Below are 54,686 nucleotides of genomic sequence, written 5' to 3'. Positions count from 1 at the left end.
TCGCGCTTGGTCAGCGACCTGACCTACGCCGGTTACATCGCGTCCGGAGAAGAGGTCACCGACGGTGTCGCCGACTACTCGGAGATCTTCACCGTCTGCAAGGACGTTCCGCTCGACGACTCGCGGGTCGTCGGCAAATGGCCGTGCCACGGACCGGTTCCGTGGCCCGACGACCTCTACCGCGACGCCATGCGGAACTTCATGGCGATGCTCGGCACGGCGGGCGAGAAGATCCTGAAGCTCACCGCACTGGGTTTCGGCCTCGACCTCGACACGTTCACCAGGCTCACCGCCGACGGCTGGCACCACATGCGGGTGCTCAGGTTCCCCACCAGGTCAGACGCGGCCGACCGCGGCATCGGCGCCCACACCGACTACGGCATGCTCGTCCTGGCCGCGCAGGACGACGTCGGCGGCCTCTACGTCCGTCCGCCGATCGAGGGCGAGCAGCGGCCGCGCAACTGGCTGCCCGACGAGTCCGCCGCAGGGTGCTTCCAGGACGCGGAGGGCTGGACGTTCGTCGAGCCGGTCCAGCACGTCTTCACCGTGTTCCCCGGCGACATCCTGCAGTTCCTCACCGGCGGCAAGCTGCTCTCGACCCCGCACAAGGTCCTGCTGAACACGCGCGAGCGGTTCACCATGGCGTACTTCCACGAACCGAACTTCGAGGCCGTCGTGCGCCCGCTCGACGACCCGGACGGCGACGACGTGATCCACTACGGCACGCACTTCACCAACATGTTCATGCGCTGCTACCCCGACCGCGTCACCACGAGGCGGATCCTCGACGAGGACCGGCTCACCGTGCTCAGCGAACTCCGTTCTGGGGCTCGTCGGTCCCGAACGGGATGATCAGGTCGAGCAGGCGGGCCGCGGCGCGGTACTCCGCGACGCGGTCCGCGAACGGCCGCCGCACGATCTTCTCCACGGTGTCCTTCGACAACCGCTCGTAGGCGGGAACCGTGTCGTGGCTGAGGAAGTCCCAGCGGGCCACCCGGTCCGCGTAGTTGAACGCGGGCAGCGGACCGCCGAACAACGGCCGGTACTGCGCCGGCGTCCTGCCTCCCGGCACCGGCATCGGACCGGCAACGGTGATCGCGTACGTGACGACCTCGCCGGGCGGCAGCAACCTCGACCGCATCCGGTCGAACTGGTCGGCGATCACCAGGTTCTGCTCGCGGGACGAGAACGCCATGACCGCCCGCGCCGGCTCGGCCCACGCAGCGGTGGTGTCCGGGTCGATGATCCCCGCGGCGCGCATCTCCTCCACGGCCTCGACCCCGCCGTGGAGGTAGGCGGCGTGCATCGCGCCGAGGTCCATGAAGATGTGCTTCTGCATGGACATCAGCATCGAGGAGAACCAGCGCAGCTCCGGCACCGTGCCGAAGTCGAGCATGCCGGCGGCGAACGCGGGCGCGCCGATGTTCGCGAATCCCATCCACCGCAACGTGTCCGGGTGCTGCAGGTAGAGCCTGGCGTAGAAGTCGTAGACGGCGAAGATCACCGCGCGGTTGGCCTCCGCGCCGCGCTGCGGGTCCCAGTCGGCCAGCGTGACGCCCGCGTCCTCGGCGGCGCGCACGATCCAGTACTGCCACAGCAGGGCCTGGAACCTGGTCGGCGCAACGCCCTTGGCGCGATGGCGGTTCAGCGCGGCCTCCAGCACGGCCCGGTCGTACGGCAGGTCGGGGTGCACCCCACCCCGTTGTTCGCCGTTTCCGTTGGACAGCGGCAGATCCAGGTAGTCCACCGTGTCCGCCCTGGTGGCGCCCATGCTGGTGAGCACGAGCGCCGCCACAACCATGAGCACGCGCATGAACGGGAATCGTAGACCGATCAAGCAGGCTTTCCGTTCACAGTGGTGCCGGGAAAAGTGATGTTCTGAGTGTTCGTGAGCTTGTTGCCGCCTTTGGCGATCGAGGTGAACTTCGAATTCGACACGACGACGCCGGTCACTTTGGACGCCGGTAGGCCATCGATCTCAACGGCGTACTCCTTTGAGCCCGCGACGGTGAGCCGTTCGAACGTCAGGTTGCGCACGACCGGGTTCACGACCGGGCCGGAGTTGCCGGAACCGCTGTAGTTCAACGTGATCAGGATCGCGGACTTGGTCAGCTTGTTCGCGGTGACGTCACGGAAGTGGACGTTCTCGATGACGCCGCCGCGGTACTTGCCGGTCTTGATGAAGACCGCGTACCACAACTGGTCCGAGGCGTTCGCCTGGTTGACGACGCAGTTGCGCACGTAGATGTTCCGCGCGCCGCCGGACGCCTCGCTGCCGATGCAGATCGCGCCGCGGTTGGAGAACACGAACTTGTTGTTTTCGATCACAATGTTCTGCGCGGGCATGTTCACGCGGCGCCCGTCGACGTCGCGGCCGGATTTGATCGCGATGCAGTCGTCGCCGGTGTTGAACGTCGAGTCCTTGATGTGCACGTCGGTGCAGCACTCCGGGTCCACGCCGTCGTTGTTGCCGCCTCCGCCGCGGCTGTTGATCGTGACGCCCTCGACGGTGATGTTGCGCGACTTCACCGGGTGCACGCTCCACATCGGCGGGCGCTCGATCGTGATGCCGCTGATCAGGATGTTCTCGCAGGACACGAACTGGATCAGGTTCGGTCGCAGCTTGTGGCCGTCGCCGAGCTTGCGCTGGGCGACCGGGGTGCCGTCCACACCCCACTTCTGCAGCTGCGTCCAGTCGGATCCGCCGCTGCCCCACGACTTCCAGGTCTGGCCCTGGCCGTCGAGCGTGCCGCCGCCCGTGACCGCGATGTTGGTGGCCTTGTTGGCGTACACGAACGCCTGGTGGTTCAGGCACTCGATGCCCTGCCACCTGGTCTCGACCACCGGCAGGTACTTCTGAGGGTCTGGGCTGAAGAGGAGCTTGGCGCCCTTGTCCACGAACAGGTTCACGTTGCTCAGCAAGGTGATGCCGCCGGTGAGGAACGTGCCGCCCTTGGCCACCACCCGGCCGCCGCCTGCCGCGTTCGCCGCCTCGACGGCCTTGCGGAACGCGGCGGTGTTGTCGGTCTTGCCGTCCGCCTTGCCGCCGTACGCGGTGACGTCGAAGTCGCGCGCCGGGAACGTCGGCGGCTTGATGCGGGCGAGGATCGCGTCGACGTCGTCCCACGGATCCGCGTGCGCTGTGCCGTGGACGAGCATCCCAGCCGCCACCAGTCCGGACGCCTTGAGGAAGGTACGCCGGGAACCAGCCATTTCCGCCTCCGCTGCACTCATGGGCTGCAAACGTTTTCAGCGGCGGCGCGAGGGCCAGCGTATACCGTCTTGGCGTGACTCCCAAGGATTCGTTCCTCGCCGCTGTCCGCGCCGGGTTGCAGGAGTTGGCGGATCCGGTGAAGGCGCCGGAGATGCAGGCGTACATGAAGTCGGACATGCCCTTCGCCGGCGTGCCCAAGCCGGGACGGGTGGCGCTGCTGAAGTCGTTGCCCCGGCTGCAGTCCCGCGACGAGTGGCTCGACGTCGTGCAGACGCTGTGGCGGGAGGCGACCTACCGCGAGGAGCGGTACGTCGCGCTGTCGTTGAGCGGAGATCGCCGTTTCCAGACCGTCGAGCTGATGCCGTGGTTCGATGAGATGATCGTGACCGGCGCCTGGTGGGACTTCGTGGACGAGATCGCGTCCCGCCTCATCGGGCCGTTGCTGCGGTCGTCGCCGGAGGTGATCCGGCCGCAGATGCTGAAGTGGTCGACCGATGAGGACAGGTGGCGGCGGCGCACGTCGATCATCTGCCAGCTCGGGGCCAAGGACGCCACCGACGTCGAGCTGCTGACCGCGTGCGTCGACGCCAACATCGACGACCGGGACTTCTTCCTGCGCAAGGGGATCGGGTGGGCGCTGCGGCAGTTCGCGAAGACCGAGCCGGGATGGGTGCGGTCGTTCGTCGAGGCGCGGCCAGGCCTGTCGCCGCTGTCACGGCGTGAGGCGCTGAAGCACCTCTAGCCCCTAGCCGTGCTTCGCGCGGCCCGAGTACGTGAGCGGGAAGACCAGCTCGGCGCACGCGGCCGGGACGTCCTTGGCGACCTCGACCTTCATCCCGACCTCGACCGCACCCCCGGCCGGGATCTCCACGACGTCCGTGAGCGGCACGACGGTCAGCACTCCAGCAGGGCACCCCTCGACGCGCTGCTGGGTGGCGTCGAGCGGCTGACCGGGGATCGCGGACAGGCTCTCGACGATGATGTCGACGGGGTTCGGGTTGGACAGCCGCACCTTGCGCTCACCCACGGCACCCGGTCGCAGTTCCACCGGTGCGCCCGAGATGTCGTTGATCTCGAACGGCTTGAGCTGCTGCATGTCCGACTCGCCGCTGCTCACGGAGTACGCCATGGCCGGCCGCTCCGGGTCTGGCCACGTCAGGTGCATGGCCGCCACGACGGCCGCTCCGACCATGAGAATCGTCAACGACACGGCGATCTCAAGGCGCGGACCCAGACTACGCATGGCGCAACTCTCCAGAGTTGTTGCTCCAGGCGGTGGGTTCGCCTCTAGCTCCCCACCGGACCGGCGACCAGACTCGCCCGGTGGTTCATCGCTTCGCCCCTCGGCCCAGCGGGCCGCGTCGACAATCTTGGAGAAGCTTCACGTACTGCGCAAGCGTCCGACGGGCGCCGATCTCCCCTTGTAATCAGGGACTTTTGGCACCTTGACAGCTACGCAGGGCTACCACCTGCTGGTTTGATTCCAAATCCCGATGTCGGGGATTCAACCGATCGAGCGAATTATCAGGAACAGATCTTTCCGGCCGTGCTCGACTCCACGGTCCAGGAGGTCCCCACGAAGGCTTCGACGCGGACGCTCACCGAACCGGAACCCGGCGCGGCGGTCTTCGTGTCGGACGTGGTGACATCAGGGCTCTTGCCTCCGTTGAACCACACGCGGTACTGGACCGGACCGCCTGCAGCTCGCCACTCTACCGTCCGCGCCGTGCACGTGATCGGTGCGGGCGAGGCGAGCAGCAGGGCCTTGGCGTTACCCGTGCCCGGCGCGGAGCTCTGCCAGGCCGCCTGGGCGGCCGGTGCCGCGACGAGGCACAGCACGGCCGCTCCGGCGATCGCGGCACGCATCACGCGCTCGCGATCGTGACGAGGACCGGGACGTCGATCGACGCGCCCTGGCAGGTGTTCGCCGCGTTGGAGCCCATCGTCACCGCGCCGGTCAGCGTGATGGCGACCGGACCGCTGTTCGCGGCCAGTGCCGTACCGGGTGAGCGCTGGCTGAACGTCACGCCGCACGTGGCGGGACCGTTCGGCGCGACGGTCGTGACGATCACCGGGTACGGGTTGGGGTTCGACACCGTGACGACCGCGTCGCCGGTGCCGCCGGGGTAGAGCAGACCGGTGGTGACGGCGCCGCCCGACACCACCGGAGCCTGTGCGGTGCCCGCCTTCGTGGTGGCGCTGCCGCTGCCGGAGCTCGTCCACGCCGCGTAGGCGACCCCCGAGCCCAGCGCGGTCGTCATCACCGCGAAGACGATGACGCCTCGGCGGACGTACCGCCGTCGGACGAGTTCCCTGAAGCTGATCATGGCTTGATGGCCGTTCCCGAGTAGGTGAGGGGGAAGGTGAGGTTGCGGCAGCCGTCCGGGGCGGAGGCCGTCATCCGGACGGTCAGCGGCACGTCGGTGTGGCTGTTCCTGGCGATGACGATCTGGGTGGCCGGCGGTGCGACGGTCACGGCGTTCGCCGGGCAGTTCGGGGAGGGCCGTCCGACCGCGGTGTCCAGCCGGGTCAGGAGGATGTCCTGGTTGCCGGGGTTGGTGACCCGGACCTTCCGGATCACCGTCCCACCGGGGACCAACCCCGTCGCGGTGCCGACGTCCGCGATCGTGAACGCCTTCGCCGGGCTCTCCGCCGCGCTGGACGCCGGTGCGAGCACCAGCAGCACGGCGAGCACGATCAGGGCGCGGCGCATCGATCAGCTCGCGGCGGAGACGAGCTGAGCGTTCAGCGGCACGGTGAACGTGATGCTCTTGCAGGCCTCGGCGGCGTCGGCGTTCATCTTGGCCTTGAGGGTGTACTGCTGGCTGCCGTGCGCGGCGACCACCGGCGTGAAGTCGGTACCGGTGGAGCTCGTGGTGACGGTGCCGGCCGCGCAGCCGCCGTTCACGCTGGACGAGCTGTCGGCGATCGAGGTGACCTTCACCGGGTAGCTGTTCGGGTTGTCGATGCTGACGACGACGTCGACCGTGACACCGGGGTACAGGCCCGAGCCGCTGACCGGGGTGATCGCCGAGTTGGCGCTCGTGGTGGAGGTGACCGTGCCGGTACCGGAGCCGGTGCTGGACCAGGCCGCGTAGGCGACACCTCCGCCGACCGCGACGACGGCGACTGCTGCGATGACTGCGGTGCGCTTGCGCATTTCGTTCTCCTGAGGTGATCCGTGGTGGGACGCCTCAAAGTTTGGAGAACCTTCAATCACTACACAGCGTGCACAAGACACGAGAAACGGGACCTGCCCGGCACTGTTGTCAAACCGCATCGATCGGTACTCGCGCCCACGCGGACGCCAGGTCAGGATGCTCATGACGCGGAAAAGGCCCGAGATTCCGAAGAATCCCGGGCCTCACCAAGTGTAACCGACTAAGCGCGGAGAGATGCACCCAAACGCTCGCCGGCGGCCTTGACGGCCACATCGCGAGCACTCGTCGCTTCTTCCACCGTCAGCGTGCGGTCCGGCGCGCGGAACCGCAAGGAGTACGCGAGCGACTTCTTGCCCTCGCCCACCTGCTCGCCCGTGTAGACGTCGAACAGGCGGATGTCCTCCAGCAGCTCACCCGCGGACGCGCCGAGCACCTCGGACACCGACTGCACCGGCACGGAGGCGTCCACGACGAGCGCGACGTCCAGCAGCACCGGCGGGTACGCCGACACCGTCGGGGCCGGGCGGTGGTCCTCCAGCGGCAGCGCGTCCAGGTCGAGCTCGAACGCCACGGTCCGCTTGGGCAGGCCCAGCGCCTCGACGACCTTCGGGTGCAGCTCACCGGCGTGGCCGACCGGCCAGTCGCCGACGCGCAGCTCCGCGCAGCGACCGGGGTGCCACGGCAGCAGGTCCGAGGCCACGACGCGCAGGGTCACCCCGTACGCCTCACCGGCGCGGCGGGCGGCCTCGACCGCGTCCGACCAGCCGGCGATGCGGCCCTTGCCCCACCAGCCCGCGAGCTCGCGATGTCCGGTGAGGACACCCGCGACGTGCAACGGCTGCTGCGGCAGCGCGGCCAGCATCGAGGCGACCTCGGCCTCGGTCGGCCGGCGGTCCACCCCGAGCGACGGCACCGGAACCTGTTGCGCGCGCGGCAAAGTCACCTGCGCGATGTTGTACAGCGCGACGTCCTTCGCACCGCGGGCCAGGTTGCGCTGCAACGTCTCCAGCAGACCGGGCAGCAGGGTCGTGGCGAGGACGTTCTTGTCCGCCTCCAACGGGTTCAGCACGCCGACGGTGTTGCGGCGGACGTCGTCCGCGGCGAGACCGAACGCGTCGAACACCGACGGGTCGATGAACGGGAACGGCTTCACCTCGACGAAACCGGCCTCGGCGAGCGTGCGCCACACCGTGCGGCGCCGGCGCTGCTGCTCGGTCAGACCACGACCGGCCGGGGCGGGCGGCAGCGTGGACGGGATCGTGTCGTAGCCCTCCAGCCGCAGCACCTCCTCGACCAGGTCGGCGGGCTGCACGAGGTCGGCGCGCCACGTCGGCGGCACGGCCGTGACGATCGTCTGGCCGTCGTCGGAGGTCGTGACGGAGACCTGGCAGCCGATCTGGCCGAGGCGGCGGGCCGTGACGCCCCGCGCGTAGCGGACGCCCGCGACCCGGTCCGGCAGGTCGATCGGCATCGACACCGGCTCGGGCAGCGCGGGCACGCCGACGTCGGTGCGGCCCGGCTTGATCTGGCCCTCGGCGTAGTGGTTGAGCAGCTTCGCCGCCCGCTCCAGCGCGACCGGGGCCAGCGCGGGGTCGACCGTGCGCTCGAAGCGCTTGGCGGCCTCGGACGGCAGCTTGTGCCGGCGGACCGTGCGCGCGATGGACGCCGGGTCCCAGTTCGCGGCCTCCAGCAGGATGTCCGAGGAGTCGTCCCGGACCTCCGTGGACGCGCCGCCCATGACACCGGCGAGCGAGATCACGCCGGAGTCGTCCGCGATCACGATGTCGTCGGGGTCGAGCGCGCGCACCGCGTCGTCCAGCGTCGTCAGCTTCTCGCCGGCGACGGCACGGCGGACGGTCAGCGCGCCGGACAGCGCCGCGGCGTCGAACGCGTGCAGCGGCTGGCCCAGTTCGAGCATCACGTAGTTCGTGACGTCGACCGGCAACGAGATCGAGCGCATGCCGGCGAGCATCAGGCGACGGCGCATCCACCACGGGGTGGGTGCGGTCGGGTCGACGCCGGTGACGCGGCGTGCGACGAACCGCGAGCAGCCGGTGCGGTCCTCGATGTGGACCGGCCACGCCTCGCCCTCGGGCTCGGGGATCTCGACGACACCGGGGTCGCCGAACGGCACGTCGAGCGCGCACGCGATCTCACGGGCCAGGCCGCGGACCGAGAACGCGTAGCCGCGGTCCGGGGTCGGCGCCAGCTCGATGACCGTGTCGCCCAGGCCCAGCAGCTCCAGCGCGTCGTCGCCGGGCTGCGCGGTGCCGGTGGGCAGCACGAGGATGCCGGAGTGGTCGTCGCCGATGCCGAGCTCGTCGGCGGCGCAGATCATGCCCTGCGACACGCGGCCGTACGTCTTGCGCTCGGCGATCGCGAAGCCGCCCGGCAGCACGGCGCCGGGCAGCGCGACGACGACCGAGTCGCCCTCGACGAAGTTCGTGGCGCCGCAGATGATGTGGTTGACCTGCTCGGGGCCGACCTCGACCTCGCAGTAGCGGATCGGCTTCTTGAACTCGGTGAGCTCCTCGATCGCGACGACGCGACCGGCGACGATCGGGCCGGTCACGGGACCGAGCGGGCTCACCTCCTCGACCTCGATGCCGATGCGGGTGAACGCCTCGGCGAGCTCGTCGGGCGTCGGGGTCTCGTCGAACTCCAGGTGTTCGACCAGCCAGCTGACCGGGACTCGCATCCGGCTCAGGCCTCCGTTCCGAAAGGCTGGGTGAAGCGGACGTCGCCCTCGACCATGTCGCGCATGTCGGGCAGGCCGTTGCGGAACTGCAGCGTCCGCTCCAGGCCCATGCCGAACGCGAAGCCGGAGTACACGTCCGGGTCGACGCCGCAGGCGCGCAACACGTTGGGGTTGACCATGCCGCAGCCGCCCCACTCGACCCAGCCGGCGCCGCCCTTCTTCTCCGGGAACCACACGTCGACCTCGGCCGACGGCTCGGTGAAGGGGAAGAAGCTCGGGCGCAGGCGGGTCTTCGAGTCCTCGCCGAACATGGCGCGGGCGAACGCGTCGAGCGTGCCCTTGAGGTGGCCCATGGTCAGGCCCTTGTCGACCGCGAGACCCTCGACCTGGTGGAACACCGGGGTGTGGGTCGCGTCGAGCTCGTCGGTGCGGAACGTGCGGCCGGGGCACACCACGTACACCGGCGGCTCGCGGTCGAGCAGCGTGCGCGCCTGCACCGGCGAGGTGTGGGTGCGCAGGACGAGCTCGGAGTCGGCGGGCGCGATGTAGAACGTGTCCTGCATCGAGCGGGCGGGGTGGTCCTTGCCGAAGTTCAACGCGTCGAAGTTGAACCACTCGGTCTCGAGCTCGGGGCCCTCGGCGATCTCGTAGCCCATGGCCACGAAGACGTCGCCGATGCGCTCGGCGAGGGTGGTGATCGGGTGGCGCGCGCCGCGGGGGAAGCGGTCCCACGGCAGCGTGACGTCGACGGTCTCCTCGCGCAGCACCCGCTCGTCGCGCTCGACCTGGAGCACCGCGTGGCGCTCGTCGAACGCGGTCCTGATCGCGGACTGCGCCTCGTTCACCCGCTTGCCCGCCTCGGCCTTCGCCTTGGGCGGCAGTGCACCGATCTCGCGGCGGGCCAGCAGCACGGGCGACCGGTCTCCGAGGTGACCCGGCTTGACCGCCGCCAGGGCCTCGAGGTCGGCAGCTCCGGCGAACGCCTCGCGCGCCTTCTGCACGGCCGCGTCGAGGTTCTCGGCCGACAGCGCCGCGACCTCCTTGGGGTCGTACGGGTCGTTGGCTCCGGACATGGTTTTCGGACAGCTCCCGTCGCGGACTTCGGTAATCAACAGGCTGATCCTAGTGGAGGCGGTCTTGACCACTCTGCGGCGTTGGCGTTAAAGAGCGGCAGCGGCCCCTGGTCCCTCCCTAGGATGGGCGGCATCATGTCGCACACCTTCCGCGTCGACCTGCGCGGCATCATCGACCTGCTCAGCCACCACCTGTACAGCAGTCCTCGCGTCTACGTGCGGGAACTGCTGCAGAACGCCGTCGACGCGATCACGGCACGGCGTGAGCTCGACCCGTCCTGCCCGGCCGAGGTGACGATCACCTGCGGCGCCGAGCTCCGGATCACCGACACCGGGGTGGGGCTCACCGAGAACGAGGTGCACGAGCTGCTGTCGACGCTCGGCCGCACGTCCAAGCGCGACGACCTGGGGTTCGCCAGGGAGGGCTTCCTGGGCCAGTTCGGCGTCGGCATGCTGTCGTGCTTCCTCGTCGCCTCGTCCGTGACGGTGATCACCCGGTCCGCGCGCGGTGGTCCGGGCGTGCGGTGGGAAGCCGATTCCTCCGGCAGCTACACGGTTTCCGCTTTGGACGGTGACGTGCCGGTCGGGACGACCGTGGTGCTCACCGCGTCGCACGGCAACGAGCACTGGCTGGAGGCGGACGTCGTGCGGCCGCTGGTGACCGACTACGGCGATCTGCTGCCCGCCACCGTGACGTTGGACGGCACAGTCGTGACGCGCGGTGAACGGCCGTGGGATGACGAGGACGCGGATCTTTCCGGGTACTGCGAGCAGATCTTCGGGTTCACGCCGTTCGAGGCGATCCCGATCGAGGTCGAGGCCGCCGGGCTGACCGGTGTCGCGTTCGTGCTGCCGTCCGGCGTGCATCCCGGGACGCGGCAGACGCACCGGGTGTACCTGAAGCGGATGCTGGTCGGCGACAACGTCGAGGGACTGCTGCCGGACTGGGCCTACTTCGTGCGGTGCGTGGTCGACGCGTCGGCGATCCGGCCGACGGCGTCGCGCGAGTCGCTGTACCAGGACGAGATGCTGCTCGCGGTGCGCGAGGAGCTGGGCGAGCAGATCCGCGACTGGCTGATCCGGCTGGACGCGATCGAGCCGCGCCGCGCCGGTGAGCTGCTCGCCGCGCACCACCTGGGGATCAAGTCGCTGGCGCGGTCCGACGACGAGATGCTGCGGCTGGTCGAGCGGTGGCTGCCGTTCGAGACCACCGACGGCGCGATTCCGCTGCGGCAGTTCCGGCGCAAGCACGGCGCGGTCCTCTACATCCCGGACGTCGACGAGTTCCACCAGCTCGCGCCGGTCGCGGCCGCGCAGGGGCTGGGCCTGGTGAACGCCGGGTACGCCTACGACCTGGAGCTGCTGAACCGGCTGAGCGCGCTGGACGGTCCGTCCGTCGCGCGCCGGGTCGCCCCGTCGGAGCTGCTCGCGGCCCTGGCCGATCCCGAGCCGGACGTCGAGACGGCGTTGCGGCTGCGGCTCGCCGAGGGCGCGGCGGCGCTGGACCGGCACGACTGCGACGCGGTGATCCGCGACTTCGACCCGGTCTCGCTGCCCGCGTTGCTGATCACCAACGCCGAGCAGCAGCGCAAGCTCGACACCGAGCAGACCGCCGAGGAGGTGACCGATCCGCTGTGGGCGGAGCTGCTGGGACAGCTCACCGCCGACACCGGCACGTCCCGCCCGGAACAGCTGGTGCTCAACTGCCGCAACCCGCTCGTGCAGCGGCTGGCGCGGCTGACCGACCCGGATCTGGTGGAGCTGACCCTGGAATCTCTGTACGTGCACGCCGTTCTGCAGGCTCGGCGGGCGATGCGACCGAAGGACACGGCGGCGCTGAACCGCTCGTTCCTGGAACTTCTGGACCGTGCTGTGGGGGGACGATGACCGACTTCACCGCCGAGGACGCCGAAAGAGCGTTCGTCGAGGCCTACAACATGCCGACGGGCATGCCGAAGCACGAGGCGCTGGAACGTGCCGCGCGCATGTCCGACGCGGTCGGACACCTGCCGCTGGGGGTGTCGTGCCGGATCGCGATGATCGACTCGGCCTACTACCTGTCGCGCTACGACCTGATGCTGGCGCCGTTCGCGTGGGCCCGCGCCGCCGAGGAGAAGGACCCCGAGGCGTTCAACGACTACGAGATCCACTCGCTGAACTGGTCGCACAAGTGGATCGCGACCGGCCTGCGCCGCGACCCGCGGTTCTCGCTGGACCAGCTGAAGGCGGTGATCGGGCAGCTCGCCGACCGCTACGGGCGGCTCGGGTTCTCGGTGCAGCCGGTGCACGGTGCGCGCGCCGAGTACGCCTACCACGTCGGTGACATGGCCGGGCTGGCCGAGCACCTCGGCAAGTACCTGGCCACCGAGTCCGGCCCGATGGCGGACTGCGACGCGTGCGTGGCCGAGGAACAGGTCTGGATGCTGGCGCGGCTCGGCCGGTTCTCCGAAGCCGCCGCGCACGGCTGGGAAGGCCTGTCCGGCAACACGAACTGCGCCACGCAGCCGCAGGGCATCCTCACCGCGCTGCTGTGGCCGTTGCTGGAGATCGGTGACGCCGAACGGGCGGCGCACGCGCACACGACCGCATACCGGTTGATCAAGGACGACGACATCACGTCGTACGTGCACGAGCACATCCGGTTCTGCGCGTTGACCGGCAACCTCTCCCGCGGCGAGGACATCCTGCGCCGGTCGCTGCACAAGATGACCGCCACGCAGCTGCCCGCCGACGAGATGTCGTTCGCCGAGTGCGCTTCCGTTCTGCTGCACCGGCTTCCGGCGGACACGGTGTTCGAGGTGCCGTCGGTGGGCTCGTTGACGGCCGCGGAGCTGCTCGATCGCCTTTCGGCGCGGGCGCTGGAGCTGGCCAAGGCGTTCGACGAGCGCAACGGGTCGCCGGCGTGGGTCGAGCGGGTGTCGAAGGCGTTGGCGCAGAAGGACTACTCCCCCGTCGAGCTGGCCGTGCCGTCGGCGCCGGCGCCGGTTGCGGCGCCCGCCGAGGAGTCCGTCGTGTCCGGCGACCCGGTGGAGATCGCCGAGACGATGGTGACGCTGTACGAGCAGGGCGACTTCGTGCGGGCGCGGCGGATGCTCGACTCGCTGCCCGCGGACATGGACTCCCTGCTGCCACCCGATCTCGCGGCGCACGCCGGTGTCCGGCGGATGACGACCGGGTTGGTGCCGTTCGACCCGGAGGCGTTCGAGGAGCTGCTCGGCGCGCTGCCGCACGACTACGCGCTGCGCTACCGGGCCAGGCTGGCGATCGGGCTGGAAGGCGGCCAGGAGCTCGCCGAACGGTGCCTGGCCGAGGCCGAGTCCGACTTCACGCGGTCGGTCGCGGCGCTGACCCTGGCCGAGCTGCTCGACGACGCGCACGACCACGACCGGGCCGGCGAGATGATCGCCCTGGCGTCCTCTTTGGACGTTCCGGAGCTGCGCGGCCGGGTCCTGGTCGAGGCGGCGGAACACCGTGCGCGTCAACAGGACCTCGAAGGCGCGCACGCGGACGTCGTGGCGGCCATGGCGGGCGAGCTACCGGTGAGCGCGCGGTTCGAGGGCTACCGGCTGCGGTTGCGGCTGGAGACCCTGCTGGGCCGCGTCCCAGAGGCGATGGCGACGGCACGCGAGTTCGTCGCGGCGTTCCCGCTCCCGGAGGCCGCCGAGGCGCGCTGGTACCAGGTGGCGTCCATCCAGGAGCTGGACCAGGAGGCGGCCTGCCTCGCGGACCTGCGCGAGGCCGTCGCGATCTCGCGCGTGCACCTCTCCCCCGGCCACACCGCGCACTTCTGCTTCGCGCTGAGCGGCGGGTACGTGCAGACCGACCGGTTCGTCGAGGCCGCCGAGGTGCTCGAGGAGTCGTTGCGGCTGCTGCAGGACGGTCAGGAGGACCTGCGGCTGCAGGTCGTGTTCCGGCTCGGGCAGGTGTGCCGCAAGCTCGGCGAGCTCCCGGCCGCCGAGCGGTACCTGCGCGAGGCTTCCGCCCTGCTGCCACCGGAAGAGGTGGGCAGACGGGCGTTCCTGCTGGACGCGCTGGCGTCGGTGCAGGGCCGCATGGACAAGCACGACGAGGCGACGGCGTCCTGGCGCGCGGCCGCCGCGTTGTGGCAGCAGGAGGGCAACATCTCCGAGGCGGTCGGGTCGCTGGTCGAACTGGCCTCCGCCCTGCCGGAGGACGAGATCGCGGAGACCCGCGCGGCGGTGGACGAGGCGGAGGCGCTGCTGCCGTCGCTGGACGACCCGCACGAGCTCACCCGGCGGCAGGCGGAGATCCTGGCGATCCGCGCCTGGGTGCACGGCCAGGCCGGCGAGTTCGCGCTGGCCGTGAAGCACTACCGGGACGCGGAGGCGCTGGTGGTGTCGCTGGGCGACGCGGGCTGGCGGGTGTTCATCGTGCTGCGGGGTGCGACCGTGCTGCTCGGGGCGGACGATCCCGAGGGCGCGGAGGCCGAGGCGCGGCGGGCGGCATCGCTGCTGCCCGACGACAACCTGGTCGGCAACGTGCTGTCGGTGCTCTCGGAGGCGTTGCGGCGCCAGAACAAGCCGTCCGGCACCGACCCGCTGGTCCGAGAGCTCACCGCCCGGTTGGACTGATCAGGACTTCAGGGCTTCGGCGGCCGCCTCCGCGATCGTGCGGCGGGGGCCGTCGTCGCCCAGGGTCAGCACGTGTTCGAGCGCCTTCTCGTAGGCGACGTCGAACGCTTCCTCCTCGGGCACCGCGAGGTGCGGGACCACGCCGACGGCTTCCCAGTTCGTGCCCGAGATCGGGTTGATCGAGCGGCCGTTGGGGATCGACGACTTGAGGTGCGGGCCGACCCGGTAGCGGTCGCCGGGGTGGGCGCCGCCCCTGGTGGTCTCGCCGATCAGGGTGGCGCGCTCGTTCTGCTGGAGGTTGTAGCTCAGCTCCTCCGCACCGGAGAACGTGCGGCTGCTGGTGAGGACGTAGATCGGCTTCTTGCCGCCGAACTTCGGGCCCGGCACGTGCGGCAACGTCCAGAACTGCACGGTGATGTCGTCCGGGCGGTTGTAGATGTCGTTGAGGTGCACGGGCTCGTCGAACAGGTAGCTGCAGATCAACGCCACGGTGTGGGGGTCGCCGCCCCGGTTGTTGCGCACGTCGATGATCAGCGCGTCGGTGTGGGCGATCAGGTTCATGGCCGCGGTGTAGGCGGGCGTGGCGATCTCGGCGCCGTGCAGCAGGCGGAGGTCGAGCAGGCCGACGTTGCCCTTGAGGCGTTCGACCTTGGCGATGCCGAACGCGTCGAGCTCGGCTTCCTCCTGGTAGGCCACCGGGTCCCAGGCCGAGGCCTGACCGGTCTCCGGGACCTCGTCGTGGCTGTACAGCAGGCGGAGGTGCTTGTCTCCGTTGACGCTCTGGAGGTCGGTGGTGACCAGCGCGGCGAACGCCTCGTCGGCCACGTCCGAGTAAGCACCCTCGGCCAGCCGGGTGCGCAAGATCTTGGCGATGTCGTCGGCGATGTCAGGAAAAACGTAGTAGGAAGCGAGCTGGGAGCACAGGAGTTCGATCTCGGGTTCGCGCACCGGCACACGATACGAGACGCGCCGCGAACCGCGAGGGGATTTTCGGCGTGACCAGGACGTGCATCCCGACTGGCAGTTCGACCACATCGATCCGTTGCTGGCCAACCCGTTGAACGACGTGCTGGCCGGCCTGCGCGCGCAATGTCCCGTCGTGCACTCCACGAAGCACGGCGGGTTCACGGCGGCGCTGACCTACGACACGATCAAGCAGATTCTGGGCGACCACGGCACTTACAGCTCGACGGACGGCATCGCCATCCCGCGGCTCACCATGACCGGGAAGCCGCCGATCGACTTCGACCCACCGCTGCACACGATGTACCGCAAGATCCTCCAGCGGCACTTCACCCGCACGGCCGTGGCGCAGTACGACGACACGTTGCGCACGTTGGTGCGGCACCGGATCAAGGAGCTGTTGGCGCAGGGGTCTGCCGATCTGGTGCCGGCGCTCGCGCACTACCTGCCGCCGGCCGCGATCGCGTTGATCCTCGGCATGCCACCGGAGGACGGCTCGTTGTTCCTCGGGTGGGTGGACCGGCTGTTCCTCGCGGCCCGCACCGGCGAGCGGGAGGACGGCGACCTGGCGTTGCGGGAGTTCCGCGAGTACATCGCCGATCAGCTCGAACGGCAGCGCGCGGCGGGCGCGGACACCGTGGCGCTGGCCATCGCGGACGGGATCGTGGACGGGCGGCCGCTGTCGGCGGAGGAGCAGATCGGGATGTTCGTGTTCCTGATCATCGCCGGGCACGAGACGACCGTGCACGGGCTCAGCGCGATGCTCTACTTCCTGGCGACCGTGGACGGCTTGCGCTCACGGGTTCTCGAGGAGCCTTCGCTGATCCCGCGGATGGTCGACGAGTGCCTGCGGATCGAGTCGCCGGTCGTGGGCATCGCGCGGACCTCTGTGCCCGACGGGCGGCGGGTGCTGGCGGTGCTCAACGCGGCCAACCACGATCCGGCGGTGTTCGAGCGGCCCGCCGAGTTCGACTGCGCGCGCGAACGGAACCCGCACCTGGCGTTCGGGTACGGCGTGCACCGGTGCGTGGGCGAGCATCTCGCGTTGCTGGAGATGCGGATCGTCGCAGAGGAGGTGCTCAGCCTGATGCCGGACTACCGGCTCGCGCCCGGCTTCCGTCCACAGTGGAGCGGAGGGAAGATGACCCGTGGCATCGAGTCACTTCCCGTTCAGCTGCGCTGATCCCGCGCCGAGGCGTACAGGCAGACCGCGGCGGCCGTCGCGAGGTTGAGGCTCTCGGCGGCCCCGTACAACGGCACCTTCAGCGAGGTGTCCAGGGATGCCACCACGTCGTCGGGCAGGCCGTGGGCCTCGCTGCCGAACACCCACGCGGTGGGCTGCGTCAGCTCGCCCCTGACCGACGCCTCGACGAGGTCGTCCTTCGCGTAGCCGTCGGCGGCGACGAGCCGCAGACCGGCGGTGCGGCAGGCGGCGAAAACCTCTGCGGCGTCACGGGAACGCGCGATCGGCAGGTGGAAGAGCGAGCCGGTGGAGGCGCGCACGCACTTGCCGTTGTGCGGGTCGACCGTGTCACCCGCGAAGATCACCGCGTCCGCGCCGGCCGCGTCGGCCACGCGCGTGACGGTGCCCGCGTTGCCGGGGTCCGAGACGCCGTACAGCACGGCGACGAGACGCGGGGTGCCCCGCAACGCGGCGTCCAGCGGTTGCGGGACGGCGTCGCAGACCGCGACGAGGCCTTGGGGCGTCACGGTTTCCGACAGCGAGGCGGCTGCCTTGTCGGTGACGTCGCTGATCCGGATGCCCTCGTCCGAGGCCGCCTGGAGCAGCTCGGGGTTGCGTTCCGCGGCCGTCGCCGTGACGAAGAGCTCGTGGACCTGGCCGCCCCGCCAGGCAAGCGCCTCGCGCACGGCCTGGGCTCCCTCGACGAGGAAGCGGCCTGCCTTGTCACGGCCCTGGCGGCGGGTCAGGTGGCGAGCGGCAACGACCCGAGGCGTCCGTTCGGTGAACGGAGCTGCCTCGGGTCGCCTCGCTCGATGAGCGCTGTCGCGAGCTTGCTGGCTCAGGCCTGGTCCCCGGCCGGAGCGTTCACGTCGGCCGGGAGCGCCTTGCGGGCGATCTCGACGAGGGCCGTGAAGGCGGTGGCGTCGGTGACGGCGAGGTCCGCGAGGATCTTGCGGTCGACCTCGACGCCGCCCAGGCGCAGACCCTGGATGAGACGGTTGTAGGTCATGCCGTTCGCGCGGGCAGCGGCGTTGATCCGCTGGATCCACAGCTTGCGGAAGTCGCCCTTGCGCGCACGGCGGTCGCGGTACGCGTAGTTGAGCGAGTGGAGCACCTGCTCCTTGGCCTTGCGGTACAGCCTCGAGCGCTGACCGCGGTAACCGCTGGCCAGCTCAAGGGTGGTACGGCGCTTCTTCTGGGCGTTCACAGCCCGCTTGACGCGTGCCACGGGTCCATCCTGTCGATCTCATGGGGAACGGAGTCGGGGTCCGTTCCCGAATTAGCTAGGGGATGTCGAAGCGGGTCAGAGACCGAGCAGCTTCTTGATGCGCGGCGCGTCGTTCTCCGACACGACCGCGGTGCCGCTCATGCGACGCGTCACCTTGCTGGACTTCTTCTCCAGGATGTGGCGCTTGCCGGCCTTCTCCCGGAGGATCTTGCCGCTGCCGGTGACCTTGAACCGCTTCGAGGTCCCGCTGTGCGTCTTGTTCTTCGGCATTTCCGTCTCCGTCTCGTGCTACCCACCGGGTCGGGGGCGGCCATGCGTCCTTATTCGGCGGCTTCGGCGGCGTCGTCGGCCTCGACGACGTCGTCCTGCTCCTGCTTGACCGGACGCGCCTTGATGTTCTTGTGCGGCGCCAACACCATGATCATGTTGCGGCCGTCCTGCTTGGGGTTGGACTCGACGAAGCCCAGCTCCGCGACGTCCTCCGCCAGCTTCTGCAACAACCGGTAACCGAGCTCGGGGCGCGACTGCTCGCGACCGCGGAACATGATGGTCACCTTGACCTTGTTCCCGTGCGAGAGGAAGCGGGCCACGTGGCCCTTCTTCGTCTGGTAGTCGTGCGGGTCGATCTTCGGCCGGAGCTTCTGCTCCTTGATGACGGTCAGCTGCTGGTTGCGGCGAGATTCACGAGCCTTCTGAGCGGTCTCGTACTTGAACTTGCCGTAGTCCATGAGCTTGCAGACCGGAGGTCGAGCCTGCGCGGCGACCTCGACGAGGTCCAGATCCGCTTCCTGCGCGAGTCGGAGTGCGTCCTCGATGCGAACGATCCCGACCTGCTCGCCGTTCGGTCCGACCAGACGGACCTCGGGCACGCGGATGCGGTCGTTGATGCGCGGCTCGGTGCTCGCGGGAGCACCTCGGTTCGAGGGACTTGTCATTCACGTCCTTTGCGACTCGTTTGCGCCAAAAACAAGAGCCCCGTCGTCGATGACGACAGGGCCCGCTTCCGACCGATCGCAAACCTGAACACCTGGGCACCCGTGTGCCCTGTTGCCAGGAGGACCGGACCCGGCCACCTCTTGAGGCGGTGAACGCGGGTGGGAGCGGGGCTCCACTTGCCGCTCTCGCATCAACGAGAGCTGGTCGCGTCGGAAATAGTAGCAGACGCCGTTGTCAACCCCCGAATCGCGGGCCTGTGACGTCGGCTTGCTTGAATGGTGCCCGTGACCGAGCCTCTCGAAGACAGCATCCGCGACCTGGGCGATGTCCCGAGCATCGAGGTGATCAGCCGGGCGGCCGTGATGCTGCTGTCCGCCTCCGCCGAACGCCTCGGCCTCGCCGACCCGGACCCGGACAGCTCCCCGCGCCGCGACCTGGACGAGGCCCGCCGCCTGATCACCGCCCTGGCCGGTCTGGTCACCGCCTCGTCGGAGTACCTCGGCCCGCACGCCGCGCCGCTCAAGGACGGCCTGCAGTCCGTGCAGCGCGCGTTCCGCGAGGCCTCGGTCGTGCCGGACGAGCCGGGTCAGGGGCCTGGCGAGAAGTACACCGGTCCCGTTTACTGAGCCGCTCTCGCCGAGCCGCTCGGACGACGACGGGCTCCGGCGGCTCGGCCATGGCCTGGGGCACCGCGCTGGGCGCTCTCGCAGGTCGGCTCCGGCGACGACCGGCTCCCACGGCTCGGCCCTGACCTGGCACACCGCGCTGGCCCGTGCTCACTGAGCCGCTCTCACCGAGCCGCACTCACTGGTCCGCCCGCACGACGACCGGCTCCCACGGCTCGGCCCTGACCTGGAACACCGCGCTGGCCCGCTGCCCGGTCGCCGCCCGGAAGGTGATGGCCGAACCGTTGTAGAGCGGTCCGACGTCCAGGTGCTCGGCCGGGGGCTCGTTGTGCTGGGACAGGCCCAGCACCCGGCTGCCCGGCACCACCGACACCGTGAGCTGCTCGATGACCGCGGGCCCGCCGAAGTAGCTCAGCCGGAACTCGTCGGGCGCGCCGGGCGTGATGGCGAACGTCGGCATGCCTCTCCTCATGCGTTCCGCGGCGACGGTCTCCGTCAGCTCGTTGACCTGCTGGGTCGCCTGCTGGGCGGTGAACTGCGCCTCGTCCGCGAGCATCCGGGACGCCTCCGCCGCCTCCTGGGCCAGCGCGGCCGCCTTCCTGGACTCCTCCAGCGCCTTCTTGGACTCGTCCAGCGCCGTCCTGGCCTGCAACGCGCTCGTCGCGGCCTGCTCGACGGCCCTGCGCGCGGCCTGCGCCTCCTCCTGGGCCTGCCTCGCGGCCTCCTGGGCGTTCTGCGCGGCGTCCTGCGCGTGCTTCGCCTCCTTCGCCTGCCACAGCGAGACGGCCACGGCGCACATCGCGACGACGGCGGCGATCACCGCGAGCGCGATCATGCCCGCACCCCCAGTGCCGCGAGCTGCCTCTTGGCCAGCTCGTCGATGACGTCGGTGTCCCCGGTCCGCCAGCCGACCGCGGGATCGCCGGGGAACTTCGCGAGCTCTCTCGGCTTCAGGCCGGTAAGCGCTCTCAACGCGAGCAGGTCGGGCTTGTCGCGGAGCTTCGCCGTGGTGCCGGCCCGCAACGCGTACCGCAGCCGCAGCGGCAGCCAGGTGATCAGCAGGAACAGCACGGGAATCGCGATGAGGGCCACGGCGAGCCAGAACGCGGTGTCCTGCACCACCCCGATCTGGGTGTTGCCGACCCCGATGAGCGTCTCGCCCGCCTTGGTGCCGTTGCCCAGCGCCCCCGCCAGGTCGTTGCCCACGAACGGCACGCCCTTGGCCTTGCTCGCGGCGTTGGTGAAGGCGTCGCGGATGTCGCCGCCCGCGTTGACCAGGCCGTCGCCGGGCGCTCTCAGTTCGAGCACCCAGTCGTGGGCGGTGGTGGCCACCCAGATCCAGACCGCCACCCACGCCACGGCGAGGAGATCGGCGATCAGCTGACGCGTGAGCCTGCCCGGTCTGTCCGCGTACCACTTCATACGCGGGATGTTGCCATGCGAAGCATCTGCCGCCGAGTGACCGGGTCACTACGCCGTGGTGATGAGCCGGGCCCAGTGCTCACCCGGCTGCCGCTCGATCCAGCCGCCATACAGCAACGACCAGCGCCGGTTCGGTTCGCCCCAGAACTCGTTGACCCTGCGCAGCGCCTCCTCGCGGGACAGGCCCCGGCGTTGCAGCGCCGAAGCGGTGTCGGCCATGACCGTCTCCTGCTCACCGGTGGACGCGTACAGGAAGTCGGTCTCCTCGATGCTCAGCAGCATCAACGGCCGCTCGTCGTCCTCGAACCCGGTCAGATCCGGCGCAACCGCCCACAAAGAGACGCTCGTGGTGACCGGAACGACGTCGTCGTACGGCTCGGAGATGGCGAACAGCGCGGTGGCAGGCCGGTCAGCGGCGCACAGGCATGCGCGCGCGTACGCCATCGAGATGGCGAACAGGTCGGTCAGCTCGTCCTGGCGGGGGATCTCCAGGCTGGTGATCTCCCCCTTCGCCGCCGTGTCGGCCAGGGAGGCCGGCAGGAGCGCGTCGCCGGGCCTGATCGCGTGCAGCGCCGCCCGCATGCGGACGTTGGCCTTCTCCGATATCAACCGCGGCCTCCAACCGGCGATGGCGTGCCTCCGCGGTGGAGACACGCCATCAAGCAAACACCCGTCAGTCGACGACGGCCAGCGCGTCGATCTCCACCAGCAGACCCGCCGGCAGTCCGACGTAGACGGTCGTGCGGGCGGGCGCGGGCTCGGTCACGAACTCGCCGTAGACCTCGTTCAGCTCCGCGAAGTGCGCGGTGTCGGTGAGGTAGACGCGGATCATCACCACGTCGTCGATGGACGCGCCACCGGCGGCCAGCACGGCGTTGAGGTTCGCGAACGTCTGGCGCGTCTGCTCGGCGACGGTCGTGCCGACGATCTCGCCCGACTTCGGGTCGAACGCGACCTGACCGGCCACCTGCAGGATGTTGCCCTTGCGCACACCCTGCGAGAACTTCGCCACCGGCTGCGGCGCGTCGGCGGTCTTGATCTCAACCTTGGACAACGGACTTCCCCTTATCTCGGAACGTAACCGCACTCGACGGAGGCAGCTTCTGCAGTGGCCAGCAGGTCTGGTAGGTGGGACAGGAGCCCGTCGAAGTCGAGCAGCACCTTGGGCACCGACATCGACACGGCGGCGAGCACCTCGCCCCGCGCACCCCTGATCGGGGCGGCGATGCAGTGGATGAAGTCCTCGTGCTCGGCGTTGTCGATCGCGTACCCGTTGGCGCGCACGCGTTCGAGCTCCGCGAGGTACGCCGCCGGGCCGGTGATGGTGTTCGCGGTCAGCCGCGGGAACTCCATCGTGGACAGCACCTTCTGCAGCGCGGCGGCGGGCAGGTCGGCCAGCAGGATCTTCGCCACCGCCGTGCAGTGCAACGGTGCGCGACGGCCGATTCGGGAGTACATCCGCATCTGATGTCTCGACTCGTACTTGTCGATGTAGATCACCTCACCGTCCTCGTAGGACGCGAGGTGGACGGTGTGACCCAGCCGGGAGTTGAGGTCGCGCAACGCGGACTCGGCCGCGCGCCGGACGTCGCGTTCCTCCAGAGCGCGGTTGGCGAGGTCGAACAACGCCGTGCCCAGACGGTAGTGGTGCACGCCGTCGCGCTGCACGAACCGGTGCGACTCCAGCGTGCGCAACAACCGCAGCGTCGTCGACTTGTGCACGCCGATCACGCCGGACAGCTCGTCCAGCGTCTTCGGGCCCGTCGCGAGCTGGCTCACCAGCGTGAGCGCGCGGTCGAGGCTCTGGCTCATCTACACCTCCAGGCGGGCGGACGCCCAGGTCTGCGGATCGGCGTGCAGCAGCGGATCCGTCACGTCGTCCGGCAAAGGATCTCCGACGTCCTCCGCGGTGAGCAACGCGGTGGCCGCCTGCAGGTGCCCGGCCCGCAGCCGCACCGACGGGGTCTGCCCCGCGAGCGTCGCCGCGAGGAACCCGGCGGCGAACGCGTCACCGGCCCCGACCGGTTCCACGACCTCGACCTTCAGCGCCGGTTCGAAGTGCGACGACCCGCCTTCCAGCAGCGTCGCGCCCTCCGCGCCCTGCTTCACCACCAGCGCCGCCGGGCCGGGCAGCAGCGTCCGCAGCCGGGCGGGATCACCGGTCCCCCACACCAGTTCGGCCTCGTCGGAGCCCGCGAGCACGATGTCGGCGAGGTCCGCGAGCTCGCGCAGCACGCGCGGGTCGCGGTCGGCCCACAGCGCGGGCCGCCAGTTCAGGTCGAACGAGATCCGGAACCCGTGGCGCGGCCGCCGCAGCAGCTCGCGCAGCATCGCGAGGCACGAGTCGGACAGGGCGGCGGTGATCCCGCTGAGGTGCACCAGCCGCACGTCGCCGAGACCGAGCCGGTCGATCATCTCCAGGCCCATGCCGGACGCCGCCGAACCACGCCGGTAGTAGCGCACCGGGCTGCCGTGCGGCGAGGCCTCCTTGACGTAGAGGCCGGTCGGGCGGGTCGAGTCGACCCGCACCCGCGAGATGTCGACGCCGAAGCCACCGACCGCGTCGAGCACCGCGAGCCCGAACGAGTCGTCACCGACCGCGCTGACCCACGACGACCGCACGCCGAGGCGTGTCAGGTGGATGGCGACGTTGGACTCGGCGCCCCCGACGGCGCGGTGCCACGTGCGCACCAGATGCACGGGACCGGGCTCAGCCGGAACCATCATCACCATGGTCTCGCCGAGACACACGACACCGCCGACGTGTTCGAACCGCATGCGTGCTCCAGAGGTGTTCGTTGACGGCGGCGCACCCGAATGCTACACACTCCAGCATCACATCGCGCAATGGGAGTTGCAAAATATGCAACAACTGATGGAGATGGACCTCTCGGCCGTCGCCGACATCCGTTCCGAACGGGTCAGCTGGCGGTTCAAGGGCCTGCCGTCGAGCACGTTCGGTTCGACCATCGGCGAGGTCGCCGACCGGCGGCTGGACCTCTTCGCCGACGAGTTCGTCGGACCGCTGGTCGTGCTGGACGCGGACGCGTTGACGCACAACCTCACGACGATGGCCAAGTGGTGTGACAACCACGGCGTGAAGCTCGCGCCGCACGGCAAGACGACGATGGCGCCACAACTCTTCCAGCGGCAGGTCGAGCACGGCGTCTGGGGCATCACCGCGGCCAACGCCTCGCAGCTGCGGGTGTACCGGGCGTTCGGGGTCTCGCGCGTGCTGCTGGCCAACCAGCTGCTCGACCCGGCCGCACTGCGCTGGCTGGTCGGCGAGCTGGACCACGACCCGCGCTTCGAGTTCAGCTGCTGGGCCGACTCCGAGGCCGGGGTCGCGCTGATGAGCGAGACGCTGCAGGAGCTGCAGCCGTCCCGCCCGGTCGACGTGCTGGTCGAGCTCGGCGCGCCCGGCGGGCGAACCGGTGCGCGCGACCTCGACACGGCACTGGCGGTCGCGCGGGCGGTGGACCAGAGCCCGGTGCTGCGGCTGGTGGGCGTCGGCGGCTACGAAGGCGCGCTGGCGCACGACGCCTCCGACTCCTCTCAGTCCATTGTGGACCGCTATCTCGCCGACCTGCGCACGCTGGTGCTGCGGCTGGCCGACGCGGGGCTGCTCGACGAGCTGGACGAGGTGATCGTCACCGCCGGCGGCAGCGCCTACTTCGACCAGGTGGCGGCGACGCTGGCGCAGCCGTGGCCGGTGCCGGTGAACCCGGTGCTGCGCAGCGGCGCGTACATCACGCACGACGACGGCTTCTACCGCGGGATCTCGCCGTTCTCGCGCATCGACGGCGTGGAGCCGTTCAGGAGTGCTTTGCGCGCCTGGGCTCAGGTGACGTCACGGCCGCAGCGCGACCTGGCGCTGCTGACGATCGGCAAGCGCGACGCGTCGTTCGACGAGGGCCTGCCGGAACCGCAGCTGGTGCGCCGCCACGACGGTGCGATCGCGCCGTTGACCCAGGCGAAGGTCACTGCGCTGAACGACCAGCACGCGTTCCTCTCGATCGGCGCGGAGGCCACGGTCCGGGTCGGCGACTGGGTCGGGCTCGGGCTCTCCCACCCCTGCACGGTGTTCGACAAGTGGCAGCTGATCCCGGTCGTCGAGGGCACGACCGTGGTCGACCTGATTCGCACCTACTTCTGATTAGGAGCACACCGATGGACGACGTCGTCCTGCGCGGACCGCTGATCGCGGACGGCACGGGCACGCCCGCGTACCGCGCGGATGTGGCGATCAAGGACGGCGTCATCTCGTCCATCGGCCACGGGCTCACCGGCAGGAGGTCGATCGACGCGGACGGGCTGGTGCTCGCGCCGGGGTTCATCGACATGCACTCGCACTCCGACCTGCGGGTCCTCGCGGAACCGGACCACCTGGCGAAGGTCTCGCAGGGCGTCACGACCGAGGTGCTCGGCCAGGACGGCCTGTCGTACGCGCCGGTGAACGACGAGGTCCTCGGCACGCTCAGAGGCCAGCTCGCCGGGTGGAACGACGACCCGCCCGGCTTCGACTGGAACTGGCGCTCGGTCGGCGAGTACCTCGACCGGCTCGACCGGGGCATCGCGGTGAACGCCGCCTACCTGGTGCCCCAGGGAACGTTGCGGATGCTCGTCGTCGGCTGGGAGGACCGGCCGCCGACGGAGTCCGAAATGGACACCATGAAGTCCGTTCTCGCGCAGTCATTGACCGAGGGCGCGATGGGCATGTCGTCCGGGCTCACCTACACGCCGGGCATGTACGCGGACACGTCCGAGCTCGTGCAGCTGTGCGAGGTCGTCGGGCGGCACGGCGGGTTCTACAGCCCGCACCACCGCAGCTACGGCGCGGGCGCGTTGGAGGCCTACGCCGAGATGGTGGACGTCTCCCAACGGTCCGGCTGCCCGCTGCACCTCGCGCACGCCACGATGAACTTCCCGGTGAACAAGGGCAAGGCGCCCGAGCTGCTCCGGCTGCTCGACGACGCCATGGCCCGCGGTGCGGACATCTCGCTGGACACCTACCCGTACCTGCCGGGCGCGACCTACCTGAGCGCACTGCTGCCGTCGTGGGCGACCGAAGGCGGGCCGGAGCGGACGCTGGCGCGCTTGTCCGATGTGGACGTCCGTGAGCGCATCCGCGCCGAGATCGAGGAGACCGGCTCGGACGGCTGCCACGGCGTGCCGGTCGACTGGGACTCCATCGAGATCAACGGTGTGCGCCACGAACGCAACGCGCACCTGGTCGGCGCCAGCGTCCACGCGTCGGCGTTGCGGCTGGGCAGAGCGCCGGCCGAGCTGTACTTCGACGTGTTGGTCGACGAACGCATGGGTACCTCGTGCCTCATGCACGTCGGCCACGAGGAGAACGTGCAGGCGATCATGAAGCATCCGGCGCACACGGGCGGCAGCGACGGCCTGCTCGTGGGCGACCGGCCGCACCCGCGCGCGTGGGGCACGTTCCCCCGCTACTTCGCGCGCTACGTCCGCGAGCTGGGCGTGCTGAGCCTGGAGGAGTGCGTCGAGCACCTCACCGGCCGTGCCGCCAAGCGTTTGCGGCTCACCGACCGGGGTCTGGTCCGCGAAGGCTGCGCGGCCGACCTGGTGCTGTTCGACGCCTCGACGATCGCCGACACGGCGACGTTCGACCAGCCTCGGCAGCAGGCCGCCGGCATCCCGTACGTGTTCTGCAACGGGGTGACGGTGATCGACGACGGAACCGCCACCGGCGCACTGCCAGGCCACTCACTCAGGAGCCGCCCGTGATCAACTGGTTGCAACACTCAACAGGGGGTCTGCTGACCCTCGCGGTAGTCAGCATCGCGGTGCTGCTGCTCCTCATCATCAGGTTCAAGGTCGAGCCGTTCATCGCGCTGATCGTCGTCGCGCTGGGCGTGGCGCTGGCCGCGGGCGTGCCGACCGAGACGCTGGTCGGATCGGCGCAGAAGGCCTCGGACTCGTTGCTGGAGAAGGGCTTCGGCGGCATCCTCGGCCACATCACCGCGATCATCGGTCTCGGCACGCTGCTGGGCGCGATCCTGGAGGCGTCCGGCGGCGCGCAGGTGCTGATGGACAAGCTGATGCACGCGTTCGGCGAGAAGCGCGCGCCGGTCGCGATCGGCCTCGCCGGGCTGATCTTCGGTGTGCCGGTCTTCTTCGACATCGGCATCTTCGTGCTGGCACCGCTGGTCTACGTGGCGGCCAAGCGCAGCGGCAAGTCGATCGTGCTGTTCAGCATGCCGCTGCTGGCGGGTCTTTCGGTCATGCACGCGTTCATGCCGCCGCACCCGGGACCGGTGGCGGCGGCCGGCCTGCTGAAGGTGTCGCTCGGCTGGATCATCATCATGGGCCTGGCGGTGGCGATCCCCTCGTGGTTCGTCGGCGGTGTCCTCTACTCGTACTGGATCGGCAAGCGCATCGACGTGCCGGTGCCCGAGGAGATGCTGGTCGCGGCCGAGCAGGCGAAGGCGGAGAACGGTGACCGCGAGCCGCCGTCGCTCGGGCTGGTGCTGTCGATCATCGGCCTGCCGCTGGTGCTGATCCTGGCCGGCACGTTCGGCTCGATCCTGCTGCAGAAGGGCTCGCGGCCGTACTCGGTCGCCACGTTCTTCGGCACGCCGGCCGTGGCGCTGACGATCGCGGTGCTGCTCGCGTTCTGGCTGCTCGGTTTCCGGCGCGGCATGACGCGGGACAAGATCGCGGAGATGGCCGGCGCCTCGCTGCGCCCGGTCGCCATGATCCTGCTCGTGGTCGGTGCCGGTGGCTTCTTCGGCGCCGTGCTGGCCGCGACCGGCATCGGCAAGACGCTCGCCGGCGAACTTTCGGACCTCGGCCTGCCGGTGATCGCACTGGCGTACGTGATCAGCTGCGTCATCCGGATCGCGCAGGGCTCGGCGACGGTCGCGATCGTGACGACCGCTGGCATCGTGGCGCCGGTGGTCTCAGACCTGCACTACTCGCAACCGCAGCTCGCGCTGGTGGTCATGGCCATCGCGTCCGGTTCGATCATCGCCTCGCACGTCAACGACGGCGGGTTCTGGATCGTGTCCCGGTACTTCGGCCTTTCGGTGAAGGAAACACTGCAGTCGTGGACGGTGCTGGAGACCATCCTGTCCGTGGTCGGCTTCGTGGTCGCCGGACTGCTCAGCCTGGTCGTCTAATCGGACACAACCCAACAAGTTCGAACGCTTGACATCGTGAGCCCTGCATCACAGGATCGGCGCATTGTTCATTTGTGTTCGATGTGGACGGGGCCCGCATGAGCAACAGGGAGGTCGTGCACCTGCACGACGACACCTCCAGCGTGGTGATCGACGTCAGGGGCACCGGGTTGCCCGTCGTCACGCACTGGGGGCGATCGCTCGGCGACGTCGGCCAGGACGCCCTGCGCGTCCTGGCCGACGTCGTGACGGGCGTCGTCCCCAACAGCTCACCCGATCACGCGGTCGAGCTCACGCTGCTGCCCGACGCGAGCGCCGGGCACTCCGGCCGTCCCGGCCTGCGCGGCCATCGCGGCGGTGAGCACTTCGCGCCGTCGCTGACGGTGACGTCGCACTCGGTCGAGAACTCGGCCTTCCGTTACACGGCCGAGGATCCGGCGGCCGAGCTGACCGTGACCGGTGTGCTGGAACTGGCGTCGTCGGGGATGCTCCGGCTGCGGCACACCGTGCGCAACGACGGGTCGACCCCGTACTCGCTGGAAGCACTGGAGACCGCGCTTCCGACGCCCGCCCACGCCACCGAGCTGCTCGACTTCACCGGCCGCTGGGCGCGCGAACGCTCGCCGCAGCGGCACCCGTTCTCCTACGGCACCTGGTTGCGGGAGAACCGGCGTGGCCGCACCGGACCCGACGCGACCATCGGGCTGCTCGCCGGTACGGCGGGGTTCTCGTTCCGCTCCGGTGAGGTGTGGGCGCTGCACGTCGCGTGGAGCGGCAACCACGTCACGTACGCGGAGAACATCCCCGACTCGACGCCCTTCCTCGCCGGTGGCGAGCTGTTGCTGCCGGGCGAGATCGTCCTGGCGCCGGGTGAGACGTACGAGTCGCCGTGGCTGTACGCGGCCTACTCCTCGGAAGGCATCGACGGCATCAGCGCGGCCTTCCACCGCCAGCTGCGCGAGCGGACGCTGCGTCCGCGCCCCGTCGTGCTCAACACGTGGGAAGCCGTCTACTTCGACCACGACCTCGCGCGGCTGACGTCGCTCGCCGACACCGCCGCGGCCATCGGCGTCGAGCGGTTCGTGCTGGACGACGGCTGGTTCCGGCACCGCCGCGACGACACCGCGGGCCTGGGCGACTGGTACGTCGACGAGACCGTGTGGCCCGACGGCCTCACCCCGCTGATCAAGCACGTCCGTTCGCTGGGCATGGAGTTCGGGCTGTGGTTCGAGCCCGAGATGATCAACACGGACTCGGACCTGTACCGCGCCCACCCGGACTGGGTGCTCGGCCCGCGTCCCGGCGTGCTGCCACCGTCGTGGCGCAACCAGCAGGTGCTCAACATCGCGCACCCCGAGGCCTACGCGTACATCCTCGACCGCGTGTCGTCGGTGTTGGCGGACAACGACATCGCGTTCGTGAAGTGGGACCACAACCGCGATCTGATCGCCTCGCGGGTGCACGACCAGACCGAGGCGTACTACCGGCTGCTGGACGAACTGCGGCTGCGGCATCCGCACGTGGAGATCGAGAGCTGCTCGTCCGGCGGCTCCCGGATCGACCTCGGCGTGCTCTCGCGCACCGACCGGGTGTGGACCTCCGACTGCAACGACGCCCTGGAACGCCAGCTGATCCAGCGGTGGACCGGGGTGTTCCTCCCGCCGGAGCTGATGGGCGCGCACGTCGGACCGACCCACTCGCACACCACCGGCCGGGTGCACGACCTGTCGTTCCGGGTGGCGACGGCGATGTTCGGGCACTTCGGCATCGAGTGGGACATCAACTCGGCGACGGACGCCGAGCGCGCGGGCCTGCAGGCGGCCATCGAGTACTACAAGGACGTGCGCTCGCTGGTGCACAGCGGCGTCTCGGTGCACGCCGACCATCCGGACCCGGCCGCGTGGGTGCACGGCGTGGTCGCTTCGGACCGGTCCGAGGCGCTGTTCTGCTACGCGCAGATCGCGACCTCGGTGCAGCACAAGCCGGTGCGGGTGCGCTTCCCCGGCCTCGATCGCACGCGGACCTACCGGCTGTCGTTCGACGCGCCCGCCGGTCTGCCGAAGCTGATCGGGCGGGAGGGCAAGTGGGAACCCATCTCGTTGCCCGGCTCCGCGCTCGCCGACGTCGGGATCCAGCTCCCGGTGCTCGAACCGGAGCAGGCGATCCTGCTGCGGTTGCGCTGACACGTGATGAAGGGAACCTTCATCCACCTGACGTGGAGGAAGGTTCCCTTCATCGTTTTTCCTATCGGCCGGCGCGACTTCCGTCGGCCCTGGTGGCCCACCACTTGCCGCCAACGCCCTGTCCGTTGGCATCGCCGCAGACCTTGTCACCTGAGAAGAGGTACTGCGGCGATCCTGCGATGGTGAGCTGTTTCCTCCCGTCCCGCTCGATCGTCCCCACGAGAGCGGAATCCACGCCCTGCACCTGGAAACCCTCGTTGACGTAAGCGGGCGGCCATTGCTGCGCGCACGCGCCGGAGCAGTTGCTCGTCGGCGGGTTCGCGGAGTCGTCGTCGAACCGGTAGAGCGTCATGCCGCCGGAGTCGGTGGCGACGACGCCGAGGTCCTTCACGGTCGCGCTGGTGAGCGCGATCGCCTTGTTCTGCTGGGCCTTCTTGCCGTCGGTGGCGGTGGCGAACCACTTCGGCACCGTCACGCCCTTGGCCTCACCCGGCTTGGCGTCGCCGGAGAACGTGTACTGCGGCCAGTTCGCGACCGTGAGCTGCTTCTTGCCGTCCTTGCGGGTGATCGTGCCGAGCAGCTTCGGGTCGACGCCCTTCACCCGCGGCTTCTCGCCCTCCACGGTCACCGGCGGCCAGGTCGCGGCGCAGCCACCGTCGCAAGTGGACTCGCCGGGCTTGTCGCCGTCGAAGCGGTAGAGCGTGAGGCCCGCGTTGTTGGTCAGCACCGCGCCGAGTCCCGCGATGACACCCGTCCGAGCCGTCAGCTGGGTGCGCTCACCGCTCCTGCCGGTGGCGAACCACTTGCCCTGCAGGCCCTGCCCCTTGGTCTCGCCGGGCTTGGCGTCCTTGGAGAACCGGTACTGCGGCATCCCGCCGACGGTGAGCTGGCGGCTGCCGTCCTTGCGGACGAAGCTGCCGACCAGCGCCCGGTCTACGCCGGTCACCGTGAAGTTCTCGTCGGCGACCGTGGCGGGCGGCCAGGTCGCGGCGCACTCACCGTCGCAAGTGGACTCGTTCGGCCGGTCGCCGTCGAACCGGTAGAGCGTGAAACCCTTGGTGTCGGTGACCACCGGCCCGAGGTCGTCGATCTCGGCGACGTTCAGCGCCACCGCACTGTCCCGCTGCTGCGCCACCGGCCTGCTCTGCGGCGTGGTGGTGCAGGCGGTCAGCGAGACCAACCCCAGCGCGACGACCGCAACACCGCTGCGGATCATCTTCTTCTTCCTGGTCACGCTTCTCACACGTACGGCACGCCAGATCGGTTCGACCGAATTTCTCAGAACATCGCACGCTTCAGCGCGGGCACGGCGCTCGCGGTCCGCAGCACGGTCTTGAAGATCGTCCGCGCCACCGGGCCGCCGTCCGCGAACTGCTTCGCGGCCCGCAGCGAGTCCCGGACCGCCCCGAACCCGTAGTCGTACATCTCCTGCTCGTACCGGGCGATGGCGTCACCACCTTCGGTGATGCACCGCGCCAGCAGTTGCGCGTCCCTCAGTGCGGTGTTCGCGCCGATACCTCGCATCGGCGTCATCGCGTGGATGGCGTCGCCGAGCAACGTGACGTTCGTGGGCTGCCACCGCTCGATGAGCTTGGACGACCGGATGCGCCACTGGCTGATCGTCTCGGCCGGGGACGCCGCCACGATCCGGCTCAGCTCCGGGCTCCACCGCGAGATCCGGCCCAGCACCTCCCGTTGCAGATCCTGTCCATCGTGGACGGTCAGGTCCGCGGCCGCGTAGGCCCACATCAGGTAGGGACGCACGTTGTCGAACAACGGGTCGTCCGGGTTGTCGGTCACGCCCAGGCCGTCGTGCGCGACGAGGAACATCCCCGCGCGGCTCGTCGGGATGATCGAGTTGGCCCGCACCACCAGCTCCCGCGGCACCCAGTCGTGCTCGTCGAGCATCAGCTTGCCCGCGATCGCCGTGACGCCGACGTCCTCGGTGCCGGCGTGCGGCAGGTACTGCTGACGCACCCGCGACCGGATCCCGTCCGCGCCGACCAGCACGTCGCACCGCGCCGTCGTGCCGTCCTCGAAGTGCAGCGTGATGTCGTCGTCCTGCTCGTACCGCACGAACCGCTTGCCGAACTGGACGTCCAGGCCGTCCAGCAGCACCTGCCGGAGCGTGATCCGGCTCGCCGAGTAGTGCTGCTCCCCATCGGGTTCGAGCACCAGCAACGGCTTGAGCTGTTCGGTCAGGAAGCCAAATCCGTTGCCACCACTGCCCGCACTGCGCTCGAATTGTTCCCAGTTCGCCGCGGGCAGGCACTCCCGCAGCGCAGCAGCACCGTGCGGGTTGATGTGCACCCGATAGCCCTGCAGGCGGTCCGTGCGCGAGAGATCGCGCTCGTACACCGCCACGTCCACGCCCGCCTTGCGCAACCCGTGCGCCAGGCACAGCCCGCCGATTCCCCCGCCGACCACTGCGATTCTCATGTCACCCAGTTTCAACCGTACGGTTGATTAAGTCAACCCGTTGGTTGAAAACAACCCGTCGGCTACCGTGTGGCCGTGGATCAACGCCGCTCTCCCACCTCTTCGGAACGCAAGCGCGACCCGGAACGCACGCGGGCCCGCATCCTCGAGGCGGCCGCGGCGGAGTTCGGCGCGAAGGGCTACGCGGCCACCCGCACGACGGACATCGCGGCCCGCGCGGGCGTGAACAAGCAGCTCATCTCGTACTACTTCGGCGGCAAGGAAGGCCTGTACAAGGAGCTCGCGACCAGCTGGCACACCACGGCGGCCGAGATGGCTCACGAGGCGCAGCCGTTGGACGTGGTGCTGGCTAGCTTCGTGGCGACCGCGCTCACCGACCAAGGCCGCCTGTGGGCGTGGTCGAACCTGGCCGGCGACAGCCCGCCTACCGACGAGGCCTTCCTGCGCGCCCAGGTCGACCAGCTGCGCGCCCGGCAAGCCAAGGGCGAGCTGCCCGCCGACCTGGATCCGGGCATGCTGCTGCTGGCCCTCATGGCGGCCGCCGCCGCTCCGCTGACCCTGCGGCAGACCGCGAGCCAGATCACCGGCGAGGACCCGGCCACGCCGGAGTTCGCGCAGAAGTACGCGGAACAGCTGTCGTTGCTGGTGCGCCACCTGTCCGGCCGAACCTGACCTCTTTCGCACCCGAACTCGCTACCCTGCGGTTCATGGACGAGATCAGGCTTTCCGCGTCGACCGCGGGAGACGAGCTGTCGCCGTCGACGTCCGCGGCGATCAGGAAGGCGCGGGAGAAGCTCGACGACAAGCCGGTCACGCACAACCTGTCGGGCGCGCAGGGCGTCATCATCGGCGACAACGCGCAGCAGACCAACAACTTCGGCTGACGCGTGGACCTGCGTGGCGCCCAAGGCGTGATCATCGGGGACAACGCGCGCCAGTGGAACACGTTCTGGATCGAGCTGCCGAAGAGCGTGCGCCGGCTGCTGATCGTCCTGCTCGTCGGCGTGCTGGTGGTGGGCACCGGGTTCGTGAGCGTGCGCTGGGTCATCCCGATGTTCGCGCCCATCTACAAGACGACGTTCCTGATCGACGCGGCCGAGGGCGACCTGGCCAGCGTCACGAACGCGTTGACCACGGTCGTGGGCAACTCCGGTGAGCACGACTCCCAGTCGCTGCGCAGTTTCGGCGGCGAGTGCGGCACCGACGACAACACCACGCAGCTCGTCGGGTTCGGCACCGGCAACCGGCAGGAGATCGCGCAGGCCGCCCGGACGGTGCACCAGGGAGCGAAAGCCACGCTGCAGCGCGGAATCGTCGAGGCGGTCAACGACTTCACGCCGCCGTTGTCGCTGAAGGCCAAGCAGGTCAACAGGATCATCGTGGTCACCAGGCACGGCACGGACGCGTGCGACCCGGACGAGGAGTTCGTCCAGGCCCAGATCCGGGAACGGGTCGCGGCCGCCGGGCTGACCATCGAGTTCCGGTTCATCGGCTACCAGGTCCGCGACGACAAGCGGCTGACGGAGCTGACCACACAGCTCAAGACGCAGGCGCCGACGTTCACGAACTCGCCGGACGAGTTGAAGCGCGTACTCGCCTGGTTCACCACCATCGAGCCGGTGCTGCGGTCGTCGCAGTCGGTCGTGAACGTGCTGAACCCGACCGTCGACAAGCTCAACTCCGCGACCTCGGCGCTGAAGGACGGCCGGTTCGACCTGGCCGAGAGCGCGTTGAGCGAGGCGCGCAACGCCGTCGTCGACATCGAGATCAAGGACCTCGACGGCCGCACCGGCTCCGCGGACGCGGTGCGGTTGCGCGACATGGCGGTGCGGCTGCGGACCCTGCAGGCAGCGGTGATCAAGGCCGCCGACGCGTTGCTCGACCAGGCTCGTTCGGGGCGGAACCTGACGGAGCCGCTCGCCGTCTACACCAAGGCCGCCGAGGCGTACAACGCCGAGGCGCGGGAGATGACGGACGCGCTGACCTCGTTGCGCGCGAAGGGCCCAGGGGGAACGGGATGAAACGCTGGTGGCTGGTGGCGGGCGCCGTGGTCGTGGTGCTGGGACTGGTCGCCGGTGGCCTGTGGGTGTTCCTGCCGCCGGACCACCGCACCACGTTCCTCGTCGACGCCTCGGAGTCGCCGGACTTCGGCGAGGTCGCGGACGCCGTCGGTTCGGCCGCGTCGAACATGTCGAGCGAGGACTCGCTGGCGCTGCGCCGGTTCGGCGGCACGTGCGCCACACCGGACACCGCCGAGCTGGTGCCGCCCGGCACCGGCCAGGCCGCGAAGATCGGCGCGGCGGCCCGGTCGATCACCCCGAACGGCCGGGCGACGCTGCTCAACGGCATCCTCTCGGCGATCGACGACTTCGCGCACGCCTACCCGTTCCGGGGGTCCAAGACCAACCGGATCGTGGTGGTCGCGCGCGGCGGCGCCGACGCGTGCGGCAAGAGCGCCGACGAGGTCCGCGCGATCATCGACCAGCACACCGCCCAGGCCGGCGTGAAGATCGACTTCCGGTTCGTCGGGCACCGGCTGACCCCCGAGCAGATCAAGGTCCTGAACGAGATCGCGGCGGCGACCGACGCGCAGAAACCACGCCTCACCAAGACTTCCGACGAGCTCGTCACCACGATGAAGGAGGTCTCGGTCCCCACGGAGCTGGCGGTCAAGGAGGTCAAGACCTCACCGTGCGACCTCGTGACACCCGATCAGCTGAAATCCGTGTACCTGCCGGAGCCCGGCCTGGTCTACATCGGCACCAAGTGCTCGCAGGACCGCTACGCCCTCGGCAAGCTGCACTCGACGAAGGTCGTGAGCGACGACATGCCCGTCCTCTTCGAGTACAAGGACAACGCCTGGCGGTACGTGACCGCGCAGACCGACATGGAGTGCGGCGACGTGCCGATCGACGTGTGGAAGCAGCTGGACTTCCGCTGCATCGGCGCCAAGCCGGTGGTCTGCCGACCGGGCACGCCGGGCAAGCTGACGGTGACCGACCTCAGCGGCGGCTGGCTCGACTGCCAGGAGGCCATCCGGATCGCGGACCTGTACAAGGCCACCATCGACGCCGGAAAGATCGACGGGCAGGGTCTGTTCTGGGAGTCCGGCGGCTGGTCCTGCTCCTGGCCGTACGAGGACGGCTACGCGCACTCCCAGGTGCCGCTCAAGTGCGAGAACCTGGCCGACGGCACGCTGCGCGTGCAGATCGGCGACTACCAATGAGGTCAGGACTCGCTGGCCGCGCGCTCGGCCAGCACCTGCTTCAGCCCCTTGAGGCCGCCGCGCATCATCAGGTCGTGGTTGCCCCGGAAGAACGGCTTGGCGATCAGCACCAGCCGTCGCAACAGGGCCTTGTTGACCACGACCTCCTGGTCGAACACTAGGTCGGTCCCGCCGTCGCGGCCGATGATCTCCCAGCTGGCGAAGCCTTCGAGATCACCGGACAGCTGGGCGCGCAGCAGCCCGGCCTGCTGGTTGGCGATGCTGTGCCGCACCTGCACGACGATGTCGAACGGCAGGAACGACCGGCATCTGAGGATGCCGGACTCCTCGTCGATCTTGGTGGCGGACCGCACCTCGGGCCACCACTTCGGGTAGTTCGCGATGTCGGACAGCACGTCGTACACGGCTGCCGGAGACGCGCAGACGTGCCACACGCTGCGGAACCGGTAGTGGTTGAGTGGCACGGGCGCCATCATTCCTGATCGCTCGTTCAGGTGACAGGTTCTCGACAAAACTCACACCGGCCGGGAATTCCTCACGGCATGTCATCAGGCACTAGTGCATCTTGAGCGTCTCACTAGGCCGGTCGAGTCGACTTTCGTCACCCTGCGACCGACACCTCCTCGTTCTCGAGCACCTGCAGCAGGAACTGCCCCGTGTAGCTCTGTTCGACCTCGGAGACCTGCTCGGGCGTGCCCTCCGCCACGACCATGCCGCCGCCGGAGCCGCCCTCGGGACCCATGTCGACGATCCAGTCGGAGGTCTTGATGACGTCCAGGTTGTGCTCGATGACGATGACGGTGTTCCCCTTGTCCACCAAGCCGTTGATCACGCCGAGGAGCTTGCGGATGTCCTCGAAGTGCAGGCCGGTCGTGGGCTCGTCGAGGATGTAGACCGTCTTGCCGGTCGACCGCTTCTGCAGCTCCGACGCGAGCTTCACGCGCTGCGCCTCACCACCGGACAGCGTCGGCGCCGGCTGACCGAGCCGCACGTAGCCCAGGCCCACGTCGACCAGCGTGCGCAGGTGGCGGTGGATCGCGTTGATCGGCTCGAAGAACGTGGCCGCCTCCTCGATCGGCATGTCGAGGACCTCGGAGATCGTCTTGCCCTTGTAGTGCACTTCGAGCGTCTCGCGGTTGTACCGCGCGCCCTTGCACACCTCGCAGGGGACGTAGACGTCCGGGAGGAAGTTCATCTCGATCTTGATCGTGCCGTCGCCCGCGCACGCCTCGCAGCGGCCGCCCTTGACGTTGAACGAGAAGCGGCCCGGTTGGTAGCCGCGGACCTTCGCCTCGGTGGTGGCCGCGAAGAGCTTGCGGATGTGGTCGAACACGCCGGTGTAGGTGGCCGGGTTCGACCGCGGGGTGCGGCCGATCGGCGACTGGTCGACTTGCACCAGCTTGTCGACCTGGTCCAGGCCCTTGATCCGGGTGTGCCGGCCGGGGACCTGGCGCGCGCCGTTGAGCTTGTTCGCGAGCACGGTGGCGAGGATGTCGTTCACCAGCGTCGACTTGCCCGAGCCGGACACGCCCGTGACGGACGTGAGCGTGCCGAGCGGGAACGACACGTCGATGCCGCGCAGGTTGTGCTCACGCGCGCCGACGACCGTCAGCTGGCGCTTCTTGTCGACCTTGCGGCGCGTCGCCGGCATCGGGATCTGCTTGCGCCCGGACAGGTACGCGCCGGTGATCGAGTCCTTGTTCGTCAGCAGCTTCTTGTACGGGCCGCTGTGCACGACCTTGCCGCCGTGCTCACCGGCGCCGGGGCCGATGTCGACGACCCAGTCCGACGTGCGGATGGTGTCCTCGTCGTGCTCGACGACGATCAGCGTGTTGCCGAGGTCGCGCAGCCTGGTCAGCGTCTCGATCAACCGGTGGTTGTCGCGCTGGTGCAGGCCGATCGACGGCTCGTCCAGCACGTACAGCACGCCCACCAGACCCGAACCGATCTGGGTGGCGAGCCGGATGCGCTGCGCCTCACCGCCCGACAGCGTGCCGGACGCGCGGTCGAGCGACAGGTAGTCGAGGCCGACGTCGAGCAGGAAGTGCAGGCGCGCCTGGATCTCCTTGAGCACCGCGCCCGCGATCATCGACTCGCGCTTGCCGAGCTTGAGGCCGTCGAGGAAGTCGGAGCACTCCGCGACGCTCATCGCGCAGACCTCGGCGATGGACTTGTCGCCCTTCTTGCCATGGTGCAGCGTGACGGCGAGGATCTCCGGCTTAAGCCGTGTGCCCGCACACGCGGGGCACGGGACCTCGCGCATGTAGCCCTCGTACTTCTCCCGCATGTACTCGGACTCGGTCTGCTCCTGCCGCCGTTCCAGGAACGGGATCACGCCCTCGTAGTTGGCGTAGTAGGAGCGCTCGCGGCCGTAGCGGTTGCGGTAGCGGACGTGCACCTGCTCGTCGATGCCGTGCAGGATCGCCTTCTGCGCCCTGGCGGGCAGCAGCCGCCACTGCTGGTCCATGCGGAAGCCGATGGTCTCGCCGAGCGACTGCAGCAGGCGGGTGAAGTACTCGGCGGTCTGCCCACCGGCCCACGGCGCGATGGCGCCCTCTTCGAGGCTCAGCTCGTCGTCCGGGACCACGAGCTCCGGGTCGACCTCCTTGCGCACACCGATGCCCGTGCAGACCGTGCACGCGCCGTACGGCGAGTTGAAGGAGAACGACCGCGGCTCCAGGTCCTCGATCGCGAGCGGGTGACCGTTGGGGCAGGCCAGGTTCTCGGAGAAGCCCCTGATCCGCTTCGGGTCGGTCTCCGGCAGGTCGACGAACTCCAGCTCCACGAGCCCGTCCGCGAGCCGCAGCGCGGTCTCGACCGAGTCGGTGAGCCGCTGCTTCGACGAGGCCTTGACGCTCAGCCGGTCGATGACGACCGCGATGTGGTGCTTCTCCTGCTTCTTGAGCTTGGGCACCTCGGCGAGCGCGTACACGACGCCGTCGACCTTCGCGCGCGAGTAGCCCTGCGTCTGCAGGTTCTGGAAGAGGTCGAGGTACTCGCCCTTGCGCCCGCGGATGACCGGCGCGAGCACCTGGAACTTGGTGCCCTGCTCCATCGCGAGCACCTGGTCGACGATCTCCTGCGGCGTCTGCTTGCCGATCGCCTCACCGCACTGCGGGCAGTGCGGCTTGCCGGCACGCGCGTAGAGCAGGCGCAGGTAGTCGTAGACCTCGGTGATGGTGCCGACGGTCGACCGCGGGTTGCGGCTGGTCGACTTCTGGTCGATCGACACCGCGGGCGACAGGCCCTCGATGAAGTCGACGTCGGGCTTGTCCATCTGCCCGAGGAACTGGCGCGCGTACGCCGACAGCGACTCGACGTACCGGCGCTGGCCTTCGGCGAAGATCGTGTCGAACGCGAGGCTCGACTTGCCGGAGCCGGACAGCCCGGTGAAGACGATGAGGCTGTCCCGCGGCAGGTCGAGATCCACGCTGCGCAGGTTGTGCTCGCGGGCGCCGCGAACGACAAGACGGTCTGCCACTGGGGTCCCTTCGGCTGCGATCGGCGGGTCACTCACGCCACACTCTTCCGAACAAGCGTTCGAAGCGTACTAGCATCATTCCGGCGGCTGCGACCGACCCGCCGACCATGCTAGGGCGCACCCCTGACAAAAACGGTTCCGACCGCGGCCGCATTCCCCTGAGCTGCATTTACTCATAGGCTGGTCACTTCGATCTCAAGCCTCAACGTCGGGGAGAGGCAGCACATGACCTACACGCCGTCCACGCAGCACACCTCCGTACCCGCACCACGCGGAGTGCCCGACCGGCACATCAACGCGGTGCGTCAGGCGACGGACGTGCTGTACGAGGCCGTCGAGGAGCTGGACCAGGCCGCCGTGCGCGGTCCCAGCCTGCTCCCCGGCTGGACCCGCGGACACGTCGTCACCCACCTCGCGCGCAACGCGGACGCGCTGGTGAACCTGCTCACCTGGGCGCGCACCGGGGTCGAGCACGAAGCCTACGCGTCGCGTGCCGATCGGGACGCGGACATCGAGGAAGGCGCGCGCCGCATCCTGCAGGTGATCAAGGCCGACCTGGACTCCGCCTGCGTCCGGTTCGAGCACGCCTGCCGCGACATGCCCGCGCACTCGTGGCGCTCGGAGGTCACTGCGCCCAAGGGCGCCACGATCCCGGCGTCCCAGGTGCCGTTGTTCCGGCTGCGCGAGGTCTGGATCCACCTCATCGACCTGAACTGCGGGATCGGGTTCGACGACCTGCCCGCCGACTTCGTGGAGGAGTTCCTCGACGACGCCGTGAAGCAGTTCGAGGGCAGGGTCGAGCCGTTCCGGATCGAGGTCGGCCTGCCCGACGGCACTCAACGCATCTGGACGGTCAACGGTCCGGCGAGCCGCAGCTCCGTGAGCGGGTCCGCCAGCACCGTGCTGGGCTGGCTGACCGGCAGGACCGGCGGCGCAGGCCTGCGCGGCGAACTGCCGGACCTGCCCGACTGGATCTGAGTCAGCAACCGGTACGCGGGCCGTTCGACGAACTTCGTCAGCAGCCAGCCGAGCACCAGCGCCGAGGTGAGGAAGCCGACGAGCAGCCACCCGGACCGCAGCCCAACGGCGTGCATGCGGTCCATCACCACGGTGCCGATCTGCTCGTGCACCAGGTAGACCCCGTAGGAGATGCCGGCGAGCCAGGTGATCGGCCTGGCGATCGGTTTGAAGAACATCCAATCGGGTCCAGCCGCCGCAGTGCACACCAGGAGCAGCAGAACAGCGAACCCGAGCGTCGAACCGTACTCGGTCGTGTGAATCGCCTGTGCCACCAACGTGGCCACGAGGAGCGCGACCAAGTGCGGGGTGCTCATCCGGTGCTTGTGCCACAACCAGATCGCGATGCCCGCGGCGAACAGCTGCGCCCGGTGCAGCGCGAAACCGTTGTAGACCATGAAGAGCGTGTGCGAGTGGTCCAGCAACGGCCGTAGCAGCAGCGGCGTGATGATGAGCGCCCACAGGAAGAACCGGAGCTTCTTGCCTCTCAGGTGCTTCACGAGGACGGCGCCGGCGATGAACGCCGCGATCTGCACCGGCACGGTCCAGTAGGCGAAGTCGACGATGTTGACGTCCGGGAACCACTGGTTGATCAGCAGCAGGTTGTAGACGACATCCCGGCCGTCGAGCTGACTCCACCCCTCTGGCGCGATCCACCGCTGCACGGCATATGTGAGCAGCACGGCCGCCATGTACGCCGGCAGCAGGCGCGCGAGTCTTCTCCACAGGAACTGCCCCGGCTTGCCGCTGTTGAGAGAGGCGCAGACGAAGAAGGCCGAGACGACCATCAGCATGCTGGCACCCATCGACATCGGGAACGTGAACGGCAGCGGCCCGAGGTCCGGGTGACTGCTGACGCTCGTGAGCGTGGCGTGGTGGAGCAACACGCACCCGATGGCGACGACGCGAAGAACATCCCAGCTGACCCTGCGGGCCGTCCGGGGCTTTTGTCGTTGCGCTGGAATCACGAGAGGTGGGGACCCGTTCGTTGATGCTTTCGGCGTACTCGGCGACGGAATGTTGACCTTTACTTACCCTATGAGTGCAACCTGTATGCAACCTGAAGGTGTGCGTTGCACCGCTTCGAGCGACTACCGTCTGCCACCGTGGACGTACTCGAGAACTACACCGGTCACGTCGATCCAGGGGGCCCCGCCGCCCGCCGCACGCTGGACGCGCTGACCATCACGAAGATCTCCGTCGGACCGATGGACAACAACGCCTACCTGCTCGTTTGCCGGTCCACGAACGAGGCGTTGCTCATCGACGCGGCCAACGACTACGAGCGCCTGTCCGACCTGCTCGGCCACATCCCGAACCGCCCGCGCCTGCGCACGATCGTGACAACGCACCAGCACGCCGATCACTGGCAGGCGCTGGGAGCCCTGGCCGGCGCCCACGGCTCGAACACCGTCGCGCACGAGCTCGACGCCGCCGTCCTCCCCGTCCCGCCGGACGTCCTGGTGGACCACGGCGACACCATCAACGTGGGCGAAGTCCCGTTGTCGATCATCCACCTGCGCGGCCACACCCCGGGCTCGATCGCGGTCCTCTACGACGACCCGACCGGCCACCCGCACCTCTTCACCGGAGATTCACTCTTTCCGGGGGGTGTGGGAAAGACCACGTCGACCGACAACTTCGCATCCCTGATCAACGACGTGGAGGACCGCCTGTTCGCCGTCCTGCCCGACGACACGTGGTTCTACCCCGGCCACGGCGACGACTCGACGCTGGGCAAGGAACGCCCGGCCTTGGCCGAGTGGCGCGCTCGCGGCTGGTGAGTCCGCTGAGGGTGGCCGGCCCGGCCGCCCTCAGCCGAGCGCGTCCAGCAGGTCGAGGTACCCGGTGGTCGTCCGCCACAGGGCGTCCGAGTGCGGGGTGAGCTTGCCGGGCGCCCAGCGGTGCTCGGTGTAGGCCTGGTTGGCCGTGCGCAACGCCGCCAGGCTGACCGCCAGCTCGTCCTCGACCCGCTTCCTGAGCTCCTCCGGCGTCGGCGCGGCGGTTCTGACCAGCTCAGCGGTGCCGTCGCTGACGGCCACCAGCGCCTCCTCGCTGATGCCGTCCGCCGCGCTCCAGATCAGCGCGGGCCGTTCGACGCGGTGGTTCCACACCGGCGCGTCCGCGGAACGCCAGAACGGCGAGAACGGGTTGCGCGACAACCGGGTCGAGTTCGCCCAGTGCTCGGCCCCGACCGGCTCGGACAGCCACGGCACCTCGTCCACCGGCAGGTCCGTGACCAGCGCGACCTCGATGGTGTCGACCTCGCGCGGCACGTCGAGCAGATCACCGAACACCCACAGCTCGACCACCTGGAAGCGGAAGAACGAGGTCGGCGGCTCCGCGCACTTCTCCGCGAGCTCAGCCAGGTGGTGCACGGCGCGAGTCCATTTCACGAGGTGGATCATGCCCGACCAGGTCGCCGAGGCGTTGGCCCGGCTGGATCGCGTGGAACCGGTGCTGCACGCCTTCCACGAGGTCTTCCGCACGTTCGCGCCGGTCGACCCGACGCTGCCGCTCGCCGGCCTGCCCATCGCGGTCAAGCGCGGTGAGCGTCGCAGCCACCGGGAAGCGCTCATGGCCCTCGGTTGCGTTCCCATCGGTCTGACCACCACGCCCGATGGCACCACCCCGTGGCAGACGTGGGGCCGCAACTCTCGTGGCCTCACACGAAACCCATGGAACCTGGACCGCACCCCTGGCGGCTCGTCGGCCGGTTCCGCGGTGGCGGTGGCCTCGGGCGTCGTACCGCTGGCGACCGGTGTCGACGGTGCGGGCTCGATCCGGATCCCCGCCGCGTGGTGCGGTGTTCTCGGCCTGAAGACGACGTCGTCCGAACGCGCCGCCGTCGGCGTCTTCACCCGCGATCCCTCGCTGCTCGCGAGCTACCTCGGCACGTCGGAGGTCAGTTCTCCCACCGCGGTCTGGTCCGCGGACCTGGGCTTCGCCGAGGTGGACGAGGAGCAGGCCGAGATCGCCCACCGGGCCGCGCGGGCGTTGCGGCCGCGGCCCTTCGACCTGGTGCTCCCCGACCCCGCCGAGGACTGGTACGCGAACCGTTGCGGCCCGAACCCGGTGCTGGACGAGCTGTTCGAGACCGCGGACCTGCTGCTCACCCCGGCCACCCCCGGCCCGCCGCACGGCCACGACGGTCCGGGTTCGCGCGTCAACACGTCGCTGACCTGGGCGTTCAACCTGAGCGGACATCCGGCGATCAGCATTCCGGCCGGCTTCGACTCCGCCGGCCTGCCGGTCGGCCTGCAGGCCGTCGCCCGCCACGGCCGGGAGGCGGACCTGGTCGCCGCCGCCCGCGCGGTTCTCGCCTGCCGAACTGACCCGATCGGGTGGTTTGATCCCAATCCACCTCATTGATCACGTCCCGCCCGGTCTCCTCGCCACTCGAGGAGGTCGCAGATGGGACGACGAATCGGTGGCGCGGGTGGCGGCTCGGATCCCGGCGCGGGCAAGGCGGGCGCCGTGGTGGCGGCGGGCGTGCTGGCGGTGTCGGTCGCGGCCGGCGGCGGAGGTCTGTCGCTCGGCGGAGCGTCGACGACCTCGATCGACTCCGCCGGGACCGGCCTCACGAAGGCCAGGTCCGAAGGCAGGAAGTCCGCTCGGAAGGGGGCGCGGACGGTGCGTGGCGCCAGGTGAACATGCGGACCCTGAAGCGCGTGGCCAAACCGGCGCTGGAATGCCTGTCGCACTCGTTCGGCCAGGTGCGGGACCACTTCGCGCGGCATCCGTGCAGATCGCTCGACCGGACGCTGTTCGCGATCGGCGACGACCGGGGCGATGTCGCGGTGGTGTCCGTGGCGTGGGTCGGCTTCCGCAACCGCCAGGACGCGGGCGAGTTCAAGAAGCTGATCGACGTGCACGGCACGGGCGACATCACCCCGCTCGCCACGCCCCTGCTCGACCTGGCGGACGTCCGCTTCACCGGCCTGCACTACGCGTCGAGGACGGACGGCAGCACGATCGTGATCGCGGAGACCGAGACCGCGTCCGGGCGGGTCAGCGGTGAGGTGCTGGACGCGGTGGCCGACGTGGCGAGCTGGCTGCCGCGCTAGACCGCCACCGCTCGCCAGGTCGATGAGCTCGAACGACGCGTCGCTTCCTCCGCGCTGGCCTGGATGACGTGGAGGAACCGAATCGCAGTGATCTTGGGGAGCACGCCGGCCGTCGTTCCGAGTCGGTGGCGCAGTGGGTCCTGAACATCGCCAACACCCGGACCAGCTCGCGCTCGTCGAGCGGCACTTCCACCGGATCACGGGCCTGCAGGAGGATCTGACGGCATTCGGCAGGGCCATGGCCGCCCAGCAGGGCCACGCCGAGCTCACCCACATCCCCGCCGACGCGATCGAGGCGTGGCAGGAAACGGGGCCGCGGCGGGTGCGGCAGAGCTCGAGAAGCTCGGCTTCAAGAACCCGCGGCACACGTCCGGATGACGACGACATCGCAGCGGGTGTCCGCGTCTTCCTGCACGGGCACGATGTCGAGAAACGGCGAGAGGCTGCGACATAGGGCTATGCACACCGACACGCGCGTTGACGACTACATCGCCGGGCTGCCCGAGTGGCAGCAGGACATCTGCCGCGAGGTCCGCAGGCTCGTGCACGAGGCCGACCCGGACGTCGAGGAGACGATCAAGCGCACGAACCGGCCGTACTTCGTGCTGGACGGCAACATCTGCGCGTTGCTCGGCACCAAGGACCACGTGAACGTGATGCTCTACGACAAGGCGATCGTGCCGGACCCGCAGCACATCATCACGAGCGGCCACGGCAACAAGACCGCGCGCATGATCTCCGTGTACCGCGACCAGCCCATCAACGCGCCGGCGCTGGTCGAGATGTTCCGGCACATCATCGCCGACAACCGCCAGCGCAGGAGTGTCGGACCCCGTCGGTAGCCTCATGTCGCATGGAGGTCGAGATCTACACCGACGGCGCCTGCAGCCCCAATCCCGGTCCGGGCGGCTGGGGTGCGGTGCTGCGCTACGGCGAGCATGAGAAGGACATGTACGGCGGTGACATCGGCCCCACGACGAACAACCGCATGGAACTGATGGCGCCCATCGTGGCGTTGGAGAGCCTCACGCGACCGTCCACCGTGAAGCTCTACACGGACAGCACCTACGTCCGCAACGGCATCACCTCGTGGGTCCACGGGTGGAAGGCGAACGGCTGGCTCACGAAGGCCCGTGAGCCGGTCAAGAACGCCGACCTGTGGCGCCGCCTGGAAGAAGCCGCCACCAGGCACGAGGTGGAGTGGCACTGGGTCAAGGGCCATGCGGGCCACCCGGAGAACGAGCGCGCCGACCGGCTGGCCGTGCGCGGAGTGGAGGAGGTGACGGGGCGGGAGATCACGCAGCCTCAGGCAAAACCGAAGAAGGCCAAGCCGAAGCAACCGCGTGAGCTGACCGGCGAACCGTGCGGCGCGCCCACGAAGAAGGGCACGCCCTGCCCGATCACCGCCGGGGCGAGCGGGCTGTGTCACGTGCACGACCCGGCGTTGCAGTGCGGCGCCCTCACGAAGAAGGGCACACCCTGCACGATCGCGACCGGCGGCGGCCGGTGCGAGTACCACCAGGACGCGCTGGAGCTGTTCACGTGACGGCTCGCTGACCGACGGCCGCACCGCCAGGCATGCCACGCGAACCACGTGACGGGCTCGGCAACCGGTAGACGCTGCGGCGATGCCTCCAGCCGCCCTACGTGACGGCGAAGCGACCTGCGGCCGTGACGCACCACCACAAGCATCACCGGCCCGCGGCGGCGAGCGTCACCCGCACACCAGCATCGCCGGCGACGTGACCGCCAACGTCACCCGCCCACGCGACCACCAGCGTCACCGGCGAGCGTCACCCGCCCACGCGACCACCAGCGCCACCAGCGAGCGTCACCCGCCCACGCGACCACCAGCGCCACCGGCAGACCCCCACGGCGGCGTGTCCAGCGGCCGCAACGCCCCTCCGCAGCCCCCACCCCGGCTAGGTGACGGCGAGCGAGGCCAGCAGCCGCAGGGCTTCCTCCGACGGGCTGCCGGGCGCGGCCACGTAGGTCACCAGCACCTGCCCCGCGTCCGACCTCAGCGGTTCGGCGGCCAGCTCCAGCGGCCCGAGCTGCGGGTGGTTCATGCGCTTGAACCTGGGTTCCCGCTCGCGCACCGGATGCTCCGCCCACAGCGTGCGGAACAACGGCGACGCCGCGGACAGCTCGTCGACCAGCGCGAGCAGCGCCGGGTCGTCCGGGTGCACGCCGTAGTCCGCGCGCAGGTAGCCGACGTTCTCCCGGGCGCAGTCCATCCAGCCGACGAACAGCTCCTGCGCGGCCGGGTCGGTGAACATGTACCGCACCATGTTCGGCTGCTCGCGGAAGTCCGTGACGAGTGCGGCGGCCAGCGGGTTCCACGCCAGCACGTCGAGCCGCCGGCCGAGCACCATGGCAGGTACGCCGTGCAGCGCGTCGAGCAGCCACCGCAGAGCCGGGCGCACCTCCTCCGACGGCGCGGCCACCCGTGCGGGTCGCGCCAGCCGGTAGAGGTGCGTGCGTTCCGCGCCGTCGAGGCCCAGGGCCTGGGCCAGCGCGTCCAGGATCGAGTCGGACGCGTTGGCGGCGCGTCCCTGTTCCATGCGCGTGTAGTAGTCGACGCTGATCCCGGCCAGCTGCGCCAGCTCCTCTCGGCGCAGGCCGGGAACGCGCCGCCGGGACGCGCGTTCCGGCGGATCCAGTGCCGCGCGGCGGGCGCGCAGGAACTCCCCCAATTCGTTCACGGACCCCATCATGCCGGGATCGCCCCGACCAGGCCGCCGTCGACCACGAAGTCCTGGCCCGTCACGTACCCCGCGCGGTCGGACAGCAGGAACGCCACCACGTGTGCGACGTCCTCCGGCTCGCCCAGCCGCCCCATCGGCACCTGGCGGCGGAACGGTTCGGCGTCGTCGACGTTCGACCGGAACATGTCCGTCGCGATGTAGCCGGGGCTCACCGTGTTGACGCGAACACCGTCACTCAGCTCCGCGGCGAGTGTGCGCGCCAGGCTGTGCACGGCCGCCTTGCTCGCCGTGTAGAGCGAGGCTCCGGGGAACCCGCGGTGGACCGTCCACGACGCGTTGATCACCACCGACGCGCCGGGCTTCAACCGCGCCCGTTGCACGGTGAAGTAGACGCCCTTGAAGTTCGTGGCCAGCACCCGGTCCACGTCCTCCTCGGTGACCGTCCCGAACTCGGTGAACACCCCGACGCCCGCGTTCGCGAAGATCCCGTCGACCTCGCCGACCTGCTCCATCAGCGCCTCGACGTCGGCGAGCTTCGACACGTCCGCCACCACCGTCTCGACGCCGAGCTCCTTGCGCGCCAACGCCAACCGCTCCTCGGACCGCCCGGTCACCACGACCCGCGCGCCCTCCTCGACCAGCACCCGCGCCGTCGCCAGCCCGATACCGCTACCGCCACCCGTGATCAGAAACGTCTTCATGGCCCAAAGCCTGCGGTGCCCGCCGCACCCCAACCAGACCCGCTGTTTCCTGGGTCTGCCAAGACCAGGCTGAACCCCGCGAACCGGCGTAGCGTCACGGTCATGCTTCCCGAATCCGCCAGGGCAGTGCTGGAGTCGAACGCGCTGGCCCACCTCGTGACGCTCGGCAGCGACGGCGCGCCCCAGGTGACCATCGTCTGGGTGGGCCTCGACGGCGACGAGATCGTCTCCGGCCACCTCGCCGAGCACAAGAAGGTCCGCAACATCCGCAACGACGGCCGCGTGGTGCTGTCCCTGGAAACGCCGAACATCAACGAGCACGGCCTGCAGGAGTACCTGGTCGTGCACGGCACCGCGCGCGTCACCGAGGGCGGCGCGCCGGAGCTGCTGCAGCGCCTCGCGCACACCTACCTCGGCCCGGACGTGAAGTTCCCGCCCATGGACAACCCGCCGCCCGGCTTCGTCACCCGCATCAAGGTCGACCGCGTGACCGGTGTCGGCCCCTGGGCCTCCTAGTCCGCGTAGCAGGAGTGGACGGCGGGCTGGCCCGTGTAGTTGGGGCCGGCCCGGTCGTCCGCGCCCAGGTAGGTGAACGGCAGCCGCGGCTGTCCCGCACCGGTGCAGCCGATGCGCCGCCTGCGGTTGTCGTAGGTGAAACCCGCCTCGCGCAGGGCTTTGGTCAGCGCGCGGCCGAACGGGGTGCCGTCGGCGCGGCGCACGCTCGCGACGTCGAAGCTCGCCACGAACCGCCCGCCGGGCGCGAGCCACGACGCGGCGCGCGCCAGCAGGCCGAGCTTGTCGCCCACGTAGTGCAGGCCGTGCACGCAGGTCACCAGGTCGACCGGCGCGTCCGGTTCCCACTCCTCCACCGGTGCGACGACGAACCTCAGGCCCGGCGGGGCGGCGATGTGGTGGTCGACGAGGTCCACCCCGACGATCGTCAGGTCCTCCCGCGCCGCCTCGGCCAGCGCCCTGCCCGAACCGCAGCAGAGGTCCACCCACCGCGTGCCCGGAGGCAGCACGAGATCGAGGCCCAGCTCGTGGCGATAGCCCGCCAGCCCCCGTTCGCGGTTCATGTCGCAGTTCGCGACGACCGACGACCGCCACAGCGACTCGTCGTCGAGCAGGTTCACCGGAGCACTTTCGCCAGACGTGCCATGCCTTCCACGATCTCCGCGGGTGTGTTGGTGGTGAAGGACATCCGGAACGTCGCCCGGTCGGGCGTCGTCGCGAAGAACGGCGCACCGGGGACGAACGCGACGTCGTGGGCCAACGCCGACTTCAGCAGCTCGGCGCTGTCCACGTCACCGGGCAGGCGCAGCCACACGAACATGCCGCCGTCCGGATCCGTCCACGTGGTGCCGTCGGGCACGGTGCCGGGCAGCGCCGCGATCATCGCGTCACGGCGCGCCCCGTACTCGACGCACAGGCGGGCGACGTGCGCGTCGAGGTCGTTGTGCGCCAGGTAGGCCGCGACGGCGGCCTGGTCCACAGTGGACGTGTGCAGGTCGGCCGCCTGCTTCACGATCACCAGCGTGCGCAGCAGGTCCTCCGGCGCCCGCAGCCAGCCGAGCCGCATGCCGGGAGCGCCGATCTTCGAGAAGCTGCCGAGGTAAACGGTTCTGTCGCTGATCGATGCGAGCGGCACGACCTCGGCGCCCCGGTAGCGGAGCTCGCCGTAGGGGTCGTCCTCGACGACCCAGAACTCGTGCTCGGCGGCCAGCGCGGCGATCTCGGCGCGGCGCGCGGCCGACAGGGTTCGCCCGGTCGGGTTGGCGAACGTCGGCACCAGGTACAGCATCGTCGGGCGTGAGGTGGTCACGACGGACCGCAGCGACTCGATGTCCAGGCCGTCGGCGTCGCTCGCGACGGGCACGATCCTGGCTCCCGCCATCTGGAAGCACTGCAGTGCGGCCAGGTACGTCGGTTCCTCCACGGCCACGACGGCACCCGGCTCCAGCAGAGCCGTGGCCACCAGGGTCAGGGCCTGCTGTGAGCCCGTGGTGACCAGGACGTCCGAAGTGGGCAGTCCGCGGCCGGTCAGCCGGTCGCAGATCAGCGACCGCAGCGCCGGATTCCCTTCCGTGGGCGCGTATTGCAGCACCGAGCGGTCCCGCAGGGCGAGGTCGTAGGCGGCGCGCAGACCGTCCTGGTCGAACAGTTCGGGGGCGGGGAGCCCGCCCGCGAAGGAGATCACCTCCGGACGGGAGGTCAGCGCGAGCAGGTCGCGCACCGGAGAGCTGGCCACGGAGAGGGTGCGGTGCATGAACTTCACGTTAACCGGCACGCGTTCCAGCCGGACGCGGATTTTCTGTCGGGGGTCGTCACTAGCGTGGTCGGCATGGACATCGAGACACGTGAAGACCAGCCGTACGCCGCCGTCAGGGCCACGGTCACGCTGGAGACGTTCCCCAAGATCGCCGACCGTTTTCCCGAGGTCATGCAATGGCTGGCCGATCGCGAGTTACCCATCGCCGGCGCGCCCTTCTTCCGGTATCTGCGCGTGAACGGCGAAGAGTTCGAGGTGGAGGCCGCCATCCCCACCATCGCCGAGGTGCCCGCGGCGGGCGACGTGTTCACGGCGACGCTGCCCGGCGGCCGGTACGCGGTCGAGGTGCACGAAGGGCATCCGGAAGGGCTGGCCGCCGTCACCGAGCGCGTCCTGGCCGAGAAGAGCCTGACGTTCGACCGCGACGGCGACCGGTGGGGCGCGCGGCTGGAGACGTACTTCACCGACCCGGCGGTCCAGCCGGACCCAGCCAAGTGGACGACGGAGGTGGCCATCAGGCTCGCGGACTGAGTTCGACCTTATATGCCGAGTGGGCTATATTGCCGGTATGGCATCCACCTTCGCCGTGCTGGCCGATCAGAGTCGCCGGGAGATCCTCGACCTGCTGCGTGAACGCGAGCGGCCGGTCGGTGACCTCGTCGACCGGCTGACGCTCACCCAGCCGACCGTCTCGAAGCACCTCAAGGTGCTGCGCGAGGCCGGTCTGGTCGAGGTGCGCACCGACGCCCAACGGCGCTGGTACCGGCTGTCCCCCGGTCCGCTGGCGGAGATCGACGCCTGGCTCGCGCCCTACCGCGGGATGTGGGAGAAGAGCCTGGACGCGCTCGAACGACGACTCGACGAGATCGAAGGGGACTGACCAGTGGACGCCGAACTGCGGATGATCGAGGGCAAGCCCGTCCTGCGCTTCGAACGCAGGCTGCGGCACTCGCCGGAGAAGGTCTGGCGGGTGGTCACCGAGCCCGCCGAGATGAAGCACTGGTTCCCCGCCGAGGTCACGATCGACGGCCGCCGGATGCGCTTCACGTTCCCGGACGAGGCACCGGTCGACACCGACGGCGGCGAGGGCGAGCTGCTGGAGTCCGACCCGCCGCGGGTCTTCGCGTTCCGCTGGATCAACGACGTGCTGCGGTTCGAGATCCTGCCGCGCGAGGACGGCTGCCTGCTGGTCTTCACCGCCGTGGTCACGAACCGGCTGTCCGTCGGCCGCGACGCGCCCGGCTGGGCCACCTGCCTCGACGCGCTGGCCGCCCACGCCGACGGCACGAAGTTCGAGCCGCCGACGGAGTGGTTGTCGCGCATCGAGCACTACGTCGCCGAGTTCGGCCTCGACGAGGGCACCGACGAGCCCGAGGGCGTCAAGTTCGTCCGCGACCTCGTCTGGAAGCCGCTCGACGAGGTCTGGCAGCTGCTCACCGAGGGCACCGAGGACGCCGTTCCCGTCCGCGCCGCCCACCCCGGTCTCACCCCGGGCCGGCTCACGAAGGTCGAGGCACCGCGCCTGCTGGAGTACGAGTGGCTCCAGGACGGCGAACCGAAGGGCGTCGTGCGCTGGGAGTTCGACCACGTGCCGTTGCAGGGCACCACGGTCACGTTGTTCCAGGAGAACGCTCACGACCCCGAGGCGCTCGCCGCGTGGCACGTGCACATGGAGCTGTTCTTCGCCGCCACCCAGGGCGAGATCCGTTGCCCGTGGCCGAAAGAGCGAGAGGAGGAACTCACGAAGCGCTATGCCGAACGCTGACCTCAGAGTGTGGCGAGCCGGTCCACGCCCACGCCGCTGATCAGCAACCGCTCCTTGCGGTTGCCCGTCAGCCGTTGCGTCCAGTCGGTGAACCCGCCGTCACCGATCTCCTCGCCGTGCAGGTAGACCTTGTAGCACAGGCCCTGGTAGTACCCGGTCCGCCGCGACGGGTCCGCGGGGAGCTCACCGCGCACCACCTCGAACCGGGGATCCAGCACGGTCACGCGCACCTCGACGTCCCCGCACGCCTCGCGCAGGAACGCCACGTGCTCGGCGAAGTGCCGGCGTTCGAAGGCGAGCGAGCCGCGATCGCGTCCGGCCGACACGGCGGCGAACAACGTGAAGTGCGCGAAGCGGCCGGCGCCCTCGAAGAGCTGGGACCGCACCACGCGCTGGACGGCGGCGAGCCGCACGTCCTCGGTGGAAGCCTGCCTGCGCACCGCGGCCTCCAGCGCCAGCGCATTGGTGGCGTCCGCCGCGACCTCGGTGCCGCGAATCGTGGACAGCACGTTGTTCTGGTCCATCTCGGCCACCGCGGAACACGTTCCCAGGGGTGCGACCGGCGCCAGGCCCACCACGTCGAACGAAGGCGGCAGCGCGGCCAGCAGCCGGTCCTCCGCCGCACGAAGCACCGGGAACGGCACCGAGGAGGGAGCCACGAAGCGGTCGGAACGGTACTGGCGCAACACATCCGGCCCCGACAAGGCAGAAGCACGGCGACGCGTCAAAGCCAGCAGCAGCGTGGTGAGGTCGCTGCCGGGCAGGCGGGCGAGTCGGTCCAGCACGTCGGAACCGCCCAACGCGCGCAGGACTCGGGTCAGCGCACTCATGCCCACCATGGTCCGTGTGCCGGCCAGTGGTTTTCCACGAGCGGACGGACCGATCACTACGCTCGGAAGCATGACCGACGCGATGCGGGTGGGCGAACTGTGGGGGCGCCGGGCCGCGCAACGGGCCGCTCACGGCGCGAAGATGTCCGTACCCGCGTGGAAGACCGCGATCGAGCGCACGAACATCAAGCCCGGCAGCACCGTGCTCGACCTCGGGTGCGGGAGTGGCGAGTTCTGCGCGCTGGCAACGGAAGCGGGTGCGCACGCCACTGGCATCGACGCGTCGCACAAGATGATCGAACTCGCCCGAGAGCAAGCGCCCGCGGCCGAGTTCCACGTGCGCGCACTTGACCAACTGCCTTGGCAGGACGGCACGTTCGACGTCGTCACGGCGTTCAACGCGCTGTTCTTCGCGGCAGATCCCGAAAAAGCGTTCGCGGAGGCGGTCAGGGTCAGCAACGACTACGTGGTCGTGTGCGACTGGCATCCGGACGAGCCGAGCGACACCATCACCGTCGGGTGGACGATCAAAGGGCCCAGTGGGAGGCGGCGGGCGCGGACGCCGGAGCCGGACGAGAAAATCACGATCGACATTCCCCAGCACTTCGCCGACGAGGACACGATGCTGCGCGCCTTCCTGAGCACAGGCGGCTACCAGCCGATCATCGAGGACGAAGGCGAAGAAAATGTCGCCGAGAAGATCAGGGCCGCGACCGAACAGTTCAGAACCGCGGACGGCGGTTATCGGTTCGCGAACAAGTACCTGATGTCGATCTTCCGCAAGAATCAGGCGGCGGCGAGCAGCGCGTAGCCGGCCGTGGTGAGGGCGGCGGGGCCCGGACGGGTGCTGATCAGGCCCGCAGTCCTCAGGCGCAGGCCGGCGAACTGGTCGGCGCAGCACAGGCCGTCGACGAGCAGGGTGCTTCCGGTGATCTCGCAACGGCCGTCGGCGACGGCTTTGAGAACTGCGCGGTCGCGGTGGGTGAGCGATGAGACTGTCATCTTCTTCTCCTAGCGGTGAAGCTTGTACTTACTGATACGTCGAAGAAGAAGGCTTCGGTTCGACATCATCGGCAGAGAATTCTGCGCGTACCCCCAAAAGACGTACCGCGCGGCCGTGTTCGAACCGGTCCAGCACCGTCAGCGCGGCCTCGGCCAGGTCGTCGGCGGACGACGTCGGCGCAGGCAGCTTCATCAACCGCACCTTCGTGAAGAAGGGCACGAACTGCACCTTCACGCCCACGCGCACGACCGGGCGGCCCTCGGCGACCACGTCCTCGGCGACCTGGTGGGCCAGCGCCACGACCTCACGCCGGATGTCCTCCGACGACACCAGGTCCTGCTGGAACGTCTTCTCGTGCGACCTGGACTTCACCACCCACGGCGTCGCGCTCACGACCGTGTCGCCCGCGCCCAGCGCGACGGTCCGGTAATAGGGGCCCATCCGCGGGCCGAACCGGGCGGCGAGCACGTCCGCGGACGCCGACGCCAGGTCCGTCACGGTCGAGATGCCGAGCTCGGCCAGCTTGCGCTCGGTCTTCGCGCCGATGCCCCACAGCGCGGAGGTCGGCCGGTGTCCCATCACCTCGACCCAGTTCTCACGGGTGAGCCGGAACGTCCCGGCGGGCTTGCCGAACTCGGTCGCGATCTTGGCGCGCAGCTTGTTGTCGCCGATGCCCACCGAGCAGTGCAGACCGGTCCGCGCCAGCACCGCCGCCTGCAGTGACCGGGCGAGAGCCAGCGGGTCGTCGACGGA

At 69.6% G+C, this 54,686-nt stretch carries 58 protein-coding genes and 2 pseudogenes (2 of these 60 only partly in view); 27 read left to right on the top strand and 33 right to left on the bottom strand.

What is annotated here, in order from left to right; all coding sequences use genetic code 11:
* Positions 1 to 852: the 3' portion of a 2OG-Fe(II) oxygenase family protein gene (locus ACWEIJ_RS19700; protein WP_449838597.1), read on the top strand. Its footprint begins 201 nt before the window's first position; 852 of the gene's 1,053 nt are visible here — the last part of the coding sequence; the start codon falls outside the window, past its left edge; its stop codon occupies positions 850 to 852.
* Here ACWEIJ_RS19700 and ACWEIJ_RS19695 read toward each other — a convergent pair.
* Positions 809 to 1,813: a hypothetical protein gene (locus tag ACWEIJ_RS19695; RefSeq protein WP_449838596.1), complete on the bottom strand. Its 1,005-nt coding sequence runs from the start codon at positions 1,811 to 1,813 to the stop codon at positions 809 to 811. The genes ACWEIJ_RS19700 and ACWEIJ_RS19695 overlap by 44 nt on opposite strands.
* 20 nt (positions 1,814 to 1,833) lie before the next feature.
* Entirely contained in the window at positions 1,834 to 3,213 is a 1,380-nt protein-coding gene (locus tag ACWEIJ_RS19690) for a glycosyl hydrolase family 28 protein (protein ID WP_449838595.1), read from the bottom strand.
* A 74-nt stretch (positions 3,214 to 3,287) separates the two neighbouring features.
* Here ACWEIJ_RS19690 and ACWEIJ_RS19685 point away from each other — a divergent pair, with 74 nt between their 5' ends.
* Positions 3,288 to 3,956, top strand: a complete 669-nt coding sequence (locus ACWEIJ_RS19685; RefSeq protein ID WP_449838594.1) for a DNA alkylation repair protein — start codon at positions 3,288 to 3,290, stop codon at positions 3,954 to 3,956.
* Between the two features lie 3 nt (positions 3,957 to 3,959).
* Here the strand turns inward: ACWEIJ_RS19685 and ACWEIJ_RS19680 are convergent, their stop codons facing one another.
* The 7 genes from ACWEIJ_RS19680 to pheS form a co-directional block, all read right to left on the bottom strand.
* A complete protein-coding gene (locus tag ACWEIJ_RS19680) occupies positions 3,960 to 4,457 on the bottom strand; it encodes a hypothetical protein (RefSeq protein ID WP_355436554.1) in 498 nt (165 codons plus the stop codon).
* A 281-nt stretch (positions 4,458 to 4,738) separates the two neighbouring features.
* Positions 4,739 to 5,080: a hypothetical protein gene (locus ACWEIJ_RS19675; RefSeq protein ID WP_449838593.1), complete on the bottom strand. Its 342-nt coding sequence runs from the start codon at positions 5,078 to 5,080 to the stop codon at positions 4,739 to 4,741.
* A complete protein-coding gene (locus ACWEIJ_RS19670) occupies positions 5,080 to 5,541 on the bottom strand; it encodes a hypothetical protein (protein WP_449838592.1) in 462 nt (153 codons plus the stop codon). The genes ACWEIJ_RS19675 and ACWEIJ_RS19670 overlap by 1 nt, the downstream gene beginning before the upstream one ends.
* The gene (locus ACWEIJ_RS19665) at positions 5,538 to 5,927 is read right to left on the bottom strand and encodes a hypothetical protein (protein WP_449838591.1); all 390 of its coding nucleotides are present in this window, start codon (positions 5,925 to 5,927) and stop codon (positions 5,538 to 5,540) included. The genes ACWEIJ_RS19670 and ACWEIJ_RS19665 overlap by 4 nt, the downstream gene beginning before the upstream one ends.
* 3 nt (positions 5,928 to 5,930) lie before the next feature.
* Complete coding sequence (locus tag ACWEIJ_RS19660; protein WP_449838590.1) at positions 5,931 to 6,374, bottom strand: hypothetical protein; 444 nt, start codon at positions 6,372 to 6,374, stop codon at positions 5,931 to 5,933.
* Between the two features lie 221 nt (positions 6,375 to 6,595).
* Positions 6,596 to 9,073, bottom strand: a complete 2,478-nt coding sequence (gene pheT / locus ACWEIJ_RS19655) for a phenylalanine--tRNA ligase subunit beta (protein ID WP_449838589.1) — start codon at positions 9,071 to 9,073, stop codon at positions 6,596 to 6,598.
* Positions 9,074 to 9,078: 5 nt separating this feature from the next.
* The gene (gene pheS / locus ACWEIJ_RS19650; protein WP_355436536.1) at positions 9,079 to 10,146 is read right to left on the bottom strand and encodes a phenylalanine--tRNA ligase subunit alpha; all 1,068 of its coding nucleotides are present in this window, start codon (positions 10,144 to 10,146) and stop codon (positions 9,079 to 9,081) included.
* 135 nt (positions 10,147 to 10,281) lie between these two features.
* Between pheS and ACWEIJ_RS19645 the strand changes: the two genes are divergently transcribed.
* Together ACWEIJ_RS19645 and ACWEIJ_RS19640 are read left to right on the top strand one after the other, a co-directional pair.
* Entirely contained in the window at positions 10,282 to 12,033 is a 1,752-nt protein-coding gene (locus tag ACWEIJ_RS19645) for an HSP90 family protein (RefSeq protein ID WP_449838588.1), read from the top strand.
* Complete coding sequence (locus tag ACWEIJ_RS19640; protein WP_449838587.1) at positions 12,030 to 14,738, top strand: hypothetical protein; 2,709 nt, start codon at positions 12,030 to 12,032, stop codon at positions 14,736 to 14,738. Before ACWEIJ_RS19645 ends, ACWEIJ_RS19640 begins: the two co-directional genes overlap by 4 nt.
* Here the strand turns inward: ACWEIJ_RS19640 and ACWEIJ_RS19635 are convergent, their stop codons facing one another.
* Positions 14,739 to 15,686 (bottom strand): S41 family peptidase, encoded by a 948-nt coding sequence (locus tag ACWEIJ_RS19635; RefSeq protein WP_449838586.1) that lies wholly within the window; start codon positions 15,684 to 15,686, stop codon positions 14,739 to 14,741.
* 58 nt (positions 15,687 to 15,744) lie between these two features.
* Between ACWEIJ_RS19635 and ACWEIJ_RS19630 the strand changes: the two genes are divergently transcribed.
* A complete protein-coding gene (locus ACWEIJ_RS19630; protein WP_449838585.1) occupies positions 15,745 to 16,884 on the top strand; it encodes a cytochrome P450 in 1,140 nt (379 codons plus the stop codon).
* Here the strand turns inward: ACWEIJ_RS19630 and ACWEIJ_RS19625 are convergent.
* From ACWEIJ_RS19625 to infC, 4 genes are all read right to left on the bottom strand, one after another.
* Positions 16,872 to 17,726 carry a TrmH family RNA methyltransferase gene (locus tag ACWEIJ_RS19625; protein ID WP_449838629.1) on the bottom strand — a complete coding sequence of 285 codons (855 nt, stop codon included), beginning with the start codon at positions 17,724 to 17,726 and terminating at the stop codon, positions 16,872 to 16,874. The two genes, ACWEIJ_RS19630 and ACWEIJ_RS19625, sit on opposite strands and share 13 nt — an antisense overlap.
* Positions 17,723 to 18,112, bottom strand: a complete 390-nt coding sequence (rplT, locus tag ACWEIJ_RS19620; RefSeq protein ID WP_112272480.1) for a 50S ribosomal protein L20 — start codon at positions 18,110 to 18,112, stop codon at positions 17,723 to 17,725. Before rplT ends, ACWEIJ_RS19625 begins: the two co-directional genes overlap by 4 nt.
* Positions 18,113 to 18,187: 75 nt before the next feature.
* A complete protein-coding gene (gene rpmI, locus ACWEIJ_RS19615; protein ID WP_086663968.1) occupies positions 18,188 to 18,382 on the bottom strand; it encodes a 50S ribosomal protein L35 in 195 nt (64 codons plus the stop codon).
* A 50-nt stretch (positions 18,383 to 18,432) separates the two neighbouring features.
* On the bottom strand, positions 18,433 to 19,047 hold the full coding sequence (gene infC / locus ACWEIJ_RS19610; protein ID WP_355436521.1) for a translation initiation factor IF-3: 615 nt from the start codon (positions 19,045 to 19,047) through the stop codon (positions 18,433 to 18,435).
* A gap of 276 nt (positions 19,048 to 19,323) precedes the next feature.
* Between infC and ACWEIJ_RS19605 the strand changes: the two genes are divergently transcribed.
* Positions 19,324 to 19,674 carry a DUF1844 domain-containing protein gene (locus ACWEIJ_RS19605; protein WP_449838584.1) on the top strand — a complete coding sequence of 117 codons (351 nt, stop codon included), beginning with the start codon at positions 19,324 to 19,326 and terminating at the stop codon, positions 19,672 to 19,674.
* A 178-nt stretch (positions 19,675 to 19,852) separates the two neighbouring features.
* On the opposite strand, the gene ACWEIJ_RS19600 is transcribed toward ACWEIJ_RS19605, so the two are convergent.
* The 6 genes from ACWEIJ_RS19600 to ACWEIJ_RS19575 are packed head-to-tail and all read right to left on the bottom strand — an operon-like array spanning position 19,853 to position 23,874.
* Positions 19,853 to 20,509 carry a hypothetical protein gene (locus ACWEIJ_RS19600; protein ID WP_449838583.1) on the bottom strand — a complete coding sequence of 219 codons (657 nt, stop codon included), beginning with the start codon at positions 20,507 to 20,509 and terminating at the stop codon, positions 19,853 to 19,855.
* Positions 20,506 to 21,096: a hypothetical protein gene (locus ACWEIJ_RS19595; protein ID WP_449838582.1), complete on the bottom strand. Its 591-nt coding sequence runs from the start codon at positions 21,094 to 21,096 to the stop codon at positions 20,506 to 20,508. The genes ACWEIJ_RS19600 and ACWEIJ_RS19595 overlap by 4 nt, the downstream gene beginning before the upstream one ends.
* Before the next feature lie 48 nt (positions 21,097 to 21,144).
* Positions 21,145 to 21,750, bottom strand: coding sequence for a hypothetical protein (locus tag ACWEIJ_RS19590; protein ID WP_449838581.1), 606 nt, complete (start codon positions 21,748 to 21,750; stop codon positions 21,145 to 21,147).
* Between the two features lie 19 nt (positions 21,751 to 21,769).
* Positions 21,770 to 22,150, bottom strand: coding sequence for a RidA family protein (locus ACWEIJ_RS19585; protein ID WP_109640914.1), 381 nt, complete (start codon positions 22,148 to 22,150; stop codon positions 21,770 to 21,772).
* A gap of 11 nt (positions 22,151 to 22,161) precedes the next feature.
* Entirely contained in the window at positions 22,162 to 22,908 is a 747-nt protein-coding gene (locus ACWEIJ_RS19580; RefSeq protein ID WP_449838580.1) for an IclR family transcriptional regulator, read from the bottom strand.
* A complete protein-coding gene (locus ACWEIJ_RS19575; RefSeq protein WP_449838579.1) occupies positions 22,909 to 23,874 on the bottom strand; it encodes a sugar kinase in 966 nt (321 codons plus the stop codon).
* A gap of 97 nt (positions 23,875 to 23,971) precedes the next feature.
* Here ACWEIJ_RS19575 and ACWEIJ_RS19570 point away from each other — a divergent pair, with 97 nt between their 5' ends.
* The 4 genes from ACWEIJ_RS19570 to ACWEIJ_RS19555 all read left to right on the top strand — a co-directional run bounded on the left by ACWEIJ_RS19570 (position 23,972) and on the right by ACWEIJ_RS19555 (position 30,427).
* Positions 23,972 to 25,252: an amino acid deaminase gene (locus ACWEIJ_RS19570; protein ID WP_449838578.1), complete on the top strand. Its 1,281-nt coding sequence runs from the start codon at positions 23,972 to 23,974 to the stop codon at positions 25,250 to 25,252.
* A gap of 14 nt (positions 25,253 to 25,266) precedes the next feature.
* The gene (locus ACWEIJ_RS19565; protein WP_449838577.1) at positions 25,267 to 26,850 is read left to right on the top strand and encodes an N-acyl-D-amino-acid deacylase family protein; all 1,584 of its coding nucleotides are present in this window, start codon (positions 25,267 to 25,269) and stop codon (positions 26,848 to 26,850) included.
* Positions 26,847 to 28,244, top strand: a complete 1,398-nt coding sequence (locus tag ACWEIJ_RS19560) for a GntP family permease (protein ID WP_449838576.1) — start codon at positions 26,847 to 26,849, stop codon at positions 28,242 to 28,244. Before ACWEIJ_RS19565 ends, ACWEIJ_RS19560 begins: the two co-directional genes overlap by 4 nt.
* Positions 28,245 to 28,342: 98 nt before the next feature.
* Positions 28,343 to 30,427: an alpha-galactosidase gene (locus ACWEIJ_RS19555; protein ID WP_449838575.1), complete on the top strand. Its 2,085-nt coding sequence runs from the start codon at positions 28,343 to 28,345 to the stop codon at positions 30,425 to 30,427.
* Between the two features lie 61 nt (positions 30,428 to 30,488).
* On the opposite strand, the gene ACWEIJ_RS19550 is transcribed toward ACWEIJ_RS19555, so the two are convergent.
* A complete protein-coding gene (locus ACWEIJ_RS19550) occupies positions 30,489 to 31,661 on the bottom strand; it encodes a hypothetical protein (protein WP_449838574.1) in 1,173 nt (390 codons plus the stop codon).
* A 44-nt stretch (positions 31,662 to 31,705) separates the two neighbouring features.
* Positions 31,706 to 32,866, bottom strand: coding sequence for an FAD-dependent oxidoreductase (locus ACWEIJ_RS19545; protein ID WP_449838573.1), 1,161 nt, complete (start codon positions 32,864 to 32,866; stop codon positions 31,706 to 31,708).
* A 75-nt stretch (positions 32,867 to 32,941) separates the two neighbouring features.
* Here ACWEIJ_RS19545 and ACWEIJ_RS19540 point away from each other — a divergent pair, with 75 nt between their 5' ends.
* From ACWEIJ_RS19540 to ACWEIJ_RS19525, 4 genes are read left to right on the top strand one after another with little or no spacing between them, the layout of a single operon-like run.
* Positions 32,942 to 33,538 carry a TetR/AcrR family transcriptional regulator gene (locus ACWEIJ_RS19540; RefSeq protein ID WP_449838572.1) on the top strand — a complete coding sequence of 199 codons (597 nt, stop codon included), beginning with the start codon at positions 32,942 to 32,944 and terminating at the stop codon, positions 33,536 to 33,538.
* Between the two features lie 35 nt (positions 33,539 to 33,573).
* Positions 33,574 to 33,750, top strand: coding sequence for a hypothetical protein (locus tag ACWEIJ_RS19535; RefSeq protein ID WP_449838571.1), 177 nt, complete (start codon positions 33,574 to 33,576; stop codon positions 33,748 to 33,750).
* Positions 33,751 to 33,753: 3 nt separating this feature from the next.
* The gene (locus ACWEIJ_RS19530) at positions 33,754 to 34,887 is read left to right on the top strand and encodes a VWA domain-containing protein (RefSeq protein ID WP_449838570.1); all 1,134 of its coding nucleotides are present in this window, start codon (positions 33,754 to 33,756) and stop codon (positions 34,885 to 34,887) included.
* The gene (locus ACWEIJ_RS19525; RefSeq protein WP_449838569.1) at positions 34,884 to 36,092 is read left to right on the top strand and encodes a hypothetical protein; all 1,209 of its coding nucleotides are present in this window, start codon (positions 34,884 to 34,886) and stop codon (positions 36,090 to 36,092) included. Before ACWEIJ_RS19530 ends, ACWEIJ_RS19525 begins: the two co-directional genes overlap by 4 nt.
* A gap of 2 nt (positions 36,093 to 36,094) precedes the next feature.
* Here the strand turns inward: ACWEIJ_RS19525 and ACWEIJ_RS19520 are convergent, their stop codons facing one another.
* Both ACWEIJ_RS19520 and uvrA read right to left on the bottom strand, forming a co-directional pair.
* Complete coding sequence (locus ACWEIJ_RS19520) at positions 36,095 to 36,556, bottom strand: SRPBCC family protein (protein ID WP_449838568.1); 462 nt, start codon at positions 36,554 to 36,556, stop codon at positions 36,095 to 36,097.
* 137 nt (positions 36,557 to 36,693) lie between these two features.
* Entirely contained in the window at positions 36,694 to 39,573 is a 2,880-nt protein-coding gene (gene uvrA / locus ACWEIJ_RS19515; RefSeq protein ID WP_449838567.1) for an excinuclease ABC subunit UvrA, read from the bottom strand.
* A gap of 225 nt (positions 39,574 to 39,798) precedes the next feature.
* Here uvrA and ACWEIJ_RS19510 point away from each other — a divergent pair, with 225 nt between their 5' ends.
* On the top strand, positions 39,799 to 40,551 hold the full coding sequence (locus ACWEIJ_RS19510; protein WP_449838566.1) for a maleylpyruvate isomerase family mycothiol-dependent enzyme: 753 nt from the start codon (positions 39,799 to 39,801) through the stop codon (positions 40,549 to 40,551).
* Between the two features lie 47 nt (positions 40,552 to 40,598).
* On the opposite strand, the pseudogene ACWEIJ_RS19505 reads toward ACWEIJ_RS19510, so the two are convergent.
* Positions 40,599 to 41,558 (bottom strand): annotated as a pseudogene (locus tag ACWEIJ_RS19505) (acyltransferase family protein); the annotation flags it as partial.
* A gap of 138 nt (positions 41,559 to 41,696) precedes the next feature.
* Between ACWEIJ_RS19505 and ACWEIJ_RS19500 the strand changes: the two are divergent.
* A complete protein-coding gene (locus tag ACWEIJ_RS19500; protein WP_449838565.1) occupies positions 41,697 to 42,374 on the top strand; it encodes an MBL fold metallo-hydrolase in 678 nt (225 codons plus the stop codon).
* Between the two features lie 30 nt (positions 42,375 to 42,404).
* On the opposite strand, the gene ACWEIJ_RS19495 is transcribed toward ACWEIJ_RS19500, so the two are convergent.
* Complete coding sequence (locus tag ACWEIJ_RS19495) at positions 42,405 to 42,986, bottom strand: DUF7711 family protein (RefSeq protein WP_449838564.1); 582 nt, start codon at positions 42,984 to 42,986, stop codon at positions 42,405 to 42,407.
* A gap of 10 nt (positions 42,987 to 42,996) precedes the next feature.
* On the opposite strand from ACWEIJ_RS19495, the gene ACWEIJ_RS19490 reads away from it, so the two are divergent.
* The 6 genes and pseudogenes from ACWEIJ_RS19490 to rnhA form a co-directional block, all read left to right on the top strand.
* On the top strand, positions 42,997 to 43,962 hold the full coding sequence (locus ACWEIJ_RS19490) for an amidase family protein (protein WP_449838563.1): 966 nt from the start codon (positions 42,997 to 42,999) through the stop codon (positions 43,960 to 43,962).
* A gap of 42 nt (positions 43,963 to 44,004) precedes the next feature.
* A complete protein-coding gene (locus tag ACWEIJ_RS19485; RefSeq protein ID WP_449838562.1) occupies positions 44,005 to 44,241 on the top strand; it encodes a hypothetical protein in 237 nt (78 codons plus the stop codon).
* Between the two features lie 2 nt (positions 44,242 to 44,243).
* On the top strand, positions 44,244 to 44,657 hold the full coding sequence (locus ACWEIJ_RS19480) for a hypothetical protein (RefSeq protein WP_449838561.1): 414 nt from the start codon (positions 44,244 to 44,246) through the stop codon (positions 44,655 to 44,657).
* A gap of 133 nt (positions 44,658 to 44,790) precedes the next feature.
* Positions 44,791 to 45,111, top strand: coding sequence for a hypothetical protein (locus ACWEIJ_RS19475; protein WP_449838560.1), 321 nt, complete (start codon positions 44,791 to 44,793; stop codon positions 45,109 to 45,111).
* Positions 45,112 to 45,115: 4 nt separating this feature from the next.
* A complete protein-coding gene (locus tag ACWEIJ_RS19470; protein ID WP_449838559.1) occupies positions 45,116 to 45,499 on the top strand; it encodes a DUF1801 domain-containing protein in 384 nt (127 codons plus the stop codon).
* An 11-nt stretch (positions 45,500 to 45,510) separates the two neighbouring features.
* Positions 45,511 to 45,948: pseudogene (rnhA, locus tag ACWEIJ_RS19465) on the top strand (ribonuclease HI); the annotation flags it as partial.
* 631 nt (positions 45,949 to 46,579) lie between these two features.
* Here rnhA and ACWEIJ_RS19460 read toward each other — a convergent pair.
* Complete coding sequence (locus tag ACWEIJ_RS19460) at positions 46,580 to 47,371, bottom strand: helix-turn-helix transcriptional regulator (RefSeq protein ID WP_449838628.1); 792 nt, start codon at positions 47,369 to 47,371, stop codon at positions 46,580 to 46,582.
* A complete protein-coding gene (locus tag ACWEIJ_RS19455; RefSeq protein ID WP_449838558.1) occupies positions 47,371 to 48,066 on the bottom strand; it encodes an SDR family NAD(P)-dependent oxidoreductase in 696 nt (231 codons plus the stop codon). Before ACWEIJ_RS19455 ends, ACWEIJ_RS19460 begins: the two co-directional genes overlap by 1 nt.
* Before the next feature lie 102 nt (positions 48,067 to 48,168).
* Here ACWEIJ_RS19455 and ACWEIJ_RS19450 point away from each other — a divergent pair, with 102 nt between their 5' ends.
* Complete coding sequence (locus tag ACWEIJ_RS19450; RefSeq protein WP_449838557.1) at positions 48,169 to 48,582, top strand: PPOX class F420-dependent oxidoreductase; 414 nt, start codon at positions 48,169 to 48,171, stop codon at positions 48,580 to 48,582.
* On the opposite strand, the gene ACWEIJ_RS19445 is transcribed toward ACWEIJ_RS19450, so the two are convergent.
* Positions 48,579 to 49,199 (bottom strand): class I SAM-dependent methyltransferase, encoded by a 621-nt coding sequence (locus ACWEIJ_RS19445; RefSeq protein WP_449838556.1) that lies wholly within the window; start codon positions 49,197 to 49,199, stop codon positions 48,579 to 48,581. The genes ACWEIJ_RS19450 and ACWEIJ_RS19445 overlap by 4 nt on opposite strands.
* Positions 49,196 to 50,332 (bottom strand): aminotransferase-like domain-containing protein, encoded by a 1,137-nt coding sequence (locus tag ACWEIJ_RS19440; protein WP_449838555.1) that lies wholly within the window; start codon positions 50,330 to 50,332, stop codon positions 49,196 to 49,198. The genes ACWEIJ_RS19445 and ACWEIJ_RS19440 overlap by 4 nt, the downstream gene beginning before the upstream one ends.
* A gap of 75 nt (positions 50,333 to 50,407) precedes the next feature.
* On the opposite strand from ACWEIJ_RS19440, the gene ACWEIJ_RS19435 reads away from it, so the two are divergent.
* From ACWEIJ_RS19435 to ACWEIJ_RS19425, 3 genes are read left to right on the top strand one after another with little or no spacing between them, the layout of a single operon-like run.
* The gene (locus ACWEIJ_RS19435) at positions 50,408 to 50,866 is read left to right on the top strand and encodes a GyrI-like domain-containing protein (RefSeq protein ID WP_449838554.1); all 459 of its coding nucleotides are present in this window, start codon (positions 50,408 to 50,410) and stop codon (positions 50,864 to 50,866) included.
* A gap of 37 nt (positions 50,867 to 50,903) precedes the next feature.
* Positions 50,904 to 51,215 (top strand): ArsR/SmtB family transcription factor, encoded by a 312-nt coding sequence (locus ACWEIJ_RS19430; protein WP_449838553.1) that lies wholly within the window; start codon positions 50,904 to 50,906, stop codon positions 51,213 to 51,215.
* Between the two features lie 3 nt (positions 51,216 to 51,218).
* Positions 51,219 to 52,100, top strand: coding sequence for an SRPBCC domain-containing protein (locus ACWEIJ_RS19425; protein ID WP_449838552.1), 882 nt, complete (start codon positions 51,219 to 51,221; stop codon positions 52,098 to 52,100).
* A 2-nt stretch (positions 52,101 to 52,102) separates the two neighbouring features.
* Here ACWEIJ_RS19425 and ACWEIJ_RS19420 read toward each other — a convergent pair whose 3' ends face one another.
* Positions 52,103 to 52,930 carry a hypothetical protein gene (locus tag ACWEIJ_RS19420; protein WP_449838551.1) on the bottom strand — a complete coding sequence of 276 codons (828 nt, stop codon included), beginning with the start codon at positions 52,928 to 52,930 and terminating at the stop codon, positions 52,103 to 52,105.
* Between the two features lie 70 nt (positions 52,931 to 53,000).
* Between ACWEIJ_RS19420 and ACWEIJ_RS19415 the strand changes: the two genes are divergently transcribed.
* The gene (locus ACWEIJ_RS19415; protein ID WP_449838550.1) at positions 53,001 to 53,741 is read left to right on the top strand and encodes a class I SAM-dependent methyltransferase; all 741 of its coding nucleotides are present in this window, start codon (positions 53,001 to 53,003) and stop codon (positions 53,739 to 53,741) included.
* On the opposite strand, the gene ACWEIJ_RS19410 is transcribed toward ACWEIJ_RS19415, so the two are convergent.
* Both ACWEIJ_RS19410 and ACWEIJ_RS19405 read right to left on the bottom strand, forming a co-directional pair.
* Complete coding sequence (locus tag ACWEIJ_RS19410) at positions 53,717 to 53,932, bottom strand: hypothetical protein (protein ID WP_449838549.1); 216 nt, start codon at positions 53,930 to 53,932, stop codon at positions 53,717 to 53,719. The two genes, ACWEIJ_RS19415 and ACWEIJ_RS19410, sit on opposite strands and share 25 nt — an antisense overlap.
* Positions 53,933 to 53,960: 28 nt before the next feature.
* A protein-coding gene (locus tag ACWEIJ_RS19405) for a DNA polymerase IV (RefSeq protein ID WP_449838548.1) crosses the window boundary here: on the bottom strand, positions 53,961 to 54,686 show its 3' portion. It continues 336 nt past the right edge of the window; only the last 726 of its 1,062 coding nucleotides appear in the window; the start codon falls outside the window, past its right edge — the gene reads right to left on this strand; the stop codon is at positions 53,961 to 53,963.

This window comes from Lentzea sp. NPDC004789 (assembly GCF_053601075.1).
Note: the sequence above shows the minus strand (reverse complement) of the source record. Positions and strands in the feature narration are given on the sequence as shown.

Coding starts and splice junctions, on each gene's coding strand:
- rpmI (WP_086663968.1), bottom strand. CDS start 18,382: ATGCCGAAGAACAAGACGCACAGCGGGACCTCGAAGCGGTTCAAGGTC.
- ACWEIJ_RS19440 (WP_449838555.1), bottom strand. CDS start 50,332: ATGCACCGCACCCTCTCCGTGGCCAGCTCTCCGGTGCGCGACCTGCTC.
- ACWEIJ_RS19660 (WP_449838590.1), bottom strand. CDS start 6,374: ATGCGCAAGCGCACCGCAGTCATCGCAGCAGTCGCCGTCGTCGCGGTC.
- ACWEIJ_RS19690 (WP_449838595.1), bottom strand. CDS start 3,213: ATGGCTGGTTCCCGGCGTACCTTCCTCAAGGCGTCCGGACTGGTGGCG.
- ACWEIJ_RS19675 (WP_449838593.1), bottom strand. CDS start 5,080: ATGCGTGCCGCGATCGCCGGAGCGGCCGTGCTGTGCCTCGTCGCGGCA.
- ACWEIJ_RS19545 (WP_449838573.1), bottom strand. CDS start 32,866: ATGAGAATCGCAGTGGTCGGCGGGGGAATCGGCGGGCTGTGCCTGGCG.
- ACWEIJ_RS19430 (WP_449838553.1), top strand. CDS start 50,904: ATGGCATCCACCTTCGCCGTGCTGGCCGATCAGAGTCGCCGGGAGATC.
- ACWEIJ_RS19415 (WP_449838550.1), top strand. CDS start 53,001: ATGACCGACGCGATGCGGGTGGGCGAACTGTGGGGGCGCCGGGCCGCG.
- ACWEIJ_RS19570 (WP_449838578.1), top strand. CDS start 23,972: ATGGAGATGGACCTCTCGGCCGTCGCCGACATCCGTTCCGAACGGGTC.
- ACWEIJ_RS19435 (WP_449838554.1), top strand. CDS start 50,408: ATGGACATCGAGACACGTGAAGACCAGCCGTACGCCGCCGTCAGGGCC.
- ACWEIJ_RS19525 (WP_449838569.1), top strand. CDS start 34,884: ATGAAACGCTGGTGGCTGGTGGCGGGCGCCGTGGTCGTGGTGCTGGGA.
- ACWEIJ_RS19460 (WP_449838628.1), bottom strand. CDS start 47,371: ATGGGGTCCGTGAACGAATTGGGGGAGTTCCTGCGCGCCCGCCGCGCG.
- ACWEIJ_RS19645 (WP_449838588.1), top strand. CDS start 10,282: ATGTCGCACACCTTCCGCGTCGACCTGCGCGGCATCATCGACCTGCTC.
- ACWEIJ_RS19595 (WP_449838582.1), bottom strand. CDS start 21,096: ATGAAGTGGTACGCGGACAGACCGGGCAGGCTCACGCGTCAGCTGATC.
- ACWEIJ_RS19535 (WP_449838571.1), top strand. CDS start 33,574: ATGGACGAGATCAGGCTTTCCGCGTCGACCGCGGGAGACGAGCTGTCG.
- ACWEIJ_RS19450 (WP_449838557.1), top strand. CDS start 48,169: ATGCTTCCCGAATCCGCCAGGGCAGTGCTGGAGTCGAACGCGCTGGCC.
- ACWEIJ_RS19565 (WP_449838577.1), top strand. CDS start 25,267: ATGGACGACGTCGTCCTGCGCGGACCGCTGATCGCGGACGGCACGGGC.
- ACWEIJ_RS19665 (WP_449838591.1), bottom strand. CDS start 5,927: ATGCGCCGCGCCCTGATCGTGCTCGCCGTGCTGCTGGTGCTCGCACCG.
- ACWEIJ_RS19510 (WP_449838566.1), top strand. CDS start 39,799: ATGACCTACACGCCGTCCACGCAGCACACCTCCGTACCCGCACCACGC.
- ACWEIJ_RS19580 (WP_449838580.1), bottom strand. CDS start 22,908: ATGAGCCAGAGCCTCGACCGCGCGCTCACGCTGGTGAGCCAGCTCGCG.
- ACWEIJ_RS19410 (WP_449838549.1), bottom strand. CDS start 53,932: ATGACAGTCTCATCGCTCACCCACCGCGACCGCGCAGTTCTCAAAGCC.
- ACWEIJ_RS19605 (WP_449838584.1), top strand. CDS start 19,324: ATGGTGCCCGTGACCGAGCCTCTCGAAGACAGCATCCGCGACCTGGGC.
- ACWEIJ_RS19640 (WP_449838587.1), top strand. CDS start 12,030: ATGACCGACTTCACCGCCGAGGACGCCGAAAGAGCGTTCGTCGAGGCC.
- ACWEIJ_RS19480 (WP_449838561.1), top strand. CDS start 44,244: ATGCGGACCCTGAAGCGCGTGGCCAAACCGGCGCTGGAATGCCTGTCG.
- ACWEIJ_RS19555 (WP_449838575.1), top strand. CDS start 28,343: ATGAGCAACAGGGAGGTCGTGCACCTGCACGACGACACCTCCAGCGTG.
- ACWEIJ_RS19575 (WP_449838579.1), bottom strand. CDS start 23,874: ATGCGGTTCGAACACGTCGGCGGTGTCGTGTGTCTCGGCGAGACCATG.
- ACWEIJ_RS19680 (WP_355436554.1), bottom strand. CDS start 4,457: ATGCGTAGTCTGGGTCCGCGCCTTGAGATCGCCGTGTCGTTGACGATT.
- ACWEIJ_RS19485 (WP_449838562.1), top strand. CDS start 44,005: ATGGGACGACGAATCGGTGGCGCGGGTGGCGGCTCGGATCCCGGCGCG.
- ACWEIJ_RS19490 (WP_449838563.1), top strand. CDS start 42,997: ATGCCCGACCAGGTCGCCGAGGCGTTGGCCCGGCTGGATCGCGTGGAA.
- ACWEIJ_RS19420 (WP_449838551.1), bottom strand. CDS start 52,930: ATGAGTGCGCTGACCCGAGTCCTGCGCGCGTTGGGCGGTTCCGACGTG.
- ACWEIJ_RS19470 (WP_449838559.1), top strand. CDS start 45,116: ATGCACACCGACACGCGCGTTGACGACTACATCGCCGGGCTGCCCGAG.
- ACWEIJ_RS19670 (WP_449838592.1), bottom strand. CDS start 5,541: ATGATCAGCTTCAGGGAACTCGTCCGACGGCGGTACGTCCGCCGAGGC.
- ACWEIJ_RS19695 (WP_449838596.1), bottom strand. CDS start 1,813: ATGCGCGTGCTCATGGTTGTGGCGGCGCTCGTGCTCACCAGCATGGGC.
- infC (WP_355436521.1), bottom strand. CDS start 19,047: ATGACAAGTCCCTCGAACCGAGGTGCTCCCGCGAGCACCGAGCCGCGC.
- pheT (WP_449838589.1), bottom strand. CDS start 9,073: ATGCGAGTCCCGGTCAGCTGGCTGGTCGAACACCTGGAGTTCGACGAG.
- ACWEIJ_RS19600 (WP_449838583.1), bottom strand. CDS start 20,509: ATGATCGCGCTCGCGGTGATCGCCGCCGTCGTCGCGATGTGCGCCGTG.
- pheS (WP_355436536.1), bottom strand. CDS start 10,146: ATGTCCGGAGCCAACGACCCGTACGACCCCAAGGAGGTCGCGGCGCTG.
- ACWEIJ_RS19455 (WP_449838558.1), bottom strand. CDS start 48,066: ATGAAGACGTTTCTGATCACGGGTGGCGGTAGCGGTATCGGGCTGGCG.